This window comes from Sulfitobacter marinus, from assembly GCF_900116285.1.
GTDB classification, from domain to species: Bacteria; Pseudomonadota; Alphaproteobacteria; order Rhodobacterales; family Rhodobacteraceae; genus Sulfitobacter; species Sulfitobacter marinus.
This window is the reverse complement of the sequence record NZ_FPAJ01000001.1, coordinates 1-57,448: the sequence shown is the minus strand read 5'-3', so window position 1 is coordinate 57,448 and position 57,448 is coordinate 1. Positions and strand designations below refer to the sequence as shown.

The following is a 57,448-nucleotide window of genomic DNA, read 5'->3' as shown; positions in this document are numbered from 1 at the left end:
TAAGCAGCAGCGACAGCACCCCTGACGGCAGCCAGACCGCCGCCTGATACGATGCTGAGTTCGGCAGCACGGTACCGATCACCGCGAGGATAAGATACAACCGCAGATAGCACGGACCAAGCGGAAGGCGCTGGCGGCGCAGGGTGCTGATCAACGTCATGAACACCGCGCCGATCACCATCTGCCAGAACACCAGCCCGAAATGCTGATAGCCCGTGCTGACCGAAATCTTGGTCATTGGTTGGGTAAAGCCCCAGCCCGCCCCCAGCACCGCCAAGAACGCCGTGAAAAAGGCGACTTGTGCGCGTGTCACGGGGCGCTTTGTTGCAGTTTGCCGCCTTGGCGCACTGGAACGATGCGGGTTGCCTTGCCGGTGCGATCATCGGTTTCGATGTAGACACCAGACAGGGTTGCCTCGTCATTGGCGGGGGTAAAGCGGTCTTTGGGCATACCGGTGATAAAGCGGCGCAGGGGTTCGGTTTTTTCCATCCCGATGACGGAATGATAATCGCCGCACATCCCCGCATCGGATAAATAGGCCGTCCCGCCCGGCAAGATCATCGCGTCAGATGTGGGCACATGGGTATGGGTGCCAACAACAAGGCTGGCGCGCCCGTCGCACCAATGCCCCATGGCCATTTTCTCGGATGTGGCTTCGCAATGCATATCGACAATCACCGCAGAGGCCAAGCCGCCCAAGGGGTGGGTTTTCAGCACCGGCTCCAACGCTGAAAACGGATCATCGAAGGGGCGTTTCATGAACACCTGACCAAGCGCCTGAACGACCAGTACCTTGCGACCATTCTGCGCGGTGAAAAGGCGCGCACCCTTGCCCGGCGCATTTTTCGAGAAATTCAAAGGCCGGATAATACGCTGTTCCTGCTCGATAAAGCTAAGCATATCTTTTTGGTCGAACGCATGATCGCCAAGGGTCAGACAGTCGGCCCCTGCCTCAAGCAGAGTTTTCGCATGCAACCCAGACAGCCCCATCCCCGAGGTCGCGTTTTCGCCATTCACCACGACGAAATCCAGCTTCCAGTCTTTGCGCAGACGGGGCAGGTTTTCGCTAATTGCACGGCGGCCGGCACGGCCCATGACATCGCCAAGAAAGAGTATTTTCATGTCCCAAGCGTTAGGCCGCGACGCGGACAAGGGCAAGGGGCTGCGCGTCGGAAATTTAGCCGCAGGGCCAAAACGCGGCGTTGCTGTCGCTTAGCCGCATGACGAGACAACGCAATGGGCGCGCCGGACATCCGTCACCGTTTTATGTCAATCACACCCGCTTCGGTCACGATCAGGTCAAGCGGTTCATCCGTGGGCTCTAACGGCAGGTCATCGACCTCTTGCCCGGCGAAGCCAAAACCAATCGCCAGCGTCGCCCGCCGCGCGCGCAGTTGTGCCAAGGTGCGATCATAAAACCCACCGCCATAGCCCAGCCTATCGCCGCCCCGCGTAAAGGCCAGCAAGGGCACGATCAGGATTTCCGGTTCGAAATAGTCCTCGAACACAGGCACCTGCGCACCAAACGGCCCCTTGGTCATCGCTGCCTGGGGCGTCCAGCGGGAAAAGCGCAAAGGTTCGCCCGCAGCGGCAATGACGGGCACACCCACCACCCCATGAGCCGACGCCTCTGCCATGGCGGGTAGCGGGTCAATTTCTGTCCGTATCGGCATGAAGCCAGACAAAGGCACGCCGCGATAGCCCGCTAGAACCTCGCTTAGGTATCCAGCCTGCGCGTCGTTGGCCGCATCAAACAGCGGTTTGCGCCGGGCAAACGCGGCCTTGCGCGCCGCGTCTTTGATGGCGGTCAGATCGGTCACAGCAACACAGCAGCGGCCAGCCCGAGAAAGGCGAAAAAGCCGACCACATCGGTTACAGTGGTCACAAAGGCCCCCGATGCAAGCGCCGGATCGACCCCCACCCTTTCCAGCACAATCGGGATGCCGGTGCCAGCCAACCCGGCCACCACCATATTGATCACCATCGCGACCGCGATCACATAGCCCAGCGCGGGTGATCCGAACCAGATCACCCCCACAATGCCCATGATCACCGCAAAAATCACCCCATTGACCAAACCCACCAGACATTCACGCCGGATCACCCGCCACACGTTCGATCCGGTCAAATCGCGCGTCGCAATGGCGCGCACGGCGACGGTCAGGCTTTGCGTTCCCGCATTTCCGCCCATGGACGCCACGATCGGCATCAACACGGCCAGCGCCACAATCTGCGCAATCGCGACCTCGAACTGGGAAATCACCATGGATGCGGCAATCGCAGTCAGCAGGTTCACAGCCAGCCACGGCAGGCGTTGTTTTGTCGTCTCGATCACACGGTCCGACAACGACCCCTCGCCCACCCCAGCCAGGCGCAAGATGTCTTCCTCGTGTTCCTCATCCAGAACGGTCATGGCGTCATCAATTGTAATCACCCCAATCAGCCGACCCTCGTCGTCGACAACTGGTGCCGAAATCAGGTGGTACTGGTTAAACGCATAGGCCACATCGCCCTCGGGCTGCGTGGCCGGAATGACCTGAAATGTATCTTCCAGAATATCCCTAAGCAGCGTCGCCCGCTTTGAGCGCATGAGCTTGCCCAAAGTCACATTGCCCACCGGGTGCATCCGCGGATCGACCAAGACGATGTGATAAAACTGGTCCGGCAGATCATCCTCGGGGGTTTTGCGCAGGAAATCGATGGCTTGACCCACTGTCCAATGTTCCGGGGCCATCACGACCTCGCGCTGCATCAAGCGTCCGGCGGAATACTCAGGATAGGCCAGCGCCTGTTCGACCGCCGCCCGGTCCACATCCTCCAAGGCGTCCAAAATCGTCTCGGCCTGCGCGTCCTCAAGGTCCTCGACCAGATCAACCACGTCGTCGCTGTCCATGTCGCGCACAGCATCAGACAAAACCTGCGGCGCAAGAACCGCGATCACTTCCTCGCGGATGGACTCGTCCAGCTCCGACAGGATTTCCCCGTCGAACTCTCGGTCATAAAGCCGGATCAGCTTGGTGCGCTCGAAACTGCTGATTTGTTCCAAAAGGTCGGCGATGTCAGCCGCGTGTAACGGTTCCATCAACTCGGTCAGCCGCTCGGCATCATCAATCTCGACCGCATAAAGGATCGAAGCAACGGCCTTTTGGTTCAGTTTATAGGCTTCGTCTTCTGCTTCGGGCGCCAATTCCAGTTCTTGCGTTTGATCAGACATAGCGCGTCCCCATAAAGATTTGCGCTAACAATAAGCGCCGCCAAGCAGGGATACAATGGTGCGAAAAGCCCATCCGACCGATTGTCCCTACCGCCGCGACAGCCTAAGATGGCGCAATGACACAGCACATGCTTCTCCTCGGCCACACCCTGCTATTCTCGGGCAATCCGCTCTCCCAAAACTGGGAAGATACGGTGTCAATCGACAGTACCGGCGGCGTATTGATCAAGGACGGCCATATCGCCGAAGTCGGATCGGCCGACGCCTTGCGCAAAGCCTATCCCACTGCGCAGATCACCGATTATGGCGATGCGCTTATTTGCCCCGGATTTGTCGATGCCCATGCACATTATCCCCAGACCGCCATCATCGCCAGCTGGGGGAAGCGACTGATTGACTGGCTGAACCGCTATACATTCCCCGAGGAAATGCGCCTGTCTGACCCAGATTATGCCCGCGAGATTGCAGGGCGCTATCTGGATCTCACCCTTGCCCACGGCACGACAACGGTTAGCAGCTATACCACAATCGCCCCACACAGCGTCGATGCGATCTTTGACGCGGCCGCCACGCGCGGTCAGCGGATCGTCGCCGGCAAAACCTGTATGGACCGCAATGCGCCAGAGGGCCTGCGCGACACGGCGCAATCGGCCTATGATGATAGCAAGGCCTTGATCGACCGCTGGCATGGCAAAGGCCGCGCCAGCTATGCGATCACCCCGCGTTTCACACCAACCTCAAGCCCCGAACAGCTTGCCGCTCTGGGCACGCTCTGGTCCGAGCGACCCGATTGTCTGATGCAAACCCATCTAAGCGAACAGGTCGATGAAATCGCATGGGTCCGCGACCTCGCCCCCCATGCCCGCGACTATCTGGATACCTACGAAGAACATGGCCTGCTCGGTGACCGCGCCGTTTTCGGTCATGCGATCCACCTTGAACCGCGCGAAATCGACCAAATTGCAGGCAGCGGCGCGTCTATCGTCCATTGCCCCACCTCGAACACCTTTATCGGGTCGGGACTGTTTGACATGGCAGGCCTTGCCGCGCGCTATATCCCTATTGGACTGGCCACCGATACGGGCGGCGGTTCTTCCTTCTCGATGCTGCGCACGATGGCCGCGGCCTATGAGATCGGCCAATTGCGTGGCACCCCCCTGCACGCTGCCCAGTTGATCTGGCTCGCCACCGCCGGTTCCGCCCGCAGCTTGCACCTGCATGACAAAATCGGCAGCCTTGCCCCGGGGTTTGAGGCTGACATCACCGTGCTCGACCTGTCATCCACCCCTGCCATCGCCCAAAGGGCAAACAACGCCGAAACCATCTGGGACCAACTCTTTGCCACCATCATGATGGGCGATGACCGCGCCATCCAAGATGTCTGGGTCGGCGGCAAAAAACGAACCTAATCTGTCGCATTTCAAAGCTATTTCATTTTGCCAAGAAAACTCCTTGCGGAGCATCAGACGTCTGACCACCCACGCCGCTCATTCAGGTGGGCTCACATCTAAACGCGCGCCTAAAATACAATGTGGCGCAGCCACGCCTTTGGATCGATCACCTGTTTTAAAGCTGCGCCTGCAAACCCTGTACCAGGGTCTTTTGCCGCGCGATCTGGGCTTGCAGATCAATGGTTTTCAGCTGTCCGTCCGAAACAACCCGCCGACCTTCAACCAACAAATCCCGCACCGTTTGTGGTCCTGCCATCAACAGGGCTGCCGGATCCCAACTGCCCGCGCTCTCAATCCCACTGACATCCCAAATAGCAATGTCCGCCCGCGCGCCCACGGCGATCCGCCCGCATTCGGGCCGGCCCAGAACATCAGCGCCGCTGCGGGTTGCGATTTCCAGCGCTTCGCGCGCGCTCATCGCGTCAGCGCCCTGCGAGACACGTTGCAACAGCATGGCCTGCCGCGCCTCGGCGACCAGATTGCCGGCATCATTGCTAGCCGATCCGTCGACGCCCAAACCGACCCCCACGCCCGCATCGCGCAGATCGCGCAGTGGGGCGATGCCGGACCCCAAACGACAATTGGAGCAGGGACAATGTGCTACGCCAGTACCAGTTTGCGCGAACAGCTCAATCTCGCTTTGGTCCAGCTTGACGCAATGGGCGTGCCACACGTCAGGCCCGACCCATCCTAGATCTTGGGCATATTGTCCGGGCCGACAGCCGAATGTCTCTAGGGAATAGGCAATGTCTTCTTCGTTTTCGGCCAGATGCGTGTGCAGCATCACGCCCTTGTCCCGCGCCAAGACTGCAGCATCACGCATCAAGTCACGGCTTACAGAAAACGGTGAACAGGGGGCAACGCCCACCCGGCACATGGACGACGGGCTGGCATCGTGAAAGGCGTCAATCACCCGGATGCAATCGTTCAAGATCGCGGCCTCTTCCTCGACCACGGCATCGGGCGGCAGCCCACCATCGCTTTCACCAATGCTCATCGCGCCGCGGGTCGGCTGAAAACGTAGACCAATTTCCTGAGCGGCGTGAATGGTGTCTTCCAGCCGCGATCCGTTGGGATAAAGATACAAATGATCCGCGCTAAGGGTGCAGCCCGACAGCGCCAGTTCTGCCAGCCCTATCTGCGCCGAGGTGAACATATGGTCCGGCGTGAACCGCGCCCAAATCGGATAGAGCGTGCGCAGCCAGCCGAACAGCAGCGCGTTTTGCCCCCCCGGCACAGCACGGGTTAAGTTCTGGTATAAATGATGGTGCGTATTCACCAGGCCCGGTGTTACGACACATCCGGCTGCGTCGATGACCTCTCCCTCGCAAGACAGGCCATACCCGACCTCTGCGATGGCACCATCACGGATCACGATATCAGCCCCCGCCAGCTCGCGGCGTGTGTCGTCCATCGTCAGGATATGATCCGCATTGCGGACAAGAACCCCCGTCACGCGGGACACCCCCGCAGGATATCAAGCGCCTGCGCATGGATATCCGCGTTCGCCGCCGCGACTGCCCGCCCCCCTTGGTGCGCCGGGCCGCCCTGCCAATCAGTAACGATCCCGCCTGCGGCTTGAATGACGGCTATGGGGGCCTGGATGTCATAAGCATTCAAGCAAGATTCAATCACCAGATCGATCTGACCCGCAGCGACCAACGCATAGGCATAGCAATCCATACCATAGCGGGTCAGTTGGGCGCGCTGCGCGACCTGCTGAAATGCCGCGCCCTCGGCGATACTGCCAACTTCTGGGAAGGTGGTGAAAACAGTCGCATCGGACAGATCGCGTGCGGGGCGCGTTTTCAGCGCATGTGTGCCACTTGGCCCCGTAACCGTAGCCAGTCCCGGCCCCCCAATGAAGCGTTCACGAATATAGGGCTGGTCAATGATCCCGAAAAACGGTCCGTCTCTGTCACCCACGGCAATCAACACGCCCCAAGTTGGCGTCCCAGAGACAAACCCCCGGGTGCCGTCAATCGGGTCCAATACCCATGTCAGGCCGGACGTGCCAGCAACAGCGCCATACTCCTCGCCCAGAACGGCATCATCTGGCCGTTCGCGCGCAAGAATACCCACCATGGCGCGTTCCGCTGCGCGGTCCGCGATGGTGACAGGATCATAGCCTTGCGAAAGTTTGTTATCAGCCGACAGATCCGACGCACGAAAATGCGCCAGTGTCTCTACTCGGGCAGCATCGGCCAATAAATGGCCGACGCGCAGGATATCGGGATCAAGATCATTTCGAATAGTCATGACACTGTCAGTGACATCAACTTATTACCGTTGCAATAACCTTGACCTACTTGCCTGTCAGGCTAAGTGATCCGAAATCAGGCCACATCACTTAGGACGCGAGCCAGCTCAAAAAGGCGGCGGCGTTGATGTTCAGGTATAGAATAGTATGAACGCACCAGATCCATCGCTTCCTTGTCGCCGATCAGGTCGGCAGGGATGCTTTGGGATAGACCATCGGATTGGCCTTTTTCGGCTTCGAGCCCCTCAAAGAAATGCGCGACATCCACACCCAATGCATCCGCGATATCCCACAAACGCGACGCGCTAACGCGGTTCGCACCCGTTTCGTATTTTTGGATCTGTTGGAATTTAATTCCCACCAGTTCTGCAAGCTTTTGTTGCGTCATTCCGGCCAACCACCGGCGTTGACGGATACGCTGTCCTACATGAACATCTACTTTATGCGGCATCGCTATACTCTTTCCAGTTGCATGCACAAAAACATGTGCAGTACGTTTTACATCTAGCGGAAACAGGCAAAACTCGCCGTCCCCACAGCCTTAGGGCCTCATTTACTCTTTAAATGCTCACAAATAAAGTCCGAATGCGTATGATCCCTAATAAGTTCGGGGCATAATTCTTTATTCAAACATTTGCAGATGCAAATTCCCCAAAAGGAAAACACACCCTATACGTGCATTTAGGCGCGCCGCGATACCTAAATGTGAAAAAAGGCATTTATGTGTCGTCCCCAAACGTTAGTTGCACGCTATAGGTGTATCGTGATCATATTATTGTCCTTATTGGATAATTCCCTGACATACGTCAGTGCGCGAAGCCTGAAGCAGGTGCAATGCGGCAAATATGCACAGGTGCCTGCGCGTCGTTTTGAAATCACTGCGACCTGCGACAGAGGTGCCATTTACCCTGATCAGCGTTGAAACATGTCACGGATCATGGTTGCCAGCGAATCGTGCACTATATTGCGCTTTTCTGACGCACCATAAAGGTTAATATTCTGTGAAGGCAGGGATGGCAGCGCGCCATGATGCTGTACACGCTCAAGATGCGGGGGCTCTGTGCCGTCAATCATCGTATGCACCGCCAAGTCGGCGCTTACCGTCGCCTCAATGGTGCGGTCGCTTTCTGTCTCAACGATGAGATCCCATTTGATGTTTTGCTGGTCCAGCGCTTCGATCACTTTCGGCCGGAACGTGCAAAAGCGACCAAGAGCCAACTTCAGCGGCCTCTGACGCCATGCCGCACCGCCAGGTGCCCCGATCCAGATCAGCGGTTTTTGACAAAGCGTCTCACCACCGCTGTCCAGACCGCCTTCCGTTGTCACGATCAGATCGCAGGCCCCCTTGGCAAAGCTCTCCTTGAGTGTCCGCGTATAGGAAGATTCCAGCTGCACCCGAACCCGTGGGAACTCCGAATGAAACTGTTTGAGGACTTGGGGGATCGCCGGATAGACAATGTCATGGGGCACCCCCAAGGTAATTACCCCCTCGTGCGATTGATCCGTCAGCCTGCCAATCATTTCATCGTTCAAAGCAATCATGCGGCGCGCATAGGCCAACACCTGTTCACCGCTCTCGGTCAGCGCAATTGTGCGGCCCGATCTGTCCAGCAGCACCAGATCCAACAGCTCTTCCAGACGTTTAAGCTGCATTGACACAGCCGATTGGGTCAGGTGCAGGAAACCTGCGGCTCGGGTGACCCCGCCAGTATCTGCAACAGCAATAAAGGACCGAAGCGTGGTGATATCTAGGTTTCTCATTCATTCGCTTTCGTGATGTTTTCATGGAAAACATCAGATACTGTGATGAAAAGTGCAAGGGGATTTACAAAACCGGCAAATATACTGGGACGTGACCCCGTAAAAGCTGCTGTTTTAACGCCGGCTTGCGGCCCCTGCTCAGCCCAGGATCTCGCCCAACCACCACACACCCGGAAAACAAGCGCCGCACTGCGCGGGTACGACATCGTTAATGCGTTATCTTAATTGAAACCACTTACCGATAATCGGCGGAAAAGCCTTGAAAAACCGCGCCAGTCACCCGATATTCCATGCAATACCGGGGTCGGAAAACCAATCCCGCAACTCTTTTACCAATTGGAGGACTTTCATGGCCGACGTGAATACAATCCGGTCCGCTGCCGGATCCCGCGCCGCCGCTATCGACGAGGGGCTGCGCACCCATATGAACAAGGTGTATGGCACCATGTCGATTGGCATGTTGATCACCTTTGCCGCTGCTTGGGCCATTTCCGGTCTTGCAGTTACAACAGACCCTGCAGCCGCTGTTGCGCAGATTGGGGCTGATAAATATCTGACCTCGTTCGGGTCAGCCTTGTACATGTCGCCGCTTAAGTGGGTTGTGATGTTTGCGCCGCTCGCCTTTGTCTTTGGTCTTGGCGCTGCCATGAACAGAATTTCGGCAGCGACTGCACAGACGCTGTTTTACGCGTTTGCTGCTGTCATGGGTATTTCCATCAGCTCGATCTTCTTGGTCTTCACAGGCTATTCGATCATTCAGATCTTCCTGATCACATCGATCGCCTTCGCGGGTCTGTCGCTGTGGGGTTACACCACCAAGAAGGATATTTCCGGTTGGGGTAGCTTCTTGATCATGGGTGTGATCGGTCTGATCGTTGCATCTGTCGTCAACATCTTCTTGGGCTCGCCTGCCTTGGTGTTTGCGATCTCTGCCATCGGCGTACTGATCTTTGCGGGTCTGACTGCCTATGACACGCAAAACATCAAGAACACTTATCTTGCGCACGCCCAACATGGCGACCAAGAATGGCTGGCAAAGTCTGGTATCATGGGCGCACTGAGCTTGTACCTGAACTTTATCAACATGTTCATGATGTTGCTGCAACTGTTCGGCAACCGCGAATAAACGCGTCTTAGACGCTTAAGACTATAAAGGCCCGTCAGAGAAATCTGGCGGGCCTTTTTCATGCCCTGCCCCCTTGCATACCCTCCTGCCGTCGCGTTTTTTGGGCCCATGCCGATGCTTGAGCTACGCCCCAATTGCAAGATGTGTGACAAAGACCTGCCGCCGGACGCCACAGAGGCGCGGATATGCAGTTACGAGTGCGCCCTTTGCCGCCCCACTAAACTGAATGAAAGGTCCATACCCCATGCCCAGAACTGTCCTTGTCACAGGGGGTGCCATCGGCATCGGGCGCGCCATTGCCGATGATATGGCACAAGATCACAACGTCGCGATTGTTTGGCACACATCCCCGCCAAAGGCGCTGCCGGATGGTATCCTCGCTATCCAAGCAGACCTGACCCAAGACGGGGCCTGCGCCGAGGTGGTGAAACAGACGATCGCGCATTTTGGGCAGTTGGATGTGATTGTTAATAACGCTGGCGCTGTCCGCTCGACCCCGTTGGACAGCTTTGATGCGACAGAGCAGCATGCACTGCTGGCCATAAATGTGCTGGCCCCAGCAGATCTGCTGGCCGCCGCCCTGCCACATCTGCAAAGCGGTGCTGCGATTGTGAATATATCATCGATGAATGCCGTGCTGCCACCCAAGGGGGCCGCACTTTTTGGGGCCAGCAAGGCCGCGTTAAACCTGTGGACGCGGGCCATGGCCAAAGAACTGGGGCCGCAAGGCATCCGCGTTAATGCCGTCGCACCGGGTGCCATCAACATTGCCGAAAACCCGCGCCCTGATACACTGACAGAGCTGTTTGTGAAAGAGACCGCTTTGGGCCGGATCGGAACGCCCCAAGACATTACCCGTGCCGTCCGGTTTCTGGTCAGCGCCGATGCAAGCTTTGTTACGGGCGAAGTTCTGACCGTATCAGGGGGCTACCGTCTGTAAGCGCGCCGCTTACGCGACAGTCGTGTTGAAAAACTGCCCAACGCCGGCGGTGAACAGCATCGCTACGACGCCCCAAATGACGGCACGTGTAATCGCAGGTCGCATCGGCGCACCACCCAGCTTGGCACCGCCACCACCCAGCAAAACCAACGCTAAAGCCGCGGTCGCTGCTATTGCGCTGATATCTGCCGCCTGCGGGGCCATAAGCGCTGCAGCCAAGGGAAATGCGCCCCCGAGACCAAAGGCAACCGCAGAGGCACCAGCGGCCTGCAAGGGGTTTGCCTGACCGGCAAGCCCGAACATGCCCAGCTCTTCGCGGGCGTGGGCACCAAGGGCGTCATGGTCGGTCATCTGCGACGCAACTTTGATGGCCAATGCCGCGTCTACGCCCCGGCTTTCCAAGCCTTCGGCCAATTCTTCAAGTTCGTAATCAGGATCTTCTTCCAATGCGACGCGTTCGCGTTCTAGGTCGGCAGCTTCAACATCGGCCTGAGCGGACACCGAGACATATTCCCCCGCTGCCATCGACAGCGCGCCCGCGGTAAGCCCTGCAAAGCCCGTTAGCATCACATTCCCGGAGGCCATGCCAGCCGACGTTACACCGACCAACAGGCTGGACATCGAAACGATGCCATCATTGGCACCCAGTACAGCCGCACGCAGCCAATTGCTCCGGTTTATAAAGTGGCCTTCTTTGGGCATAGGGTCGCCTTTGGATGCGGGTGCGGCGCGTGCACCTTTAGAAACAGTCGTACAAACGCAAAAGACCGCACACAAGGGTGCGGTCCTGCATTCCGTTCAAAGGGCAGATCTTACTTGATCTTGCCTTCTTTGTATTCGACGTGCTTCCGAATAACGGGGTCATACTTTTTGATGACCATCTTTTCGGTCATGGTACGCGCGTTTTTCTTTGTGACGTAGAAATGGCCTGTGCCCGCGGACGAGTTCAGACGGATCTTGATCGTGGTTGGCTTCGCCATAGTCGTTCTCCTGCAAGTACGAGAAGGCCGCTGTCGGCCAAACCTCGTGAAATCCTGAGATTTGGGTTCTAGTCACGCCAGCCCCCGAGTCAACCGCTATTTCCCCACCAATGCGGAATGGAGCCGGAAAATTCGAATTTTCCGGGCCGGAATTTTTGAAAAATTCCGATACGGGCCTGAAATAATGCGCGGAAGGCCTATAAGCCGGATTTTGTCCCTGTCCGAAGACAGGGGATGACCATTCCTCTGACCCTACAGTTACCTGCAGGGCTATAGCTGCCAACCCGGACCTGCTGGGGCAGAAAAAGCCCCGCTTTGTCTGTTGCCAGACGCAGCACGCGGTCCCTATTTGGCATTGCTCCCGGTGGGGCTTGCCGTGCCGGAGATGTTACCACCCCCGCGGTGCGCTCTTACCGCACCGTTTCACCCTGACCGTCCCGGTGGTATCGGTTGCCCGACCCGCCGGGGTGGCGGTTTGTTTTCTGTGGCGCTGTCCGTCGGGTTACCCCGCCCGGGCGTTACCCGGCACCGTTTTTCCTGGGAGTCCGGACTTTCCTCGACCTTGTTACCAAGACCGCGGCCATCCAGCCTTCCGCGCGCTGCACGCCTAGCGTTTTATTTTGTGCGACGTCAATCTGTTTTGGGGCTGGGATGCCTCCGGCGGGGATTTATTTCCATTTGGAAGCGGGCATGTGGCACAGGTTCATGTCCTCCGCGCAGAGCGGTCCGGTGCGCCACGGGGCAAAGCGCAGGCGTGTGGTGGCCAATAGCGTCTCAAGTGCTGCGTCGGCGGTAAAGCCTGCTTGTTTTGCGTGTGCGGTGAAGGTTTCAGGGGATGGGGCAGCGGCGGGGCGGTTAGGTCTGCCTTGGCCTGCCAGCCCTTGTCGTGCAAGGCGTGCCCAATCGAAATGTGGGCCGGGATCTGACTTGCGGCCCGGTGCCATGTCAGAGTGCCCTATGACCCCATCAGGTTGGATATCCCATCGGCCTAAAATACCCCCCAAAAGGGCTTCAAGCGCGCTCATCTGCGGCTCGGAGAACGGATGATCGCCCGTGTTGTCCAGCTCGATCCCGATGGAGCGGGAATTGATATCGTCTTGGCCTGCCCACTCACCCTGCCCTGCGTGCCAGGCGCGTTGGTCTTCCTCGACCATTTGGATGACATCGCCCGTGGTGCTGATCAGGTAGTGCGCCGACACCTCGACTGCGGGATCACACAGCCGTTCCAGCGCATCCGCTGCGGTTTGCATTGCTGTATAGTGGATCACAACGAGCGAGGGCCGCAGCCCGTTGCGGCGCGGCCCTTGGTTTGGCGAAATATGTTTGATGACGTTGGCCACGCTTGGCCCCTACCCCTCGATTGCCCGACGGTAGGGGGCCGGATCCCAATCGCATGCGTAGCCATCACCATCGGGGTCCATGCCGGCCCGATCGCGTTCGGGCCCGCCTGCGCTGAGAAAGGCAATTTGGGCCTGATCTGGGTGGCTGTATTCGGCACAGGCCCGCACATATTTGCGTTCCTTGTTCAGACCGCGGCGGGTATAGATCGCAGTTCCAATGCTATGTTTGGTTTGCAAAGCATAGGAAACGATATTGGGTCCGGCATCTTTGCGCTCTGGCAGAGCCTCAGGCTCGACCACGCGGTACTGCGCGCGGTTTGCTGCGATACGTGCGGCGTCACCTTCAATGGTTCGTTCACCCGCGACGGCGTCAAAGTTGTTTTCCTGCGATATTCCTTCGGCATTCAGAACCGGCGGTGCCGGGTTTGCGGGACTGGCGTTGATCGGTGCGACACCGGAGTTCGTAGCCGCGTCATTGCCAAGGCCACCGGGGCGCGTTGCATCAAGAACCCGCGCCGTTTCAGCCGCTGTCGCGGCCGCCGATCCGTCCTCGGGGGCAGACAACGCAGTTGCGGTCACAGCAGAAGGTGCCGGAAGTGCCCTCTGCGTGCTTGCCGCGAGGGCCGCGTCACGTTGGGCTTGCTGCGCCTGAAAATCATCAAACCCCGCACCGCGCCCACTGTCGGGGATTGCGGGTTGGCACGCAGATAGGGCCATGCCCAAAACTGCAACGAGCGAGAGTGGTTTAATCATTTTTCCTGCTTTTTCATTTACTGCTTTATTGGCAGTCTTTTACCACCATTTGTCTGGCTTGGCTACAAACCCCGCCGCCTTCTCAAGTGCATAGGCGGTAGACAGCAGATCGGCCTCTTCCCACGGACGTCCGATGAGCTGCAAGCCCAATGGCAGGCCCTTGGAGCTGGTGCCCGTTGGCAGCGCAATCCCGGGCAAACCGGCAAGGTTTACGGTCACGGTAAAGACGTCATTCAGATACATAGCAACGGGATCGGCATCCGTCATCTCGCCCAAGCCAAATGCGGCAGAAGGGGTTGCAGGTGTCAGAATACTGTCAACGCCAGCGGCAAATGCGTCCTCGAAATCCTTCTTGATCAGCGTACGTACCTTGCGGGCGCGGTTGTAATAAGCATCGTAAAAACCGGCGCTTAGCACATATGTCCCAACCATCACGCGGCGCTGAACCTCGGGGCCAAACCCTTGGGCGCGGGTTTTTTCGTACATTTCAGTGATGCCGTCGCCCTGATCCAGCTTGGCACGGTGACCATAGCGCACCCCGTCATAGCGCGCGAGGTTCGATGACGCCTCGGCCGGGGCAATCACGTAATAGGCCGGAAGCGCATATTTCGTGTGTGGCAGCGAGATATCAACGATCTCGGCCCCAGCATCGCGCATCATTGCAATGCCATCCTGCCAGAGTTTCTCAATCTCCTCGGGCATGCCATCCATGTGATATTCGCGCGGGATGCCGATCTTTTTACCACGGATGTCGCCGGTCAGCGCCGCCTCAAAGTCGGGCACCGCCAAGTCTGCCGATGTACTGTCCTTGGCGTCATAACCGGCCATTGCACCCAACATGATCGCTGCATCACGCACGGTTTTGGTCATCGGTCCCGCCTGATCCAGCGAGGACGCAAAGGCCACCACACCCCAACGCGAACAGCGGCCATAGGTGGGCTTGATGCCAACCGTGCCTGTAAACGCCGCAGGCTGACGGATCGACCCGCCAGTATCCGTACCCGTCGCGGCCAAACACAAATCCGCAGCAACCGCCGCCGCAGACCCGCCCGACGATCCCCCCGGTGTCAGCGGTGCGTCATCGCCAGCACGCCGCCAAGGGTTCACAGCATTGCCATAAACAGATGTCTCGTTCGACGATCCCATGGCGAATTCATCCATGTTCAGCTTGCCTAACATCACAGCGCCTGCGTCAAACAGGTTCTGCGACACGGTGCTTTCATACTCGGGTAGGAAGCCTTGCAAAATCCGCGATCCGGCTTGCGATGGCACGCCCTTAGTGCAGAACAGATCTTTGATGCCAATCGGCAATCCGCACATGGCAGGCGCATCGCCCGCCTTGATCCGTGCATCGGCCACTTTGGCTTGATCTGCGGCCAGATCCGCCGTGTGATGGACAAAGGCGTTCAAGGCACCCGCGCCTTCAATCTCGCTCAAACATGCGTTGGTCAGCTCGACCGATGACACATCCCCTTTGCGCAACGCATCGCGTGCATCGGCAAGGCCCAGTTTGTTCAAATCAGTCATTACTCAACCACCTTCGGAACCGCAAAAAATCCTTCGCGCGCGTCTGGCGCATTGGCCAGAACCTTGGCCTGCTGGCCCCCGTCACGCACCACATCATCGCGCCGCTTCAAAACCTGAGGCGTCACTGACGTCATCGGCTCAACCCCATCAACGTCAACCTCATTCAGCTGTTCGATGAAGCCAAGGATCGTATTGAATTCCAGCGCCAGCGCGGGCAACGCGTCTGGTTCAACCTTGATACGGGCCAGCTTGGCCACCCGTGCGGCGGTGGTCTCGTCAATGGACATGGGCGCTCCTTATCTCTTTGTCTGCCGTTTACCGCCCCCCGCAGCCCCCTGCAAGTCTGGGCGGGCGGTGATTGTCCCATTCCCCGCACTTCAGCTTCATTTTGCCAAATAAACTCCCGCCGGAGGCTCCCCAAATCTGCATCACACGCTACAGTCGGGTGAATCAACCAAAGGGAAGACACATGAATATCATCTGGCTCGGCCACGGCAGCTTTCGCATCGAAATCGAAGATCAGGTCCTGCTGATCGATCCTTGGCTGACCGGCAATCCAATGCTTGAGGAAAGCCAACACAGCGCGGCACTGAACGGGGCCACTGAGATTCTTGTGACCCATGCGCATTTCGACCATATCGCCGACGTGCCTCAGATATCCAAGGATCTGAACGTTCCGGTCTCTGGGATGTATGAGCTGGCCCAGTACCTTGGGACCCAAGGTGCCATTGCAGGTGACAGCTTCAACATGGGCGGCACGATCGCGCGCGGCAATGTCAGCGTCTCAATGGTGCCAGCGTCGCATTCCTCAAGCGTGAATGTGGACGGCATGCCGAACTACATGGGCAGCGAAGCCGGACTTGTGATCAAGGGCGAAGGCCATTCAATCTATGTATCGGGCGACACAGGCATCATGGCCGACATGGATTGGATCGGTGATTTTCACAAACCTGACATTGGCATTCTGTCAGCAGGCGGGCATTTCACCATGGGCATGGCCGAAGCCGCCTATGCTGCCAAACGTTACTTCGATTTCAAGACCGTGATCCCTTGCCATTACCGCACCATGCCGCTCTTGGAACAATCCGCGCAGGTATTGGATGACGGCCTGCCGGGCGTCAACGTGATCGAACCGCAAGTGATGCAAGCGATCACGTTTTAGTCGCTTTGGGTGTCATCCTCGTGACGCGCGATGCAGACAATATTACCCCCGCGTAGGATCAGGTCGTTTTTAAACGGCAAGATCCTGCGCGGGGTTTTAGGGTCTAGGGCCAGCTCGGCGCAGACCTCGAAACTGTTTAGGTTCAGTTTGGTATAGCGATAGGGTTCGTTGGTCACCGGATCATGCTGGTTTGAGTCCTGATACCCCGGGCACGGTGCCACATCTTCAAGGCTTTCGGGCAACTTGCGCTCTGACTGGCCCTTACAAGCGATCCGATCCGCTAAAGTTCCAAGATCAGATACCCGTTGGCGGTCCTGCTCGACCATGCGGGCGTAGCCCGGCCCGCCAACCACCCAAAGCCCTGCACCTATTGCCACAGCGACCATCAGACAAAACCCGATAAGCAACACGCGGTTCATTCAGCGTCCTCTTGCCGTATCGCGTTATAATAGAAAAGGAATATCCCCCCAGCGACCAGCCCAACGATGCCCGCCTTTAGCATGAATTGCGCGGTTAGGTCTCCGGTAAGCAGGGCATAGATCGTCGCGACCAGATCACCCAGCAATGTTCCAGCCGCCAGCAAAAGCGCAATATATGTCAGCCATTTTCGGATTGCCGACCGGTGCAGCGCAGGGTCACGGGCCAATCTGCGGCGTTCGCGCAACGTCAGCCACAGGTATAGCGGGGCCGCAACGATCAGAACCGAAACGCCAAAACGAATCCGCCCGAAAACCGCATAGCCATCCTCTTCGAACAGCAGGTCGACCAGCACCTGTAACACAATCACCAGATTGATCGCGCCCACCAACAACACCCCAAAGGTCAACGCATAGATAAAGAAATCCCGCGCAGACACGGTTTGCACGGGGCGCGGCACCGGCGGGGTAAATGCCGTCTCAGCCCATGCGTCCAACGCATCGATGATCTCGGTCTTGCTCCAACCGGCATCGGTTAACGCAGCGGTGATATCTGCGCGGCTGTTGCCCGCGGTCAAGGCATCTCGAATGAAAAGGCTTAACTCGTCTCGGCTTGCCATCGGGTTATCCTTTTCTTTTGCCTGCGAAAAAATCGGTTAGCATGGCTTGGGCTTCCTGCCCTGCGATGTCGTCATAGACTTCGGGCACATGGTGGCATTGCGGATGGCTGAACACCCGCGCCCCTTGGGCCACACCGCCAGATTTGGGATCGCTGGCCCCGTAATACAGCCGCGCTATACGCGCCGCCGCGATCGCACCGGCACACATCGCGCAAGGCTCCAACGTGACATAAAGCGCGTGGCCGCCAAGCCGCTCGGACCCGACAGCATCACAGGCTGCGCGGATGGCAAGCATCTCGGCATGGGCGGTGGGATCGTTCAACTCACGCGTTCTATTGCCCGCCGCCGCCACGATCTGACCTTGCGGCCCGACGATCACGGCACCCACCGGCACCTCGCCGCGCAAGGCGGCGGCGCGGGCTTGTTCCAACGCGGCAGACATATAAGAAGTAAAGGCCATCCCCGCACTTGGCCGTAAATGCAGCCCTTTCGCAAGGGCAGGAAACAAGGTAAGCGCTGAATTATGAGCCAAGATAACCCCACACAGCCTCCGAAATCCGGCACACCTGCGGGCGACCGCATCGCCAAAGTATTGGCCCGCGCGGGTCTTGCCAGCCGCCGGGAAGCCGAGCGTATGATCGAAGCGGGGCGCGTGCGCGTCAACGGCGTGCAAATCGATTCGCCTGCGTTGAACGTGACGGCGGCCGATCAGATCAGCGTTGATGGCAAACCTGTGGGCGATCCCGAACCGCCGCGCATGTGGCTCTATCACAAGCCAACCGGCCTTGTGACCACCAACCGCGATGAAAAAGGCCGCGGTACGATCTTTGATGATCTCCCCGAAGACATGCCCCGCGTGATGAGCGTGGGACGGCTTGATTTGAACTCCGAAGGGTTGCTGCTGCTGACAAATGACGGCGAGGTAAAGCGCAAGCTCGAGCTGCCGTCGAACGGCTGGTTGCGCCGCTACCGCGTCCGCGTCAATGGCCGCCCGTCCGAGGAGGTGCTGGACCCCCTGCGCAAGGGCATCACCGTCGATGGTGAAAAATTCCAGCCCATGACTGTTTCACTGGACCGCCAGCAAGGCGCAAACGCGTGGCTGACGGTGGGTCTGCGTGAAGGCAAGAACCGCGAAATCCGCCGCGCCATGGAAGCGGTGCATTTGTCGGTGAACCGCCTGATCCGCACCAGCTATGGCCCTTTTCAGCTCGGCGAATTGAAACCCGGCGAAGTCGAGGAACTAAAGCGCAAGGTTGTGCGGGATCAATTGGGCATCGAGATCGAAGATAACAGCGGCACCGCCGTTAAGAAAAAGCCCAGTCATATCGTCAAGCGCAAGCCGCGCAAACCCGGCATGCCCGGCCCCGGTCGCCCCGGCCTGCCCAAAGAACCGGGCGAAAAGACCGCGACGGGCAAAACCATCCCCGGCAAGCCCAAGCCTGGTTACGGTAAATCCAAGCCCGCGCGCCCCGCATCTGACGGCCCTGCCCTGCGCAAGTTCGGCACCCGCGTAAAGAGCACGCGCAAACCCTGAATTCTGCTTTGGCGGGCATGTTATACCAAGCATACCTCCAGAATCCCTAGCGGCCCGCCGCCAGAGCCCCTATATATGGGACAGAAGGAAATTTAGATGGGTCGATTGTTTCTGTTTGCGGCACTATTTGCGCTAATCCTTGTGGTTGGCTACCTATTGATAACAATCGTAGCGCGGATTTTGGGTGCAGGACAGAATACGTTGAGACCCCCTAACGGACTAGACAAAGAGGGCCTGATGATACCCACACCGTTCCAAAAGATCACTTATGCTGCGTTGATCGTTCTGTTGTTCGGCGTGGCGACGGGCTGGCTGGGGGGGCTATAATGGCCAAATGGTACGGCGGCAAATATAGTCAGGACGGCGACACATCACAACAAGACGGCCCCCCCACGCCGCACCGATCCGGTGCAAAGCGAGTCGAGGTTGACCCGGTCGGGGGCCGTGCGAATGTTTTGTTTATCCCCGCAATCCCATTGGTTTTCATGTCCTTGAACGATGGCGCGCAAGGGTTGGCCTTGGGCTTGATCGCGGCGGGATCGCTTACCGGGGCAGCGCTTATGCTGCGCGAGGGGCTCAAGGCCGAAGCCGCTTATGTCGCGCGCAAGGTCGCGGAACGCCCTGCCCTGCCTCGCAAAATGATCGCGAGCTTACTGACCGGTTTCGGCGTCGGCTTGGCCGCCTATAAAAACGACCCCGGCGTTGCTGCCGCTGTGATCTATGGGTTGGCCGCGCTTGGGCTGCATGTGTCGGCCTTTGGCATTGATCCGCTTTCGTCCAAAGGAATGGAGGGGATCGACAGCTTTCAAAAGGGCCGCGTCGCCCGTGTGGTCGAAGAGGCCGAGAAACACCTGACCGCCATGAGCACTGCCATCGCACGCGCGGGCGACCGTCAGGCCACGGACCGGCTGGCGGATTTCCAGACAACCGCGCGCACCCTGATCCGCACCGTCGAGGAAGACCCCCGTGATTTGACGGGCGCGCGGAAATACCTGTCGGTCTATCTGCAAGGTGCGCGTGATGCGACGGTCAAGTTTGCTGATATCTATGCCAATACCCGCGATGCGCAGGCGCGCGCCGACTACCTGGCCCTGCTGGATGATCTGGACAAAAACTTTGCCGCGCGCACGCAAAAATCGCTATTGGAAGACAAGTCCGACCTGAACATTGAGATTGACGTGCTGCGCGAGCGGCTTTCCCGAGAAGGCGTGCGCCTGAAGTAACGCGCCTTTCACCACAGCATAGAGAGAGATACCCCACATGTCCGACATAGTCCGCGAAAAAGCCGCCCAAACAGAAGCATTGGTTGATGAGGTCAATGCGCTTGTGCTGGCCCAACCCGCGCCCGCCGACGCCATTGTGCCGCTGGAAAAGGCCAAAGGCAAAATGAGCAAGGAAATCAAAAGCCGCATGGCTGAGATTGACATGACCGAAACCCAGTCGATTATCTCTTTTGGGTCCGCCGCACAGGCCGAACTGCAAGAAATCAGCCAGTCCATGTTGCAAGACGTGCGTAACAAGGATGTCGGCCCCGCCGGTGACAGCCTGCGAAATATCGTCACCACCATCCGTGGTTTCTCCGTCTCTGAACTGGACGTGCGCCGCGACCGCAGCTGGTGGGAACGCCTGCTGGGCCGTGCGGCACCTTTCGCCAAATTCACCGCCCGGTTTGAGCAGGTCCAGGGCCAGATCGACCGCGTCACGGACGAGTTGCTAAGCCACGAGCACACATTGCTGAAAGACATCAAATCCCTTGATCTGCTTTATGAAAAGACGTTGCAGTTCTATGATGAACTGGCGCTTTATATTGCGGCGGGCGAGGCCAAGATGGCCGAACTGGACGCCAAGGATATTCCCGCGATGGAAGCCGCCGTAGAGGCCGCCGATGAAAACGATCAGGTGATCAAGGCCCAAGAACTGCGCGATATGCGCGCCGCCCGTGATGATCTGGAACGCCGCGTGCATGATCTGAAGCTCACCCGTCAGGTGACCATGCAATCGCTCCCCTCGATCCGGCTGGTTCAGGAGAACGACAAATCCCTGGTCACCAAGATCAATTCGACCCTCGTGAACACCGTGCCGCTTTGGGAAACACAATTGGCCCAAGCGGTTACGATCCAGCGGTCGCGCGAGGCGGCTGTGGCCGTGCGCGAAGCCAATGATCTAACCAATGAATTGCTGACCTCGAACGCAAAGAACCTGCGCGAAAGCAACAAGATCATCCGCACCGAGATGGAGCGCGGCGTGTTCGATATCGAAGCGGTCAAACAGGCCAATGCAGACCTGATCGGCACCATCGAGGAATCGCTGCAAATCGCGGATGAAGGCAAAGCCAAACGCGCCGCCGCCGAAAAGGATTTGCAGGAAATGGAAGCAAAACTGCGCGACACTCTCGCGTCGGCAACGGCATCCAAATCAGCCGTATAACAAGGGCGGTCAGATGTCATTGCGGGTCGGTCAGTTCAAACGCTGGATGGGCACAGGGGCAGCAGCTTTGCTGCTCGCTGCTTGCGCCTTTCAGACCGGCGTTGATCCCACCCTCAAGCCTATCGGGCGGCCGGATGAATCTGGCCTGCCTGTTCCCAATGTGGCGCAACCCACGTCCCCAGAAAGCGCGCGGCTGCGCAGCTATTTCAATCAGGTACAGCAGGCACAGCTGAACCAGGGTTTGCTGCGCAGTGACGGTGGCGGCCCCGACACCCCCTACACGGCTGAAATGCTGGCGCGCAACTTTGAACAGATCGCGTTTTACAACGAATATAACGCCAGCTTTTCAGGACGTGGTGAAAAGACATTGATGCGCCGTTGGGACCAACCGGTGCGCATGGCCGTTGTATTTGGCGACAGCGTTCCACCCTCGGCCCGCAAAACCGACAGCGCGGCGGTGCGCGCTTATGCCGGGCGGCTGTCCGGGATCACCGGCCATCCGATCACCCTGCGTGGCAGCCCCAATTTCATGGTGATCATAGCGGGCGAAGATGACCGCGAGGCGGCACTTGTTCAGGCGGCGCAGCGCATTCCGGGCGTCACCCCCGCCAGCCTAAGCGCGTTGCGCAACCTGCGCCGCGACACCTATTGCATCGTTGCGGCCTATGCAGGCGGGGCCGATCCCAGCACCTATACCGCCGCTGTGGCGGTGATCCGTGCTGAAAACCCGTCGCTGATGCGCCTGTCGTGCATTCACGAGGAACTGGCACAAGGCTTGGGCTTGGCCAATGACAGCCCCACGGCGCGCCCGTCAATCTTTAACGATGACGACGAATTCGCCTTGCTGACCCGTCACGACGAAGACCTGCTGAAAATCCTCTACGATCCCCGCCTCAAAGCGGGAATGAGCGCCGAACAAGCCGCGCCAATCGTTCGCACCATCGCCCGTGAATTAACGGGCGGACCTCTTTAGACTGCTGCCACCTTACCGAAAGGACCAACCCTATGGGTATTCTCGATTTCCTATCTGGCCAATTCATCGACGTCATTCACTGGACCGATGACACCCGTGATACCATGGTCTGGCGGTTCGAGCGCGAAGGCCACGAAATCAAATACGGGGCCAAGCTGACCGTGCGCGAAGGCCAGGCGGCCGTGTTTGTCCACGAAGGGCAGATCGCCGATGTCTTCACCCCCGGTCTTTATATGCTTGAGACCAATAACATGCCGATCATGACATCGCTTCAGCATTGGGATCACGGGTTTAAAAGCCCCTTCAAATCCGAAATCTATTTCGTCAACACCACGCGGTTCAATGATCTGAAATGGGGCACCAAAAACCCAATCATCCTGCGCGATCCCGAATTTGGCCCGGTGCGTCTGCGCGCCTTTGGCACCTATGCCGTCAAAGTATCCGATCCCGCGCATTTCCTGACCGAGATCGTTGGCACGGATGGCGAATTCACCATGGACGAGATCAGCTATCAGATCCGCAACATCATCGTGCAGGAATTCTCGCGCAGCATTGCGATGTCGAAAATCCCGATCCTTGATATGGCCGCCAACACCCGCGAGTTGGGCAAGCTGATCAGCGGCGAAATATCCGCCACAATTGGCGAATATGGTCTGTCGATCCCAGAACTATATGTCGAAAACGTATCCCTGCCGCCTGCTGTCGAACAGGTATTGGACAAACGGTCGTCCATGGGCATGATCGGCGATCTGCAACAATACACGCAATTCCAAGCCGCCGAGGCATTGGGCCGTGATGGCGGTGCAGGTGCGGCAATGCAGGCCGGTCTGGGTGCCGGATTAGGCATGCAGATCGGTGCCGCCGCGGCCCAAGCTGGCCCTTGGGGCCCGCGCCCGACCGCCGCGCACACCCCGCCGCCGCCACCGGTCGCCGACAAGGTCTGGCATCTGGCCAAGAATGGCCAAACCAAGGGACCGTTTTCCAAAGCAGCCCTTGGTCGTATGGCAGCAGAGGGCGCAATGACCCGCGAAACATTCGTGTGGACCCCCGGTCAGGATGGCTGGATGAAAGCCGATGATGTGGATGAGCTGGCCCAGCTCTTCACCGTGATGCCGCCCCCACCACCACCCGCCGGATAAGGCGGGGGTTATGGCGCGCGATGTCGTATCTCCCCCCGAACTGGCCCAGCTTATAGAAGCAACTGGGTTCTCTCCCGCCGTGCGCGCGGGGGATTTCCTGTTTCTGACCGGTGCAACAGGCGGTGATTCAGAGGGCGTGATGCCGCCCGACATTACCAGGCAGGTGCAAAATGCCTTGGGCAAGGCCCTGCTTATCATTGACGCTGCAAAGGGTAATGCCGACAGCATCGTCGAGGTCACCAGCTATCACATCGGGCTGAAATATCATTTTGATCAGGTCAATGATGTTATGCGTGACATGCTAGGCGTGCCGCTGCCCGCCTGGACGGCGGTCGAGGTCGCAGACCTGCGCCGTCCCGGTGCCTTGATCGAATTGCGGATCGTGGCCCATTTGCCCACCCCCAAGCCTGCCCGCAAATGACCTGCGTCTGGTCTCACTCGATATCTATCTCCGGCCTCACTGCGCGGTGCCGTGATGCCTGATACCCCGCCCTTCGAAATGCCCCCGGCACCGCCTGCGCCAATCGAAGAACACCGTTTCCCGTGTGACAGATGCGGGTCGGACCTGCGATTTGATCCGGCCGAATATAAGCTGGTGTGTGATCATTGCGGCAACACCGAACGCATATCCGGCAAACGGTCGTATCAAACGATTGAAGAGTTGGATTTTCGCGCGGCCATGGCTCACGCTCTGCCGCCCACCGAAATGGAACAGACCCGGGTTACGACCTGCCCCAATTGCGCGGCACAGGTCGAATTCGACGAAGACAAACACGCAACCGAATGCCCCTTCTGCGCGACCCCCGTGGTGGTCGACACCGGCCTGAACCGTCATATCAAACCGCGCGGCGTCTTGCCCTTTGCGCTGACCGAAAACGTGGCCAAAGACGCCATGACAAACTGGCTTGGCAATCTGTGGTTCGCGCCAAATGGTCTAAAGGAATACGCCCGCAAGGGCCGCCGGATGCAGGGCATCTATGTCCCCTATTGGACCTACGATGCCGATACCAAATCCAGCTACACGGGCGAACGCGGCACGGTATATTACGTGACCGTCACCGTGATGCGTGATGGCAAACGCGAACAACGTCAGGTCCCCAAGGTGCGCTGGCGGTCTGCCTCGGGTCGGGTGGCGCGGTTCTTTGACGACGTTTTGGTGCTTGCCTCAAAATCCCTCCCCAAGAAGTTTACCGATGCTCTGGCACCTTGGGACCTGTCCGCGCTGGAGCCTTACGCCCCCGAATATCTGGCCGGTTTCCGTGCCGAGGCCTATTCGATCACCCTCGAAGACGGCTATGCCGAGGCGCGCCAGTATATGGATGCGATGATCGAACGCGACGTGCGGTTTGACATCGGTGGCGACCGGCAGCGCATCCACAATGTGCAGACACAGGTGAGCGATGTGACGTTCAAACATATCCTGCTGCCGGTCTGGCTGGCGGCCTATAAATACCGCGGCAAGACATACCGTTTCGTGGTTAATGGCCGCACCGGCAATGTCCAAGGTGAACGCCCCTATTCCGCGATCAAGATAACCTTTGCCGTGATCCTTGGCCTGTTGGCCGCCGGGGTGGTCGGCTATTATATGGCGCTGCAACAATGACCCAGATCGACACTCTCACCGACATCTTACAGGCGCGCTATTCGTGTCGCGCATTCCAGCCCGATCCCGTCCCTGATGATGTGATTACCCGGATCATCCAAACGGCCCGCCACGTGCCCAGTTGGTGCAACGCGCAACCGTGGCAGGTCACCATCACCAAAGGCGATGCAACAGACCGGTTTCGCAGCGCCCTGATGGATGCCGCCAGCCAAGGGATACCGCCCGAACCCGATCTGGACTGGCCCAAAGGTTATTCCGGCGTATATGCCGAGCGCCGCCGCACCTGCGGCTTTCAGCTTTATGATGCAGTGGGGATCGACAAATCCGACCGCGAAGGCCGCAGCGCACAAATGCTGCGCAACTACGCTCTGTTCGACGCGCCCCATGTCGCGATTATCACCGCCCCGGCCGAGCTTGGCCCCTACGGCGCAATGGACAGCGGCGGATTTGTAACCGCCTTTACCTTGGCCGCCACCGCCCTTGGCGTGGCCACCATCGCCCAAGCCGCCATTGCCGCCTATGCCCCATTGGTGCGCGATCATCTGGACATCCCCGATGACCGGCTGGTGCTCTGCGCCATTTCCTTTGGCTATGCCGACCAAGACGCCCCGATCAACCAGTTCCGAACTGAACGGGCGGACCCGACTGACATCATCGATTGGAAATCCTGAAATGCGCGCAGTGCTTCAACGGGCCAAAGATGCTTCAGTCACTGTCGACGGGCAGATCATTGGACAGATCGGCGCTGGCCTGCTGGTCTTTGTCTGTGCCATGCCAGATGACACCCCCGCCACCGCCGCTGCACTTGCCGCGAAAATCGCCAAACTGCGCCTGTTCAAAGATGACGCGGGCAAGATGAACCTCAGCCTTACCCAAACCGGCGGCAGCGCGCTGATCGTCAGCCAGTTCACCCTCGCCGCCGACACGTCGCGAGGCACACGCCCTGGATTTTCGCGCGCCGCCAAACCGGAACACGCCAATGCATTATACGAAGGCTTCATCGCCTATATGAAAGCCCTCGATATACCCGTTCAAACCGGAGAGTTCGGCGCGGACATGTCGGTCGCTCTCACCAATGACGGCCCCGTCACACTTTGGATAGACACAGCCCATCCCTAATTTCCAAATGGACCAAAATCCTCGGGGGTCTGGGGGCAGACAGCCCCCATGCGCGACCTCAAGGCTCACGAAACGCCTCTTTGGATTTATAAAGCGGCTTCAACAAATACTGCAGAACCGTCTTTGATCCGGTATGCAGTTCAACACTCGCTTGCATGCCCGGCCGTATCTGCAAAGACGCCTGACGCGGTGTCAGATGGTCGGTATCCACCTGCAAGGTGACCTTGTAATGCGGTCCGCCATCGGGGCTGCGCGACCGGTCATCCTTGAAGGTGTCGGCGGAAATCAATTTGACCGTGCCTTTTAGCGTCCCGTAAATCGTATAATCATAGGCTGACAACTTAACCGTTGCCTCTTGGCCGGGGCGCACACCGGCAATGTTTTCGGGCTTTACCCGTGCCTCAACAAACAGCTCTTCGTCTATTGGGATAATCTGCAAAATCTCTTCGCCGGGGCGTACGACGCCGCCGATGGTTGTCACGGCCAGATTATTCACGATACCGCGAAGCGGGCTGGTCAGGATGGTACGGTTCAACTGGTCCGTGCTGGACTTCAGGTTTTGTTTCAACGTGGCCAGCTCTTTCAGCACGTCCGAATATTCCTGCGCGCGGTCCAGCTCGGTGCCCGTGATGATCTCGTCCAGTCTGATCCGCGCATCTGCATGCACCTTGCGAGCGCGGGTGACTTCGATCAGCGACACGATCTTTTTCTTCAGCATGTTTTCCAGCAGTTCGCGTTCTTTGGCGGCTTCGGTCAACACCCGCCCGGCCCCGTCGGAACGGGACAGAAAATCAACTTGCCGCGCTTTCAGTAATACCCGTTCAGACGCGACAATGTCAGGCGTGCGCTGCACAAAAGCGGCGGGCACGTCGAACTCTGACTGCCCAGCCATTTCGGCCTCAAGGCGCAAGCGACGGATTTCAAACGCGCTGATCTGGTCCTCTAGGTCATCGACCGAGGATTGAAACTGGGTGCCATGCAGCCGCGCCAGAACATCGCCTTTTTCAACAATATCGCCCTCCCCCACGGCAAGCTCGGCCAGAATACCCCCTTCGAGGTTTTGAATGATCTGCGGGCGCGAGCTTGAGATCATCGAGCCTTCGGCGCGCACGATCTCATCTATCCAGGCAAAGGAGGCCCAGACCACAAAGATCAGCACTGTGGCACCGCACAGCCAGACCACAGTGGATGGCCCGCGCAAGGTGCCTTTCATCTGCCCGTCCAAGGTGGGAATGGCGTCTTGAGTGTTCATGCCAGTTGCCCTGATCGGCCAGCCAGATGTGCCAGCACTTTTTCCTGCGGCCCGTCCACCGCCATGCGGCCATCTTGCAAGATCAGAGTGCGGGTCGTCAGCGCCAATATGGGCGCGCGATGCGTGGCAATCACGGCGGTGCGCCCGGCCATCCATGTCTGCAAACGCGACACCAGCGCGGCCTCAAGCTGTTGATCCAGTGCGGCGGTGGGTTCATCCAGCAGGCAGATTGCAGGGTCTTGCAGCCATAACCGCGCCCAGCCGATGGACTGGCGCTGGCCGACCGACAGGCCCACGCCTGCGTCCTTGATCTCAAGATCCAAACCTTTGTGGTGCGTTTTCACGAACGCCCCAAGCCCGGCAAAATCAAGCGCGGCCAGTAACCGATCGTCGTCCCGTTCCAGCAGGTTCATGTTCAGATTGTCCCTTAGACTGCCCGAAAACAAGCGCACATCCTGACCAAGATACCCGATCAACCGACGCAGGTCGCGGGGGTCAATCTGGCCCATCTCGGTGCCGTCAACCAGCACACGCCCGCCCGACGGCGCATATAGCCCGCTGAGTATTTTCAGCAGCGAAGATTTGCCCGACCCGTTCGCCCCCAGCACGGCCACATGTTGGCCCGCAGGTACTCTCAGTCCCTTAATATCAAGCCTCGGCGCGCCGTCGTCGTCATAGCGGAATGTCACATCGCGCAGCTCGAACTGACCACGCAACTTTTCACGGCGCAGGTATGTGCGGCCCTCTGCGGTATCTTGCGGGGCGGTGACGATTGCATCCAGCCCGTCCAACGCGCCTTTGACATTGCCCCAGCGGGCCATCGTCCCCGACAACTGCGTCAGCGGGCCAAGGGTGCGTCCCGTCAAGATGCCGACCGCAATGATCGTCCCCACGGTAAATTGCCCGGCAAACACCAGATAGGTGCCCAGGATCACAGCGCCGACATAGGTCGCTTGCTGGATGCCCTGGCTCCAGAATGTGAGAAACGACGCCAGCTTGCGCTGCTCCGAGGATTTAACCGCCGCCAAGGTGTTCAGCTCGGTCCACAGGCGCAAAATGCGATCTTCGGCGCGTTGGGTTTTAACGGTATCAAGTTCAAAGATCGCCTCGTGCAGCAGCCGCGAGGATTTTGCCGATGCGCCCTGCGTTTCCTGCGTCAGCCGAATCGCTTTCTTTTGCAAAAAGAACCCGGGCACCAGCATCAAGATACCGCCCAGAACCAGCACCCAAACCACGTTCCCCGCAATGCTGGCCACGAGAAACAAAAAAACAAAGATAAACGGGATGTCGGCAATCGTGCCGATGGTCGACACGGTAAAGAATTCACGCACCGACCCGAATTCACGCATTGCCGAAAACAGCTGGTTCGGGGCTTGTCCGCGCGCGTCTGATCGCATGCCCAGCACCCGTTTCATCAAGGTATCCTGAACTGCCAATTCAATCTGACGTCCAGCCCCGTCCATCAACCGCGCCCGCGCCATTTTTAACGAGCTTTCCATCAGCAGCGCCAGACCCGCGCCGATGGCAAGCACCCACAAAGTTGACTGTGATTGATGGGGGATCACACGGTCATAAACCTGCAACGAAAAAAGCGCCACCGCGACGGCCAGCACATTGGCCACAAATGACCCCATCGCGACCTCAATCAGTTGGCGGCGGAAACGGGGGAATTGGCCCCAGAACCAATGCGGGGGACGGCCACCTGTTTCATGGGCTTTCGCCACCGTCTCAAGCGAGGCCTCGGCGCGTACAATTAGCCCCGCAAAGAAGGGTTCAAAGTCGCTGATCGGCACCATGGCGCGGTTGTCGGTGCAGGTGGTGTCAAACACGATCAGATCGCCGCTCGATTGCCCCATCACCAGCAGCAGTTGACCGGATGTCATATAGGCCAGCGCAGGCCACAATGATTTGGACAGTCCTGCAACACGGCTGACTTGGGTCAGTAAACCAACGCTTTGCAAGGCTTTGGCGATGGCATCTGCTTCGCGGCCGGTTGGCGCGCCCGTGGCAGTATTCACGGCGACGGTTTCAAACAGATCACGGGCCGTTGTATCGACCCCCAACACGCCCGCATAGATTGCCGCCAGAGAGGCGCGCGCCATCAAACGGTCGTGAGGCCGGTTGACGTTCTGCGCCTTGGGCTGAGGCCCATTCGCGGCTTTCAAGTGCCCCTGATCGGCGTTGGTGATTGTTAGCGTAAAACGCGGCTTGCTGATCAAATCGCGCTCCCATCTGCCAAAACCCCTTGGATTTGCGCCATTTCAATGCGCAAGCGGATTACATCATATTTCAACGCTACCTGAGATTGCTGTTGGCGCGCATAGGTCTCGTAGACGCCTACGACATCCATAACCTGCCGTTGCCCTGCATCATATTGTTCTTGGAAAACATCGAGGTTTCGCTTAGCTTGCCCGGTCAGGGTCGCGGCCTCGGCGCTTTGGCGTGACTTGGCGCTGATCTGCTTTTCCAAGCGGCGCAGGTCGCGGATTGAATCCTCGCGCGCCTGGCGCAATTTACGGGTCGCGGTTTCATCTGCCAGTGCCGCAGCCTCCAGCGATGCTTTGGTGCCCAACCCCAGTAACTGATCAGACCCGATGTTCAGACCCAAAGAACTGCCTTTGCCGATTGTGCCGCCCGCAGATAACGCCGGCAATATGCTGGCACGCTCGACCGCTGCGGCGGCGATGCTGCGGGTCTTTTCGGCCTTGGCACGCACCACGATCAACGGCTCGCCCGCACCGGCGGTCACGGGAATTTCCGGCATGCCTCGCAGATCGCTTAGCGGTTGGATCGACATGGCGTTTAGCTCTGACAGGGATGTTGCTTCACGCTCAATGGCCGCCGTGTAGCCAGCCCGTATCTCGGACAGTTTCTGGTGCAAAATGGTCAGGTCAGACATGTCGGATACGCCCCCCTTGACCCGTTCGCCCATGACCCATTCGAAGTGCGACATATCCTTAAGCGTCGCCTGACCAAGAGTTGCAGTTTCGCGCGCCTCGGCAGCCGCAGTGTAAAGACGCAGCGCTTCGGCCACGCGCCTGTTGGTGTCTTGCGCCAAGGATACTGCCGCGACATCGACATCGGCGACCGCAAAGGCGCGTTCCCCCTTGCGGCGACCATTGTCGAACAGCACCTGATCCACGACCAGATTGGCGGCGACCGAGCCGAGCGCGCTCAGGCTGATCTGCGGGCCGATCCGGGGCAGCCAGTTTGTGCTGGCGGCCTCGGCGCGCAACGCCGCCGCGCGCAACTCGGCCTCGGCCGTGCGGCTGTTTGCAGCCAGGACAGAGGACGCGATCGCGCCAGAAACACCGTCTTTGGGCAATACCGAAACCCGCCGGGACAGCCCTTGGATGATCTGGCTGTTTGCGGCCAGTTTTTCTGCATATGTCGGTTTGGCGATCTGCACGGCATCAGGCGTCTTAAACCGTGCCACCATGTCAGCTGGCGCACGGTTGCCTGCCATACCGGGCGCGCAGCCAGACAGCGCCAGCGCCAGCGCGCATATGCCACCTGCTCTTATTCGTTTCTGCCCCATGCGTCTGCCCTTAACGTGCCAGTTTATTGCTGTATCAGCGCGGGACAGTTGCCCCTTCCCGCGCCTTTTTTGGCTTAGACGATCACGCTAATATCGTCATCGATCATCAAGGTACCTTCGCTGCCCAGCATATAGATGTCATATGTCTGGCCCTCTTTCACCTCGGTGCCTGTGCGCGTGCCCCCCCTGATTGTGACGGTATCGTCGGCGTGGCCGTTCACAATCAAGGTGTTGGTGTTGCTGGACAGATTGAGCAAGGCCGCTTCCGTTATGGACAGCTGCGCCTCCTCGGCGAATTGAAGATCGATGGTTTCGATATTGTGGCTGGCCAGATTAGGATTGGTCAGCTCAAGCAGGGTGTTTGCGCTTTCATCATCCAGCGCAAGATATGTGCCCGATGAATTACCCGCAGCATCGGTCGCCGTCACGATCAGGTCAGACCCGTCCGGAACGGTCGAGTCAAAGTAGAAATTCGTCTCGTTCCGGGTATCATTTTCCAACGTGCTTGCCGCCACCTCGGTGATGGATTTGTCAGCCTGTATCTGGTGCACGGCCAAGGCGTCATCGCTTTGCTCGACTGAAATGGCGCGGATACCGTCGCCGTCACGGGTATAGGATTCGATCACAGGGCCATCAGGCGCATAGGTGTCGATTGCCACGGTATAGCTGAGGGTATCGACATTGCCCACATGATCAGTCGCCTTGATCGAAATATCTGCCTGATAGGTGCCGCTGCGGATGTTTTCCGGCGGAATTGTCACGTCCCAGTTTCCTGAAGCATCCACCGTGGCGGTGTAATTCGTGCCGTCAAAACGGACGACCACACGCGAACCGGCCTCGACTTGTCCGGCCAGATCAATGCCTGCTGCGGCTTCACGCGCGCTGACAACGGCGTCGGTGCCGCCGGGCGTGTTCAGGTTCAACGTGTCAACAACTGTGTCAATCAATACGGGCCAGCTTGCTGTTGCGGTGTTACCAGCCCCATCCGTAGCCGTGACCACAGCGGTTGTATTATATGTACCCTCTGGCACCTGCCCCGGTGCAAAAGCCACCGACCAATTGCCAACTGCGTCAACCACGCCATTGGCGGATGCATTCCCCAGTTTGACAGCCACCGATGATCCGGTTTCAGAGGTACCAGATACCATCACCCCGCCATCCGCCAAACGTTCGACCCCGTTGACGGTATTGTCGCCTTCGATCTTGTTCAGTGACAGGTTGTCGACACGGGTGTCCACACGCACACTATCAGTTTCAGTGCGGGTATTGCCCGCCCCATCCGTGACACGCGCGGTTATTTCAGCGGTGTAGACCCCTTGCGCGACGTCACCGGCAGTATAATGGGATGTCCATTCACCGTTCTGGTCGGCGCGCGTGGTTGTCACGACACCTGCAAGGGTCACCGTCACAACGGCCCCGGCATCTGCGGTACCCGAGATGGCCACGCCATCGCTGGCTTCGGCCGCGTTGATCACATCGTCGCTTTCCACAGGGGCTGCGCTGATCGTCAAAGCGCCGGCTTCGGTATCGACCCACACAGATTGCGTAATGCTTCGGGTGTTGCCCGCCTTGTCCGTTGCGGTTGCCACAATCGCGCTTGCATAGGTGCCAGCCGGAATGTCGCCTGGCGCAAAGGTTGCCGACCAATTGCCGTCGGGATCAACCGCCGCGTCAAGCGTTACAGCGCCCATTGCAACCGAAACGGTCGAACCCGCCTCTACCGAGCCGGTGAGGGTAACACCTTGGGCTGCCTCGGCGGTATTGATGGTCGCATCCGCCGCCCCCGCCTGATTGGCAAAGGTCAGTTCGTTAACCAAGGTATCGACGGTCAATGTATCCGCGGAAGTCGCTGTATTGCCATTTTGGTCGGTCAACGTGGCGGTGATTTGGGTTTGGTATTCACCATCGCGAAAGCTGCCTGCGTCATAGCTGACCGACCATGTGCCATCTGCGTCAACGGTTGTCGTCTGGGTCGTCCCTTCGACCGTAATGTCGATGGTGGCCCCGGGGGTGCCCATGCCAGTGATCGTGGCCTTCCCATTTCTGCCACCCGTGGCCAAGGATATCGCGATTTCAGGTGTAGGTGCCGGCGTGGGTGCGGATGGGGACGTTGGTGTTGTCGTTGCTGTTGGCACAGCAACCGCGTCGCCCGCGTTTGCGCCACCGCCCAAGATCGCCGCACCGCCCGCGACCGCCGCAGCCGTCACAGCACCACCGCCACCAATCATGCCCGCGCCCAACAGCGGGGCAGCCAGCATCGAAACTTCGTTTTCTTCACCCATCATTGCGCCGGTGATGGTGGCCGTGTCCGTGCGACCAAAGTAGATCAGGTCATCGGACGGGCTCCACTTGCCCCACTGCTCGGTCGGGCCGTATTGCGCGTGCAGGTTATTGCCCTCTACCGCGACAAGGCCCACCTCGTTCAGATATCCATCGGAGGAGATGAACAACCGGTTTGGGCTGCCTGTATCGTTAAAATAGCTGTCGATCGTGATGACCGTTCCATCGACAAGCGTCAAAACCAGATCATTACCATCGCGTTGGTGCGACAGGAAATCAGCCTGACGCAGGTTAAGAGATATCTCTTGACCGACTTGCGCCGGGATTATGTAGGATGTGGCCCCTTCAGCCAGAATACCGCGTTGAACCGCGCCTGCTTGGTCGCGAATGACGAATTCTATCGTCTTCATAATAGTACCGCTCTACCTCGGTGTCCGTTCTATGCGGATCACTTGGTTGTCTTTTTGCCCACCGGATCGTTAAACCATTCCGTGTGCGCTACTTCAAAATTCTCCCTTAGGGTTATCTGAGTGATAGTAGACACGCTATATTTATAGCGAACGTAAATTCAACTGTAATCACCTTCGCCTTATTCTTGCCTTATTTTATTGTGCATCGGCGCCACAGTCCCACCCGCATCGAGGGTAATTTGGCCCGCAATCCGCGCTGTACCCCCGTTTAGAAAAGCCGTTCTATTTACGCGTGTAATAAACAGACTTCCACACGGAAGCATTCAGTTGACAACAAACGCCCCCGCGATGACGCTGCCGCAATGACAGACAGCCCCAACGCCCCGCTGAAGATAATCGAAGACCCTGATCTGGGGATCACACTCTCTGATGGATGCAGGCTTTCTGCGCGGATCTGGCGGCCTGAAAATTCTGACGGTGCGCCCGTGCCGGTGATCTTGGAGTATCTGCCCTACCGCAAACGCGATGGCACCACGGCCCGCGATGCCTTGACCCACCCTTGGTTTGCCGAACGCGGCTATGCCTGCGTGCGGGTCGATATGCGCGGCAATGGCGACAGCCAAGGCGTGATGGAGGACGAATACACCCCGCAAGAGCAGGCCGATTGCATCGAAGTGATCAACTGGCTAGCGGCGCAAGACTGGTGCAATGGCAGCATTGGGATGATGGGGATAAGCTGGGGCGGCTTTAACGGGCTGCAAGTCGCGGCGCATGGGCCAGAGCCGTTGAAGGCCGTGATCACCCTGTGTTCGACGGTGGACCGGTTTGCTGATGACATCCATTATAAAGGTGGCTGCCTGCTGAACGAAAATCTGGGCTGGGGGGCAACGATGTGGTCCTATTCCAGCCGCGCACCCGACCCGGCCTTGCGCCCCGACTGGCGCGAGATGTGGCTGGAACGTCTGGAGGCCGAACCGTTTCTTGCGTCCCTTTGGCTGCGACACCAATCGCGCGATGCCTATTGGAAACAGGGGTCGGTTATCGAAGACTATAGCGCGATCAAGGCCAAGGTTCTGGCCGTGGGCGGTTGGGGCGACGCCTATAAGAACGCGGTTCCCCAATTGGTCGAGGCGCTGCCGGGGGCCAAGGGCATCGTCGGCCCTTGGGTTCATAAATATCCGCATTTCGCCATTCCCGAACCGCGCATTGGTTTCCTGCAAGAGGCGCTGCGCTGGTGGGATCGTTGGCTCAAAGACATTGACACAGGCGTCGAGGATGATCCGGATTATCGCGCCTATCTGATGGACGGCATGCGCCCTGCAACTTGGGTGCTGGAACGCCCCGGCCGCTGGATTGCAGAAGACAGCGGGGCGACATCGCATTTGCCCACCCAATCGATGTATCTAACGGACGCGGGGCTCGCCCCCGAACCGGCCCCCCTGAAGGCCACCGTCGCATCGCCTGCACATTGCGGGGCCAGCGCAGGGGAATACTGCGCCATCTGGCTGGGGCCGGAAATGCCCGGCGACCAACGTCAGGATGACGCCCTTTCCACCGTCTTTGATAGCGGTCCGCTGCACGAAGACATGGATATTGTCGGCGCGCCGCGCATCACGCTGCGGCTGTCCTGCGACAAACCGCAGGGGCAAATCGCCGTGCGGCTTAACCACATCCACCCCGACGGGGCCAGCGCGCGCATTACCTATGGTGTGCTGAACCTCAGCCATCGCAACAGCGCCGAAAACCCCACGTCGATGCACCCCGGCAAGGCCGAAGACATCAGCTTTGATCTGGATCACATCGCCTACCGCGTGCCGGCAGGCCACAGTTTGCGCGTGTCTATTTCAACCGCCTATTGGCCGCTGATCTGGCCCGCGCCTGACGCTGCGACCTTGATCGTGACAGCGGGTGACATCGCCCTGCCCCAACGGCCCACGACGGGCGGTGACGAATATGCATTCCCGCCCCCCACCGCTGCGGCCCCGTGGGAAACAGAAACCCTGCGCGCAGAAAACCACATCCGGCGGCAGGAAACCGATATGGTCACGGGCCATATATCATTGGTCATCGAAGACGACTTTGGCAAAGTACGGGACGCCGATCACGGCTTGATCGCAGGGTCGATCGCACGCGAACGCTGGACGATCAACCCCGCCGATCCGCTAAGCGCCACGGGCATCTGCCACTGGACCCAGGAGCAGGAGCGGGGCGAGATCAAATTGCGCAGCGAAACCCATTCGAAAATGTGGTCCGACGCGACCCATTTCCATCTGACCGGACGGATAGAGGCATACGAAGGCGATACCCTGATCTACGAACGCGACGTCGCGGATAGCATTAAGCGACACTTCATGTAATAAAGACGGCAAGGTCGCCGGGGTATTAACCCTTGCGACATAAAGGAAAATGCGCAAACTTTAATGTGGGAAAAATAAAATGCCGCAAGATCGGCGTATAAATAATATCACCAATAAACGACCAACAGGGAGACATGATCATGAATGATCAACTGGAATATATGACGGGCCAAGTGGCCAAGGGCACAATGACGCGCCGCGAATTCGTAGGCCGCGCTGCTGCTTTGGGTGTGACGGCTGCGGTGGCAAACACCATGCTCGCAAACAACGCCCAAGCGGCATCGCATGGCACCCCGATTCGTGGCGGCTCGATCAAAATCGGTTCCTCGGGCGGTGAATCCACCAACACGCTGGACCCGGCACTGACCGCATCCTCTGTGCCACTCGATAACCTGCGCCACCTGTATGAATCGCTGGTCGAAGTCAGCGCCGAAGGTGACATCATCCCTCGCATGGCCGAAAGCTTTGAGGCCTCAGCCGACGCGAAAACATGGGCGTTCAAAATTCGTAAGGGCATTCAGTTCCACAACGGCAAAGACATGACCCCCGATGACGTGCTGAAAACCATGCAGCGTCACTCGGACGAGAACAGCAAATCGGGTGCTTTGGGCATTATGCGCGGCATCGAGAACATGAAAATCGATGGCGACAATCTGATTGTCGAACTGGGTGTTGGCAACGCTGACCTTCCCTATCTGATGGCCGACTATCACCTGATGATCCAGCCCGGTGGCGGCATGGACAACCCCGGTGCCGGTATCGGTACAGGCCCCTACACGCTTGAAGTTGATGAGCCCGGCGTACGCCACGGCTTTACCCGCAACGAAAACTACTGGGATGCCGACAACCGCGGCTTTACCGACTATAACGAAGTGTTGGTTCTGAACGACGCCACAGCCCGTACAGCGGCCCTGCAATCCGGTCAGGTTCAAATGATCAACCGCGTTGATCCCAAGGTTGCGTCCTTGCTGAACCGTGCGCCTAACCTAAGCGTACAGTCCGTCGCTGGCCGCGGGCACTATGTGTTCATCGCGCATGTGGATACCGCACCATTTGACAACAATGACCTGCGTCTGGCGCTGAAATATGCGATCAACCGCGAAGAAATGGTCGACAAAATCCTGCGCGGCTATGGGTCGGTCGGGAACGATATGCCGATCAACGCGGCCTATCCGTTGTTTGACGAAACCATCGAACAGCGCGAATTCTCGATCGAAAAAGCGCGTGAGCATTACGCAAAATCCGGCCATGATGGCAGCCCCATCGTGCTGCGCGTCGCTGATGGCGCGTTTGCAGGCGCTGTGGATGCAGCATCGCTGTTCCTGGAAACAGCCAAAGCTGCCGGCATCCCACTGGAAATCAAGCGCGAGCCCAACGATGGTTACTGGTCCGAAGTTTGGAACAAGCAACCGTTCTGTGCATCCTACTGGGGTGGCCGTCCGGTACAGGACCAGATGTATTCGACAGCGTATCTGTCGACCGCAGACTGGAACGACACCCGCTGGAAACGTCCGGAATTCGACGCGATGCTGCTTGAGGCACGTGCCGAGCTGGACGACGGCAAGCGCAAGGCCATCTACTCGAAAATGGGTACCATGCTGCGTGACGAAGGCGGCTTGATCCTGCCAATGTTCAACGACTTTGTGGACGGTGTTGCCAACAACGTTGGCGGTTGGTCCGCAGACCCGAACGCCGAGTTGATGAACAACAAAGCGCCGATCAAATGCTGGATCAAAGACGCTTAAGGGTACACGCAGATGCACCCGATATTAAAACTGATCGCCCAACGCTTAGCGTTGGGCCTTCTTCTCCTCCTTGCCGCGTCGGTTTTGATCTTCGCAGGCACTTCGATTTTGCCCGGCGACGTGGCACAATCCATATTAGGCCAATCCGCCACGCCCGAAGCACTGGCAAACTTGCGCCGCGAACTTGGCCTGAATGACCCCGCCGTCACCCGCTATTTCGCATGGCTTGGTGGTGTGTTGCAGGGTGATCTGGGCACTGCCCTGACCAATGGCCGCGACATCGCAGAAAGCCTTGGCGGACGCCTCAAAAACACGCTTTTCCTTGCCTTCTGGGCGGCCGCTATCTCGGTCCCGTTGGCAATCTTCCTTGGCCTGCTGGCCGTACGCTACAAAGACCGCTGGCCGGATAAGCTGATTTCAGCTGTGACGCTTACCACCATTTCGATCCCCGAATTTATGATCGGTTACGTGCTGATCTATTGGGTTGCGATCAAATGGCGTATGTTTCCGTCTGTCTCGATCATCAACGAAAGCATGACCCTTGGGGCCAAGTTGAACGCCATCGCGATCCCTGTGATGGTACTGACGCTGGTGGTGTTGGCGCATATGATGCGCATGACCCGCGCCGCGATCCTGAACGTGATGCAATCGGCCTATATCGAAACGGCCGAGCTGAAAGGTCTGGGCATGCTCAAGATCATTCGCAAGCATGCGTTCCCCAACGCCATCGCGCCCATCGTCAATGTTGTGATGCTGAACCTTGCCTATCTGGTGGTCGGCGTTGTTGTGGTCGAGGTGGTGTTCGCCTATCCCGGCATGGGGCAATATCTGGTGGATCACGTCAGCAAACGCGACGTACCTGTGGTGCAAGCCTGTGGTCTGATCTTTGCGGCGGTCTATATCGGCCTGAACTTGGTCGCAGACATCGTGTCGATCCTGGCCAATCCACGACTAAGGCATCCGAAATGAGTTCAGTGCATTGTTCCCCGAAAGAATACGCTGCGCGCGCCCAAGCGTTTTTGCCAAGCAAAACCGTGGGAAGACCCCCGGTCGCCGCATCGCCACTGCCCTTTAAAGCCCTATCATCGAAAGGGTTTCGCCCATGAGAAACATTCCCCTCTCTGCAATGATCGGTCTTTTCTTTACCGGTATCTATTTCATCATGGCAATCTTTGCCCCCTGGATCGCCCCTTATGGCATGGCCGAGGTCGTTGGCGACGTTTGGGAACCCTCTTCGTCCGAGTTCCTACTGGGGACCGACAGCATTGGCCGCGACCTGCTGAGCCGGATGATATACGGCGGGCAAACCACCATCTTTATCGCAACCGCGGCCACGATCCTCAGCTTTACGCTGGGGTCTGTCATGGGCTTCTTTGCCGCTGTTTCAGGCGGTTGGGTCGATCAGGTGCTGTCGCGCTTTGTTGATCTGATCATGTCGATCCCGTCGCTGATTTTTGCGCTGGTTGTTTTGTCGGTCATGCCGACCACTGTACCGATCCTGATTATCCTGATGGGTTTGCTGGACAGCACCCGCGTTTACCGGCTGGCCCGTGCTGTCGCCGTTGACATCACGGTGATGGATTACGTCGAAGCGGCCCGCCTGCGTGGCGAGAAAATCGGCTGGATTATCTTCCGCGAAACCCTGCCCAACGCCCTGTCACCACTGGTCGCCGAAATGGGCCTGCGCTTTATCTTTGCGGTTCTGTTCGTATCAACCCTGTCGTTCCTTGGCTTGGGGGTACAACCGCCACAAGCTGACTGGGGTGGCATCGTAAAAGAGAACAAAGAAGGCATCAACTACGGCATCCAAGCGGCACTGTACCCGGCCTATGCGATTGCGACGCTCTGCATCTCGATCAACCTTGTTGCGGATTGGATCCTGAACCGCACCACATCGCTGAAAGGGGGCCGGGGATGACCGAACCATTGCTTAAGGTACGCGGGCTGAAAATCGGCGCGACGGCCTACCCCCCCGGCGAGAAACCTGTTGCGATCAAGATCGTGCACGGCGTGGATTTCGATCTTGAGGCCGGCAAAGTGCTGGGCCTGATCGGTGAATCCGGCGCAGGTAAATCCACCATTGGTCTGGCGGCCATGGCCTATGGCCGTGGTGGTGTTGAGATCACCGGCGGCGAAGTCTGGGTAAACGGGCGCGACATTCTCAAGGAAAACCTGCGCAGCCTGCGCCGTTTGCGCGGGGCCGAGGTAACATATGTTTCGCAATCTGCAGCGGCATCCTTCAACCCCGCCAAAAAGATCATGGAGCAGGTGACCGAAGCCGCTATTTTCCAAGGCAAATTCACGAAAGCAGAGGCTGAAGCCCGCGCGGTTGAGCTATTTTCCAAGCTAGGCCTGCCCGACCCCGAAAACATCGGCAACCGCTATCCGCATCAGGTGTCTGGTGGCCAATTGCAACGCTGCATGACGGCGCTGGCGCTGTGCCCGGAACCCGATCTGGTGGTGTTCGACGAACCCACAACGGCGCTGGATGTGACGACGCAAATCGACGTGTTGGCCGCGATCAAGGAAGCGATTGCCGCAACAGGTGTGGCAGCACTCTACATCACCCACGATCTGGCCGTTGTGGCGCAGGTCAGCGACCATATCATGGTGCTGCAACAAGGCGATATGGTCGAATACGGCACCGTCGACCAGATCATCAACGCGCCCAAAGAAGACTACACCAAAGCATTGGTATCGGTGCGGTCGATCAAACACGAAGAAAAGACCCCGACAGATAACCCCGTGCTGCGCGTCGAAAACGTAACCGCGCGCTACAAGGGCACCAACTTTGATGTGTTGAAAAACATCAACGTCGATATCCACCCTGGCCAGACCTTGGCGGTTGTCGGTGAATCCGGGTCCGGCAAATCAACGCTGGCGCGCGTTATCACGGGGCTGCTGCCGCCGAGAGAGGGACAAATTACATTTGACGGGCGCGTACTAAGCCCCGACCTCCCCACACGCCCCATCGAAGATCTGCGCGAAATGCAAATGATCTATCAGATGGCCGACACGGCGATGAACCCGCGCCAGACTGTGGGCACCATTATCGGTCGCCCGCTGGAATTTTATTTCGGTCTGAAAGGTAAAGCCAAGCAAAAGCGCATTCAGGAACTGCTGGACGAGATCGAGCTGGGCGACGGCTTCCAAGACCGCTATCCCGCAGAGCTGTCGGGCGGCCAGAAACAACGTGTCTGCATCGCGCGCGCATTGGCGGCCAAACCCAAGCTGATCATCTGCGACGAGGTGACGTCGGCCCTTGATCCACTGGTCGCCGATGGCATTCTCAAGCTGCTGTTGAACCTGCAAAAGATCGAAGGCGTCGCCTATCTGTTCATCACCCATGATTTGGCGACGGTCCGCGCCATCGCCGATAGCATCGCTGTGATGTACCAAGGCGAGGTCGTGCGGTACGGCCCGAAAAGCCAGGTGCTGTCACCGCCCTTTGATGATTATACCGATCTGCTCCTCAGCTCCGTTCCGGAAATGAAAATCGGCTGGTTGGAAGAAACGATTGAACACCGTCGCATGGAAAGCGCCGGGAATTAGGGGCACCGGTTTTTTTAAAAAATCCGTCCCGGAAAAGACCTATTTTCCGCGCCCGCTGCAACTGTAGGACAAGACCATGAAGAACAAGCTGCTGTTGATCATCCTTGATGGTGTCCCCTACCGCAATTTCCGCCGCTTGTTTGGCAACCTCGAAGGCTGGGTGGACAGTGGTGATGCCCGCGTCTGGACGCAGCGCGCTGCTCTGCCGTCTATCTCGGCCTCGTGTTATGCGTCAATCCACACTGGGGTGGCCCCCGCGCAGCATGGCTGCACCGGCAATGGCAACGTTTTCCGGCTTAAGCACAAGGACGTCTTTTCCCAGACCCGTGCGGCTGGAGGCGTCACAGGTGCTGTCGCACATTCATTTTGGTCCCAGTTCTTTAACCGTCATCCCTTCGACTATGTCCGCGACATCGAATATGATGAACCGGAAAGCGACACCATCAACCACGGGCGGTTTCACACCATGACCGGCTATGGCCAAGCCAACCAGATGACGCCGTCTGATGTTGATCTGTTTGGCACGCTGACCAATCTGGCGGGGCGCTTCGGTCTGGACTACGGTATGCTGCACACCTGTACGCTGGACAGCATGGGCCACCGTTTCTTTCACGACTGTCAGGAAATGGACCATGCCTGCTTTGTGATGGACGAGATGCTGGCCCCGTTTATCCCACAGTGGCGCGCGATGGGTTACGAGGTGATCGTGACCGCAGATCACGGCCAGGACGAGCGCGGCCACCACGGCGGGCGCGGGACGTTGCAGCAAGAGACGGCGCTCTATTACTTTGGCGATGCCCAAGGCCCGTCCGAGGATACAGTGATCGACCAGCTTCAGCTTGCGCCGACGATTTTGGGGCGTCTGGGTGCGCCTGTGGCAGACACGATGTCGGCAAAATCGTTTCTAAGCTAGGACAGATCAGCAGGCCAGTCGCCTGCCCCCAACGCCGAAATCGCGGCCACGATACGATCAAAGCTGGCAGCCGCTTTTTGCGACATCACACGCGCACGCAGATAGCCATGCACCAGCCCCGGTTCTTCGACCCAAATCGCCTTACCGCCTGCGGCCAGAATGGCGTCACGATAGGTTTCGCCGTCACTGGACAAGGGATCGCATTCCGCCGTGATCATGACACTGGGCGGCAAGCAGGAAAAATCCGTATCATGCAGGGGCGCATAGCGTGGATCGCCCTTGGGCGGCTCCCCGCCCGAACGAACCTGCTGATAAAATGCCATATCCGCAACCGTCAGCTGGGGCGCGTTGGCATGGCGGACATAACTGCCTTTCGTTGCGTCTCCGCCGAGGCCCGGATAGATTAGCACCTGCCCTTTGATACGCCCATCAATGCGCCCGCGTGCATGATGCGCCACCGCTGCGGCAAGGTTTCCGCCCGCACTGTCTCCGACCAATACAATGCCACCGGCATATTCGGCTGCGATTGCCTGAAACGCGTCGTAGGCGTCGTTGAAACAACCGGGAAAGGTAACCTCGGGGGCCAAGCGGTAATCGACTGAAATCACCCTGTATCCGCTGCGCGCGCAGATTTCGGCGCAGACGTCATCGTGACTTTCTAGCCCACCGACGACAAAGCCGCCGCCGTGGTAATAGATGACGGTGATATCGGATGCGCCGACCTCGTAAATGCGACATGGGACGCCACCAAAGGTGACGTCCCATGTTTGTACCCCGTCAGGGTGGCTTTGGTGAAAAGCAGCGCACATCTTGTTATAGACCGCGCGCTGGTCTTCGATGCTAAGCCCGACCGCGTCTGGTGGATAAAATTCATCTGATCGCCGCATATAGGCCCAGATTTCATCATCCAGCAGAACGTCATAGTCGGGTGGGTTCATGCAGCTTCCCAGCCAAAGGTGAACACATTCAATGTGCTGCCTACATCAGCCTCTGACGCGCCGTTCATGGTAACTCGCGCCACCAGGCCGCGTTTTTTGTCATCAACAACCGATGCCACACGTGCGGGCGAGCCGACGTTCTCAAGCGATTCATTAAAGATGCGGGTGATCGCCATTTTGCGCAGATCAGGCTTGAAGATCTTACCAACAGCAGTTTTGGGCAGTTCAGGCATGATCATCATATGCTTGGGCTGCGCCGCGCGCTCCTGAACCATTTCCTTGCAGAATTCCATCAGCTCCTGCTCGGTCACCGATGCACCGCCAACCAGCTCGACAAAGGCGCAAGGCACTTCGCCTGCGTGCGCATCAGGCTGGCCGATCGCACCTGCAAAGGCAACGGCCTCGTGACCCAGCAACGCCTCTTCGATCTCGGCGGGGTCGATGTTATGACCACCGCGGATGATCAGGTCTTTGGCGCGGCCCGTGATCCACAGATACTTGTCTTCGTCGATGCGGCCCAAATCGCCTGTACGCAGGTATTTTTCAAAGTAGTACAGGTCTTTGTTCTTATCCGCTTCGGTATAGGTGTTGCCTTCAAAGATGCCTGGGTTCGAGATACAAATCTCGCCGATCTCGTCTGTATTGGCCTCGACAGGTCCACCGGCGGTGCCCTTGATGATCTTCACATCCGTATACGGGAAGGTGATGCCGATGCTGCCAACCTTGCGCAGGCCATCGGGCGGGTTTGCAGAAACAAGGCAGGTCGCCTCGGTCAGGCCATAGCCTTCGATCAGGGTAATGCCCGTGGCCTTTTCAAACCGCTTAAACAGTTCCAGCGGCAAGGGGGCCGAGCCGGAGAATGCCCGTTTCACGGTCGAGATATCAGCATCAATCGGGCGCTGCATCTTGGCCGAAATCGCGGTGGGCACGGTGATGATAAATGTGATTTTCCAGCGCTCGACCAGCTTCCAGAAGTTGTCGAACACGCCATCGCCACGATACCCTTGGGGTGTCGGGAACACGACATGCGCGCCAGATGTCACCGCCGCCATCAAGATGACGTGGCAGGCAAAAACGTGGAACAACGGCAGCGGACACATGATGTTGTCTTCTTCTGTATAAAGCAGCCGGCCACCCAGCCAGCCGTTATACATCATGCCGGAATATTTGTGCTGTGCGACCTTGGGCATGCCCGTGGTCCCGCCTGTGTGGAAATAGAACGCCACCCGGTCCTCTTGCGGATCATCAAAGGTCAGCTCAGCAGGCTGCTTGGCCAGCTCCGCGTTGAAATTATGATAGGTTGCTTGGTTGCTGCCCGTCTGTTTGGGGCGGATCAATGGTACAATCCACGACTTTGGCGCGGTCAGATAACGGCACAGATCGACCTCAAGCACATGTTTCACGTTTGGTGCCAGCGCGACCGCCTCGGCGGTTTTCTGCGCCACGTCGGTTTTCGGGAAGGGCCGCAAAGTCACGACAACCTTGGCATTGGTTTCACGCAGGATGGCACCGATTTGTTCGGCCTCCAGCAGCGGATTGATCGGGTTTGCGATCCCTGCGACCGCACCGCCCAGCAATGTGATAACCGTCTCGTTACAGTTTGGCAGCACATAGGCCACAACGTCCGTAGGTCCGACACCCAAGGACCGGAACAGGTTGGCGGCCCGGCCGACCTGCCCGTGCAGTTCCCCCCAAGTCAGCGTTTCGGCGTAATCTTTCGGGCCGGAAAACAGCTGATAGCTGATTGCGTTATGGTTTGGGAACTTGCCAGCCGTATTGCTCAGCAAGCCCCACATTGTTTTAGCGACGTCCCGGTCTGCCCAAGGCATTTCTGCCTCGATTGCATTACGGTCTTCGATCCCGGCAAATGACATAATAGTCCTCCCTATGGTGCGGTTTGCCCGCATTCATTTATTCCCTGCCGCCAAAGATGATGGCTAAATCCAAAATCCGCAAGCGTCTGTGGGAAGATTGAACGTTGCGTCAGCCTAGTTTCACCATGCAAAATGCAAAAAGAGCGGCAGAAGTGATCTGCCGCTCTTGATAATTTTGTGATTTGGCGTGCCCGTTTAGGGGACGGAACCCGATTATTTCGCCGGAATACGCAGCATTTGACCCGGATAGATTTTGTCCGGATGGGTCAGCATGGGGCGGTTGGCCTCGAAAATCTCTTCGTAGCGCGCACCATTGCCCAAGGTCTTGGTCGAGATCGCCCAGAGCGTGTCGCCTTTTTCAACGGTGTGGAAAGTACCGTCACCATCACCGCCGCTGATGTCCTCTTCGACAGCTGCAACACCTTCAACATTGCCAACGGCCAAGATGACTTTCTCTTTCATCTCTTGGCTGACCGCAGTGCCCGAAACGGTGACTTTGTCGCCATCAACCTGAATATCCAGACCTTCAGCATCAAGGCCAAGCTCTTTAAGCTCATCTTGCAGCGCCGCGCCTGTCACTTCTTCTTCATCGCCGCCGCCGAATACTTTTTTACCGGCGTCCTTAACGAAATTCCATAAACCCATGATCATCTCCCTGTGGTTTTATTTGCGCCTGATAGTTTCCACCTTAGGCAGAGATAGACAAGCGTTTTATTCAGCGGCCATGCCATCAGTGAACTGCAAACGGGCCAAACGCGCATAAAGTCCGCCCTGCCCGACCAATTCGTCATGGGTGCCGGTATCAACAATCCGCCCGGCTTCCAGAACCACGATGCGGTCCGCCTTTTTGACGGTTGCCAAGCGGTGCGCGACGATCAAAGTCGTCCGATCCGCGCTAAGCTTGTCCACCGCATGCTGCACCGCGCGTTCGCTTTCGGCATCCAGTGCACTGGTCGCTTCGTCCAGCAACAGCACCGGCGCATCGCGCAAGATCGCGCGCGCAATGGCGATGCGCTGTTTCTGTCCACCCGACAACATCACACCGCGTTCGCCCAGATAGCTGTCATAGCCATCGGGCAACGCGCTGATGAACTGATGTGCAGCCGCCGCTTCGGCCGCTGCGATAATTTCGGCATCCGTCGCATCCGGTCGGCCAAAGCGGATGTTCTCGCGCGCTGAGGTGGCAAAAATCACCGGGTCTTGGGGCACCAACGCGACCGACCGCCGGAACGCGTCGCGAGAGACGTCGCGCAGATCAATCCCATCCAAGGTGATCCGTCCCGATTGCGGATCATAGAACCGCAAGATCATCTGGATAATCGTCGTCTTACCTGCTCCTGACGGGCCAACAAAGGCAACGGTTTCGCCCGGATTGATTGTCAGGTTAACACCGTCCAGCGCCTGGACTGCGGGCCGTGCGGGATAGGAAAAATGCACATCTTCAAACACGATGCGACCGGCCACAGGGCTGGGCAATTTCGTGGATACGGCGGGGTCATGAACGTCGTCGTCGGTTTGCAGCAGTTCCACCAGACGTTCCGTGGCCCCGGCTGCACGCTGCAATTCGCCCCAGATTTCCGACAATGCGGCCACACCGCCCGCCACCATCACCGCGTAGATCACGAATTGAACCAATGCGCCGGGGGTCATATCGCCCGCCCGGACATCACGCGCGCCCATCCACAAAACGCCAACCACACCGGCAAAGACCAAAAAGATCACGATGACCGTCATCAACGCCCGTGTCTTGATCCGGCGGCGCGCTGCGTCATAAGACGCTTCGGTCATCTGCGCGAATTGGGCGCGGCTTGCCGCCTCATGGGTAAAGGCCTGCACGGTCTGAACCGCGCCAAGGCTTTCGGAGGCATTGCCCGAACTGGCCGCAATCCAATCCTGATTTTCGCGGCTGATCACGCGCAGCTTACGCCCCAACACAAGGATCGGCACGATCACGGCAGGCACCAGCAACAACACCATCGCCGTCAACTTGGCCGAGGTGAACAGCATCAAGATCAACCCGCCCGTGAAAATCAACATATTGCGCAGCGCGATCGAAACGGACGACCCGATCACCGACAGAACCAGCGTGGTATCCGTGGTGATCCGGCTTAAGACCTCTCCAGTCATGACACGCTCGTAAAATGACGGGCTCATACCGATGACGCGATCAAAAACAGCTTTGCGAATATCTGCGACCACCCGTTCGCCAAACCGCGTCACCAGTGCATAGCGCAGCCCCGTCCCGATGGCCAACAACCCGGCGATTGCCAAAGCGGCAATAAAATACTGATCCAGCAGCTCTTCGCCGCTGCCAAAGTTATCAATGACCCGGCGCACGGCCAATGGCAGCATCAACGAAATCGCTGCCGTCATGATCAGCGCCAGAATTGCGGCAATCATCAGACCGCGGTACGGCCGCACAAAGGGAATAAGCGCACGCAACGCGCCCAACTTCTTGGACCTTTCGCGTTCTTCATGTGCGGGTGCGGGCGTGGGCGTACGGGCCATCAGAATTCCTTTTCAAACACCAGTGTCATCGCCTGCACCGCGCATGGGGTCAAGCCCGACAAATGACCGCTGCTTGCGGCAAATCATAGCAGTCTGAATTAAGGGTATAATATGTTGGAGCGGGCGGAGGGAATCGAACCCTCATCTTCAGTTTGGAAAACTGAGGTCTTAACCATTACACAACGCCCGCTCAACGAAGGCGTTAGTATTTCATACCTGTAGGGGCGTCAAGTAAGCCCAGAAGGATAAGCGTAAAGATCTGAGGGGGCGGTGGGTTTTTCGGGCCGATGCGGACCTTGGTGGCTTTGATGTCTAATGGCAGCTCCCAGCTCAAAGCAGACGGGACTGTTCTACATGTCGGGCGGGAACCGGACTTTCGCTGCGGCCTGCGGATCTTGTTTCTTGAGACGGTGAAGCAGACAAAGGCTGTGTTAGTTCGGCCAACCGCAGTGAGCGGCAGCAAAGAGGTCTCATCAGCGATAGCCGCTGGGTGCATCCAAAGACTGCCATCGTTATGTTTCGGGTAACTCTTCTTTCGCAAAAAGTTACGATACAATGTGTCTCTTGCGGTCGACCACGCTGGCGGCACATATATTCACAGTTCAGGCATCACCACACCGCCGCAAATCGGCGCGAGGTATCAAAGTTGCGAGATATAAACTGACGTCAGACCCCATGGTGCTTTCAATTTAGTCCACCTGCCGCGACGATTGAAACCAGCGCATTGATGTGGATTTCGATCACGTCAATAAATCTGAATCCCGGCGCTTGATTGTCGAATGCCAATCCCAGGTCCGTTCCTGCAAGCAACACAGCGTCCGCCTGTTGGTCGTCGATCATTGTCTGCCCCGCCTCAAAGAACAACGCACGCTGTTTCTCACTGCATACCCCGGTCTCTGCCATCTCCATATAGGCGGCCCAAACACTCTCAAACCGATCTTGAGGCACGACTACCTCAACGGTTTTCAATAAGCCAAAGAGATTGGTTTCGAGGGTGGCTCTGCTCCCCAGTATGCCGAGTTTTTTGATCCCGTTGTCGTGGCAATATGTCTCGATGATTCCCGTGCCATCCATCAGCGCCACGGGTGATATGGCCTGCGTTTCTGCAAAGCAAAAATGTCCGGTAATTGCGGTGATCAAAGCAATATCGCTGCCTGCGCCAGCGAGGCGGTCGAGGTGCGTCGCGAAGACCTCTGCCTGCAATGCCCGCTGGTCTTCGGCTGCCCGCTGCAGCAAGGCATTCATATCAGCATGTTCAATCGTCAGTGACAGTGGCAAATCGGCCTTTTTGAACGCGTCAATCAACCGCGTGTAGTAGGATATCGTAGCCGCCGGTCCGAGGCCGCCTATGAGGCCGATATGCATGTTTCAATCTCCAAGTCTAAAGACATTTTTGGCGCGCCCTGGTCCGGTCCACGTCCGCTAAGATTTTGACGCACAGGGCTTTTGGCAAGCCGTCAGGATTTCGTGTTGCAGGTCCGCGTCTTCGACCGCGCGGGCCAAAATCAAGGCACCGATCATTTGAGACATTGCCTGAATGGCCTCCGTCCGGCTATCGGGTTGGTCACCAAGGGCTTCGGCAAGGTGGTCCACTTGCCGGGTGACGGCGCGATTGAACGTGGTTTGCAAGGCCGGGCGTTGACGGTTTGCCTCAGCGGCCAGCGTGGCATAAGCGCATCCATGCCCGACAGTCGACACGTGTTGCGGTGACAAATACCACGCCTTGAGGGCGGCCACGGGATCGCTTTTTCCCTTTATAGTCTTGGCCCAAAGCTCGAAGTTGTCGTTAAGCGCCAATTCGGTTGCCTCGCATTCAAGCGCTTCTTTGTTTTCGAACTGTTTGTAAAAACCGCCTTGGGTCATCCCCGCCGCCTTCATCAGGCTTGCGATCCCGATGCCGTCATAGCCGTACATGCGAAACTGCTCACTGGCTGTTTTCACGACTTTTTGGCGGTTCTTTTGTGCTGTCTCTCGGCTCACTCTCATTTGGTTTGATCCCTTTTCATTCTTCGCTGCTGATCGGCCTGCGGAGGGCGAGCAGGTTTCGCAATCTTAGATACCGATCACCATCTAACGCAACGTCATTTGGATTACCATCAAACTCTATCATTGACTAATTAGGATTACGATCACAATCTAAATGAAGCCTCTCCCCGAGGTTTTTGTCAGCGTCAGCAAGGACCACAACATGCAAGATTTGAATACCACTGATCCCAAATTCACGCCCAGCCTCATGCCCGATGTCCCCTTTGGCATCGCCCGCCCCGAACAGGGTATCGGGCTTTCCGGGCTTGAGGCTATTCGTGCGATCCCGACAGGTGCTTTGCCAGCGCCACCCATGGCGCGCACCTTGCAGCAGTGGATCGAAGCGGCTGAAAAGGGCCGTGCAGAATTTCGCGGAAACCCGTCAAAAGAGTATCTCAACCCCATGGGCCTTGTGCACGGGGGCTGGACGATGGCGCTGTTGGACAGCGCGATGGGCTGTGCGGTTCAGACCATTCTGGACGCAGGCGAGCTCTATGTATCGCTCGGGACCGAGGTCAAATTCATGCGCCCTATCACAGCGAAAATGGGTCAGGTGCGCGCCATTGGGACTGTGATTGACCGTACACGCCAGACAGCATCTGCCGAAGCCCGCGTGGAGGACAGTGCTGGTCGAATTCTGGCAACCGGCACGACCACCTGCTTCCTAAGCACTGTGAACAAGGGGTGATGTGATGCCGATCCTCACGCTTATGACGGTTCCGTTTGTCTTTACCTTGGGCGGCTTCGTCTTTGTCGGTTTGCTCGACCCGATGGCCGCATCGCTGGACGTCACGATTGCAACGGCGGCCACGCTTCAGGCGGGCTATGCATTTGCCTGCGCAATCTGCGGGCCGCTGCTTGCTCATGTAACGCGCAACTGGCGCAAGAAACCGCTGCTGCTGGCAACCTTGGCCTTTTTGGCGGCTGTGAACGGATGGTCCGCCATTGCGCCGGACTATGCTATGCTAATGGGGACGCGTATATTGGTGGGCGGTCTGGGCGCGCTTGCGCTGCCGCTTGCTGTTGCAATCGGTGTCTCTATGGCACCGGCAGAGAAACGCGCAAAAACCATCGCCGCGATCTATGCGGGTGTTGTGCTGGCGTTGATGATCGGGATCCCTGCGGGATCTGTGATTGGCGGGCTATTGGACTGGCGTGCCAGTTTTTGGATGACCTCCGCATTGTGTGTTGTCTCGTTGGCACTCGTGGCCCGCAATGTCCCGAATTTGGCTGCTCCTGTGATCGAAAAGGGCTCCCGCTCTTTGCCCGCACAGTCGTTCGGATATCTTCTGGTTACTCTGCTGGCCTTTACGGCGATGTTTTCAATGGTTGGTTTTATCGGACCGGTCATTTCCGCGCTGACAGGCTTTGGCCCCTTTGGGATCGCCGGTTTGCAAATGCTGATTGGTCTGGCGGGGGTTGTCGGGCTGCGCGTTGGAGCGGGTTTCGCAGAGCGTCCCGCGCAGAACGGTTTACCGCTGCTCTTTGGCGGGATCGCTTTGGGTCTGATCGTTCTGATTTATCCGCTCTCAACAGGCACGGCCTCCATTTATGGGCTCATAACGATGGTTGTCAGCATTCTGATCGCGCCCACTGCGCAGTTCGGGACCGCTCCGATTGTGCAAGCCCGCCTCGCCCAAGCGGCGGGGCCCGCTGCCACTTTCGCGCTCGCGATGAACGGGTCCATGGTCTACCTCGGCCAAGGGCTTGGTGTCACTATTGGCGCATTTTCTATCGCGCAATGGGGGCTTGTTGCGGCCCCTGCCACTGGCGCCTGTATCGCACTGTTCGGCCTTGGACTGTCGATCGCATTGCACCGCGCCACGCTTGCCCCCTCCACCTGAATTTTCAAACCAACCGAAAGGAAACCCTATGTCTTTGGACATCAACGTCCCGATTGAAACACATTTTGCCGACGTCGAGGGAATGCAGATTGCATGGCGCAGTCAGGGCCAAGGACGTCCCTTGCTGATGCTCAACCGCTTTCGCGCCAGTATGGCGGATTGGGACCCCGAATTGATCACGGCTCTGGCGCGTACACATCGGGTCATCACCTTTGATAACGCTGGTGTCGCCGCAAGCGGCGGCACAGTTCCCGATACGCTGGAAGGCGCGGCCGACATCGCAATGAAATTCGCAAATGTCATTGGTCAGGACAGGCCGCATGTGCTGGGCTGGTCTATGGGGGGCATGATCGCCCAGATCATCGCCGCCAAATATGGCGATGCGATTGGCGGTGTTGTTCTTGCGGGGACCACGCCCAGCTTTGCGCTGGAAGGGACAGTCCCAACACCACAGGAATGGCTGGCGACGGCAACAAAAGAAGAGAACACCACAGAAGACATGCAGTTTTTATTTTATGCTGACACTGAAGTCAGCAGTAGCGCTGGCCTGTCCTCTCTTGCACGCATTGGCCAAGGCAATGCGACTGCAGGAGCAGCGTCCAAAACGACGATGCAAACTGTTGGTGCTCAGGGTGCTGCAACGCGCAAATTCTTCTTCGGAGAAGACGGTGCATTTAAGGGATTAGACAACATTCGCGTCCCTGTGTTCGTGGCAAACGGCGACAAAGACAGGGCCTTCGCAGTTGAAAACGCGCTTGCCTTGGTGCGTGCAATACCCGACGCGCAGTTGGCCATCTATCCTGATGCGGGGCACGCGTTTCTCTTTCAGCACGCTGAGCAGTTTAGCGAAGATGTGACGCGGTTTCTGTCTGGGCTTTAGGTTCTGGTACAAGCCACATTTCCCTTCGATTGGTGCATTCGTCGATTGCAGTGAATGCCCCATTCGATCGCGTTGATTGGCGTAGTGAGCACAACAACATTAGAAAAAATTCCGCCTATAATACTCAGTACTTTTTGAGATTATAAAAGCCCAACTCAGCTCGCGAATCTTGCCTTGCTTGAAGGGTGACGTTTCTTTTATCGGCAATGCTGTACAATGCACGAATGTCCGCACTGAAATGCTGCGCCACAGCACAACCCAGGCAGCACAAACGGCCGCTCTGGGCCGTTCGCGTGACTTTGCAAAGCACACTATCTGCGCAAAGCTGCCCTCGATACAGCCTGCAGAGAATGACCGCCCACCATCCACCCAACATCCTAAACGCGAGCTGCTCAACAATCACCCGCCTATAGCCTTTCGCACCTCAGGGGTCGTTTGCACAGGGGGTGCCTGCTGAGGCCCATAGGTTTAGCGCCGCGATCATCTTGTCCAAGCCAATCGGCGGCGTGCTGCGCCCCGCTCCGGGGGCAAAACCCCAAGCCACAAAAGCCGAGGCTTCCAGATGTGTGGCCAGTTCTTCCATGTCAAAGCCATCGTTGGTTTCAGGGTCGCGTAGCTGCACGCAAATGTCTTGGCTGGATTCGCCCAGCCACGCCAGTTCAGCCGGGGGCAGTCGCCACGCGTCGTCGATCATTGGCGGCGCATGGGGTGTCGCATTGGCCGATGCCACGCCGATATGACAGGTGCGGCACGGCATCGTTTCGGCCCCCACGCGGCTGTCGCCTGCTTGCACATGCATGCCATGAACCGCGTCCGCGCCATATGTCAGGCCGTTCCACATCGGGATGCCGCCCTTGCCCACGTGACAATTGGTACAGCGCGGATGCGAGGTAACGGAATACATGTCATCCCAAGCCGCCAGCCCCTGTGCCTTGGTTGGCGTATCTTGGGCGGTCACCGGTCCCGCGATCAGCACTGCAAGAACGATGCCCCTCATATGAAATCAATCGATTTGGACAGGGGTAATTCGCGGATGCGCTGGCCCGTAGCGGCAAATATGGCATTCGCCAATGCGGGTGCGGCGGGCGGTACGGCTGGCTCTCCGATCCCCCTGATCTTGTTGCCATTCTCAAGCCCGCGCACCGTGATTTGCGGTGTTTGATACAGGCGCATCCCCTCGTAGGCGTGGAAATTGTCCTGCTCGGGCACACCATCGCGATAGGTCAGCTCGCAATTCATCGCGTGACCAAGGCCAAAGATCACCCCGCCTTGCACCTGTGCCTCAAAGTTCACCGGATCCAGCACGCGGCCCACATCGGCGGCGACAAAGACCTTGTCGATCCGGATGCCGTCGTCTGTGCTCAACACCTCGACCACCTCGGCGACGGGCACGCCAAAGGCAAGGGTAAAGGCCAGCCCGCACCCCCGGTTCGGGCCAAGGTCACTGCCCCAATCAGACATCTCGCCAACGGCCTCCAGCACCTTGCGCGACGGATCGTGCCAGCACAGGCGCAACCGTTCTGCCAGCGGATCGACACCAGCGGCATGGCATAGTTCGTCCATAAAGCTTTCGTGCAGGAACCCGTTGCCCGACGCGCCCACGGACCGCCATGAACTGATCGGCACCATCGCGGGCGTGCGGTATCCGGTCACGCGATAATTGGGGATCGCAAACGGCTGGTCCCACGCGCCCGCCACAATCGCCACATCAGGGCCAATCGCTGGCTGGCCCAACCGCGCAAGCGAGGATTCAGCCACGGAGGGCGCCGCAATCGACAGATCAAACGCGTCCAGCGCACCGGATTTCACCGCGCCCTTTGCATGGGCCATGGCCAGTGGGCGGGGGAAATCATGACTAAAGTCTTCTTCACGCTGCCAGATCATCTTGATCGGGGTGTCGGGCAATTGCATGGCGATTTCGACCGCTTGGGCGATATAATCATCCTCAAGCCTGCGGCCAAAACTGCCGCCCGACATCAAAACATGCACATGGATGTTACCCGCGTCCATCCCCGTCAGCTTGGCCATATTGGCCTGCACGAAGCGCGGGATTTGCGTACCCGTCCAGATGTCCAATCGGCTCTGCGACATCTTCACGACGACGCTCATGGGTTCCAGCGGGGCGTGGGCCAGATAGGGGATGCGGTATTCCACCTCGATCACATCGGCACCGTCCAGGGCGGCAACAACGTCGCCTTCATCCTTGAAACGGCTGTCTTGGTGATCGTCGGTCATGGAATTGGCAACCGCGTCAAACTGTTCGTCCGTGTTGCCGATATAGGGGGATGGGCCCCAGTCGCATTCAACAGCTTGCGCCGCCTGAAAGGCCCGCCATGTGTTATCGGCCACGACGGCAACACCGCCCGTAATCGGCAAAACGCTGCGAACACCGCGCATGCCTTGCGCCGCTTCGGCGTCAAAACCGATAAGACCACCGCCAAGCGCAGGATTGGTACGGGTCGTCGCATAGACCATCCCGTCCATCATCATGTCGATGCCATAGGTCAGCGTACCGGTAGATTTGGCCACCATATCAGTGCGCTTTTGCGGCTTGGTCAGATAGCGCCACTGCGACGGATCACGCAGGGTGACATCCTGAACGGGTTCGATGTCTGCCGCAGCCACCGCCATATCAAGGTATTCGATCCTCAGCCCGTCCGGCAGCACAACGCAGCCGTTTTCCGTGCGCAACTGATCACGCGGCAGGCCGGTTTGCTTCATCGCGGCGCGGATCAGGGTTTCGCGCGCAACAGCCCCTGCCATGCGCAGACGGTCATACATATCCGGCACAGTCGATGACCCGCCGGTAATGTGCAGCCCCATCAACTTGCCCGCCACATCCACCGCATCGCGTCCGGTGCGGGCCAGCAAAGTGTCAGAGGTCGCGGCAATCGGCAGCCCTTCGGCACCAACAACACCATTGTAGTAGATCGCACTGGCAGGCCCCGGTGACAGGGTCGCAGTCGCGGGATCAATATCCAGTTCTTCAGCGATCATATGCGCCTGCATGGACCATGCCCCCTGCCCCACATCGGCACGCGGAGTGATCAGGGTGATCCCTTGGGCGTCAATCTTGACGTAAGGGTTCAGGGCGGTTTCGCCGGGTTTGAGGTCTGCCAGCAGCGGGTTTTCACCCTCGCGTTTATAAAGGTAGGTGCCAAAGGCAACGCCGCCTGCGATGGCCGCCGATCCAATCAAAAAGCTGCGGCGGGCAATGGTTTTTACGCGCCCCATTTCAAACCGCCCGCAGCTTGGTCGCAGCCGTTTTCACAGCCTCGCGAATGCGTAGATAGCTGCCACAGCGGCATAAATTCCCGCTCATCGCGGCGTCAATCTGATCGTCTGTGGGTTCTGAGTTCAAATCCAGAAAGGATGCGGCCTGCATAATCTGACCGGCCTGACAGTACCCGCATTGCGCCACCTGTAGGTCGATCCACGCCTCTTGCACCGCGTGCAGGGCGTTCGGCGTACCCAGCCCTTCGATGGTGGTAATCTCGCCCACGACATCGCTTGCGGCCAGCTGGCATGACCGCACGGCGACCCCGTCTTCGTGAACCGTACAGGCCCCGCATTGCGCAATGCCGCAGCCGTATTTGGGGCCGGTTATGCCCAACTCGTCTCGGAGAACCCAAAGCAGCGGCATGTCGTCTTCGACATCAACATCATATGTTTTGCCGTTTACGGTGAGTTTCATGAACGGCCTCCCGGGCGTGCAGAGCGATTGTGCATCACTCGGGCATTATAGGTAGTGCCGAAGTCAGCAGAAGCAAAAGGTATCCTTGCGTCAACGTGGCCCGAAAATGGTTAACCAAACCCAAAGAAAAACACCGCCCCCATCGGAAGCGGTGCCTTGGTGCGCATAATGTCGTTTAGATCAAAACTCCACGACGGCGCGGATTGATTTGCCTTGGTGCATCAGGTCGAAGCCGTGGTTGATGTCGTCCAGCGTCAGTTTGTGGGTGATCATCGGGTCGATCTCGATCTTGCCGTTCATGTACCAGTCCACGATTTTGGGAACATCGGTGCGGCCCTTGGCCCCGCCAAATGCGGTCCCGCGCCAGACACGACCTGTGACCAGTTGAAACGGCCGGGTCGAGATTTCGGCACCTGCGGGGGCGACCCCGATGATGATGCTTTCACCCCAGCCCTTATGCGCCGCCTCAAGCGCCTGGCGCATGACTTTGGTGTTGCCGGTGGCGTCGAAGGTGTAATCGGCACCGCCCTTGGTCAGCTCAACCAGATGGGCCACCATGTCGCCGTCAACCTTGGTCGGGTTCACGAAATCGGTCATGCCGAAATAGCGGCCGGTTTCTTCCTTGTCGTCGTTCAGATCGACGCCCACGATTTGATCCGCGCCGGCCAGACGCAGCCCTTGGATTACGTTCAGGCCAATGCCGCCCAACCCGAAGACAACGCAGCGCGCGCCGATCTCGACTTTGGCGGTGTTGATAACCGCGCCAATGCCCGTGGTAACGCCGCAGCCGATATAGCAGATTTTATCGAACGGCGCGTCCTTGCGGACTTTAGCCAGCGCGATTTCGGGGACAACCGTGTGATTGGCAAAGGTCGAGCACCCCATGTAGTGGTGGATCGGCGTGCCATCGAGCATCGAAAATCGCGTGGTGCCGTCGGGCAGCAGGCCCTGGCCTTGGGTGACGCGAATGGCCTGGCACAGGTTGGTTTTGCCTGACAGGCAATATTCGCATTCGCGGCATTCAGGGGTGTAGAGCGGGATCACGTGATCGCCGACCTCAAGCGTGGTCACACCCTCGCCGACCTCCATCACGATGCCTGCGCCCTCGTGGCCCAGAATGGCGGGAAAAATCCCTTCGGGATCATCGCCCGAACGGGTGAATTCATCGGTGTGACACAGGCCCGTGGCCTTCATCTCAACCAAAACCTCGCCCCGCTTGGGACCCTCAAGGTTCACCTCCATGACCTCAAGCGGTTTACCCGCCTCAACAGCTACTGCCGCCCGTGTTCTCAT

54 protein-coding genes, 1 tRNA gene and 1 other RNA gene (1 of these 56 cut by a window edge) are annotated in these 57,448 nt (G+C 58.1%); 23 read left to right on the top strand and 33 right to left on the bottom strand.

The features are described from left to right. From BM347_RS00285 to mgtE, 4 genes are all read right to left on the bottom strand, one after another. Positions 1-313: the start of a DMT family transporter gene (locus BM347_RS00285; RefSeq protein WP_093914445.1), read on the bottom strand. The gene continues 617 nt to the left of window position 1, outside the view; the window shows 313 of its 930 coding nt (coding positions 1-313); it begins with the start codon at positions 311-313; its stop codon lies off the left edge, out of view. Continuing rightward, on the bottom strand, positions 310-1,122 hold the full coding sequence (locus BM347_RS00280) for a TIGR00282 family metallophosphoesterase (protein WP_093914444.1): 813 nt from the start codon (positions 1,120-1,122) through the stop codon (positions 310-312). Before BM347_RS00280 ends, BM347_RS00285 begins: the two co-directional genes overlap by 4 nt. A 134-nt stretch (positions 1,123-1,256) precedes the next feature. Then, entirely contained in the window at positions 1,257-1,820 is a 564-nt protein-coding gene (locus tag BM347_RS00275) for a 5-formyltetrahydrofolate cyclo-ligase (RefSeq protein ID WP_093914443.1), read from the bottom strand. Then, on the bottom strand, positions 1,817-3,214 hold the full coding sequence (mgtE, locus tag BM347_RS00270) for a magnesium transporter (RefSeq protein ID WP_093914442.1): 1,398 nt from the start codon (positions 3,212-3,214) through the stop codon (positions 1,817-1,819). Before mgtE ends, BM347_RS00275 begins: the two co-directional genes overlap by 4 nt. A gap of 116 nt (positions 3,215-3,330) precedes the next feature. Between mgtE and guaD the strand changes: the two genes are divergently transcribed. Continuing rightward, the gene (gene guaD, locus BM347_RS00265; protein ID WP_093914441.1) at positions 3,331-4,623 is read left to right on the top strand and encodes a guanine deaminase; all 1,293 of its coding nucleotides are present in this window, start codon (positions 3,331-3,333) and stop codon (positions 4,621-4,623) included. Between the two features lie 157 nt (positions 4,624-4,780). Here guaD and BM347_RS00260 read toward each other — a convergent pair whose 3' ends face one another. The 4 genes from BM347_RS00260 to BM347_RS00245 form a co-directional block, all read right to left on the bottom strand. Beyond that, a complete protein-coding gene (locus BM347_RS00260; protein ID WP_093915333.1) occupies positions 4,781-6,121 on the bottom strand; it encodes an 8-oxoguanine deaminase in 1,341 nt (446 codons plus the stop codon). Further along, the gene (locus BM347_RS00255) at positions 6,118-6,924 is read right to left on the bottom strand and encodes an inositol monophosphatase family protein (protein ID WP_093914440.1); all 807 of its coding nucleotides are present in this window, start codon (positions 6,922-6,924) and stop codon (positions 6,118-6,120) included. The genes BM347_RS00260 and BM347_RS00255 overlap by 4 nt, the downstream gene beginning before the upstream one ends. Before the next feature lie 77 nt (positions 6,925-7,001). Then, positions 7,002-7,376 carry a helix-turn-helix domain-containing protein gene (locus tag BM347_RS00250; RefSeq protein WP_093914439.1) on the bottom strand — a complete coding sequence of 125 codons (375 nt, stop codon included), beginning with the start codon at positions 7,374-7,376 and terminating at the stop codon, positions 7,002-7,004. Between the two features lie 461 nt (positions 7,377-7,837). After that, positions 7,838-8,686, bottom strand: a complete 849-nt coding sequence (locus BM347_RS00245) for a LysR family transcriptional regulator (RefSeq protein WP_093914438.1) — start codon at positions 8,684-8,686, stop codon at positions 7,838-7,840. 349 nt (positions 8,687-9,035) lie between these two features. Here BM347_RS00245 and BM347_RS00240 point away from each other — a divergent pair, with 349 nt between their 5' ends. The 3 genes from BM347_RS00240 to BM347_RS00230 are packed head-to-tail and all read left to right on the top strand — an operon-like array spanning position 9,036 to position 10,752. Further along, the gene (locus BM347_RS00240) at positions 9,036-9,812 is read left to right on the top strand and encodes a Bax inhibitor-1/YccA family protein (protein ID WP_093914437.1); all 777 of its coding nucleotides are present in this window, start codon (positions 9,036-9,038) and stop codon (positions 9,810-9,812) included. 60 nt (positions 9,813-9,872) lie between these two features. Beyond that, entirely contained in the window at positions 9,873-10,118 is a 246-nt protein-coding gene (locus BM347_RS17740; RefSeq protein WP_342742162.1) for a DUF1272 domain-containing protein, read from the top strand. Further along, a complete protein-coding gene (locus BM347_RS00230) occupies positions 10,057-10,752 on the top strand; it encodes an SDR family NAD(P)-dependent oxidoreductase (RefSeq protein ID WP_093914436.1) in 696 nt (231 codons plus the stop codon). The genes BM347_RS17740 and BM347_RS00230 overlap by 62 nt, the downstream gene beginning before the upstream one ends. A 9-nt stretch (positions 10,753-10,761) precedes the next feature. Here BM347_RS00230 and BM347_RS00225 read toward each other — a convergent pair whose 3' ends face one another. The 7 genes from BM347_RS00225 to gatC all read right to left on the bottom strand — a co-directional run bounded on the left by BM347_RS00225 (position 10,762) and on the right by gatC (position 15,639). Beyond that, complete coding sequence (locus BM347_RS00225; protein WP_093914435.1) at positions 10,762-11,454, bottom strand: VIT1/CCC1 transporter family protein; 693 nt, start codon at positions 11,452-11,454, stop codon at positions 10,762-10,764. Positions 11,455-11,564: 110 nt separating this feature from the next. Beyond that, positions 11,565-11,732, bottom strand: a complete 168-nt coding sequence (gene rpmG, locus BM347_RS00220; protein ID WP_005852281.1) for a 50S ribosomal protein L33 — start codon at positions 11,730-11,732, stop codon at positions 11,565-11,567. A 184-nt stretch (positions 11,733-11,916) separates the two neighbouring features. Further along, an RNA gene (gene rnpB, locus BM347_RS00215) (RNase P RNA component class A) lies at positions 11,917-12,328 on the bottom strand. A 72-nt stretch (positions 12,329-12,400) separates the two neighbouring features. Then, positions 12,401-13,072 carry an N-acetylmuramoyl-L-alanine amidase gene (locus tag BM347_RS00210; protein ID WP_093914434.1) on the bottom strand — a complete coding sequence of 224 codons (672 nt, stop codon included), beginning with the start codon at positions 13,070-13,072 and terminating at the stop codon, positions 12,401-12,403. Positions 13,073-13,081: 9 nt separating this feature from the next. Next, positions 13,082-13,825, bottom strand: coding sequence for a hypothetical protein (locus tag BM347_RS00205; protein WP_093914433.1), 744 nt, complete (start codon positions 13,823-13,825; stop codon positions 13,082-13,084). Between the two features lie 39 nt (positions 13,826-13,864). Beyond that, positions 13,865-15,352, bottom strand: coding sequence for an Asp-tRNA(Asn)/Glu-tRNA(Gln) amidotransferase subunit GatA (gene gatA / locus BM347_RS00200; RefSeq protein WP_093914432.1), 1,488 nt, complete (start codon positions 15,350-15,352; stop codon positions 13,865-13,867). Continuing rightward, the gene (gatC, locus tag BM347_RS00195) at positions 15,352-15,639 is read right to left on the bottom strand and encodes an Asp-tRNA(Asn)/Glu-tRNA(Gln) amidotransferase subunit GatC (RefSeq protein ID WP_093914431.1); all 288 of its coding nucleotides are present in this window, start codon (positions 15,637-15,639) and stop codon (positions 15,352-15,354) included. The genes gatA and gatC overlap by 1 nt, the downstream gene beginning before the upstream one ends. 182 nt (positions 15,640-15,821) lie before the next feature. On the opposite strand from gatC, the gene BM347_RS00190 reads away from it, so the two are divergent. After that, positions 15,822-16,514, top strand: coding sequence for a metal-dependent hydrolase (locus tag BM347_RS00190; RefSeq protein ID WP_093914430.1), 693 nt, complete (start codon positions 15,822-15,824; stop codon positions 16,512-16,514). Here the strand turns inward: BM347_RS00190 and BM347_RS00185 are convergent. Genes BM347_RS00185 through BM347_RS00175 form a run of 3 tightly spaced genes read right to left on the bottom strand, consistent with a single transcriptional unit; the run spans position 16,511 to position 18,010 of the window. After that, positions 16,511-16,933, bottom strand: a complete 423-nt coding sequence (locus BM347_RS00185) for a hypothetical protein (protein ID WP_093914429.1) — start codon at positions 16,931-16,933, stop codon at positions 16,511-16,513. The two genes, BM347_RS00190 and BM347_RS00185, sit on opposite strands and share 4 nt — an antisense overlap. Then, positions 16,930-17,550 (bottom strand): DUF5671 domain-containing protein, encoded by a 621-nt coding sequence (locus BM347_RS00180; RefSeq protein WP_093914428.1) that lies wholly within the window; start codon positions 17,548-17,550, stop codon positions 16,930-16,932. The genes BM347_RS00185 and BM347_RS00180 overlap by 4 nt, the downstream gene beginning before the upstream one ends. Positions 17,551-17,554: 4 nt before the next feature. After that, positions 17,555-18,010: a nucleoside deaminase gene (locus tag BM347_RS00175; protein WP_093914427.1), complete on the bottom strand. Its 456-nt coding sequence runs from the start codon at positions 18,008-18,010 to the stop codon at positions 17,555-17,557. 63 nt (positions 18,011-18,073) lie between these two features. On the opposite strand from BM347_RS00175, the gene BM347_RS00170 reads away from it, so the two are divergent. From BM347_RS00170 to dtd, 9 genes are all read left to right on the top strand, one after another. Next, on the top strand, positions 18,074-19,084 hold the full coding sequence (locus tag BM347_RS00170; protein WP_093914426.1) for a pseudouridine synthase: 1,011 nt from the start codon (positions 18,074-18,076) through the stop codon (positions 19,082-19,084). A 326-nt stretch (positions 19,085-19,410) separates the two neighbouring features. Then, the gene (locus tag BM347_RS00160) at positions 19,411-20,307 is read left to right on the top strand and encodes a 5-bromo-4-chloroindolyl phosphate hydrolysis family protein (RefSeq protein ID WP_093914424.1); all 897 of its coding nucleotides are present in this window, start codon (positions 19,411-19,413) and stop codon (positions 20,305-20,307) included. 37 nt (positions 20,308-20,344) lie between these two features. Next, positions 20,345-21,511, top strand: coding sequence for a toxic anion resistance protein (locus BM347_RS00155; protein ID WP_093914423.1), 1,167 nt, complete (start codon positions 20,345-20,347; stop codon positions 21,509-21,511). Between the two features lie 13 nt (positions 21,512-21,524). Next, a complete protein-coding gene (locus tag BM347_RS00150) occupies positions 21,525-22,484 on the top strand; it encodes a DUF2927 domain-containing protein (protein WP_245764142.1) in 960 nt (319 codons plus the stop codon). Between the two features lie 32 nt (positions 22,485-22,516). Then, positions 22,517-23,623 carry an SPFH domain-containing protein gene (locus BM347_RS00145; protein ID WP_093914422.1) on the top strand — a complete coding sequence of 369 codons (1,107 nt, stop codon included), beginning with the start codon at positions 22,517-22,519 and terminating at the stop codon, positions 23,621-23,623. 10 nt (positions 23,624-23,633) lie between these two features. Beyond that, positions 23,634-24,044 (top strand): Rid family hydrolase, encoded by a 411-nt coding sequence (locus tag BM347_RS00140; protein WP_093914421.1) that lies wholly within the window; start codon positions 23,634-23,636, stop codon positions 24,042-24,044. Positions 24,045-24,098: 54 nt separating this feature from the next. Next, the gene (locus tag BM347_RS00135; RefSeq protein ID WP_093914420.1) at positions 24,099-25,226 is read left to right on the top strand and encodes a primosomal protein N' (replication factor Y) - superfamily II helicase; all 1,128 of its coding nucleotides are present in this window, start codon (positions 24,099-24,101) and stop codon (positions 25,224-25,226) included. Then, positions 25,223-25,897, top strand: a complete 675-nt coding sequence (locus tag BM347_RS00130; protein ID WP_093914419.1) for a nitroreductase — start codon at positions 25,223-25,225, stop codon at positions 25,895-25,897. Before BM347_RS00135 ends, BM347_RS00130 begins: the two co-directional genes overlap by 4 nt. A 1-nt stretch (position 25,898) precedes the next feature. Then, entirely contained in the window at positions 25,899-26,345 is a 447-nt protein-coding gene (gene dtd, locus BM347_RS00125; RefSeq protein ID WP_093914418.1) for a D-aminoacyl-tRNA deacylase, read from the top strand. A gap of 58 nt (positions 26,346-26,403) precedes the next feature. Here the strand turns inward: dtd and BM347_RS00120 are convergent, their stop codons facing one another. The 4 genes from BM347_RS00120 to BM347_RS00105 all read right to left on the bottom strand — a co-directional run bounded on the left by BM347_RS00120 (position 26,404) and on the right by BM347_RS00105 (position 33,825). Next, on the bottom strand, positions 26,404-27,597 hold the full coding sequence (locus BM347_RS00120; RefSeq protein WP_093914417.1) for a beta-barrel domain-containing protein: 1,194 nt from the start codon (positions 27,595-27,597) through the stop codon (positions 26,404-26,406). Further along, a complete protein-coding gene (locus BM347_RS00115) occupies positions 27,594-29,816 on the bottom strand; it encodes an ATP-binding cassette domain-containing protein (RefSeq protein ID WP_093914416.1) in 2,223 nt (740 codons plus the stop codon). Before BM347_RS00115 ends, BM347_RS00120 begins: the two co-directional genes overlap by 4 nt. After that, complete coding sequence (locus tag BM347_RS00110; protein WP_245764141.1) at positions 29,813-31,135, bottom strand: TolC family protein; 1,323 nt, start codon at positions 31,133-31,135, stop codon at positions 29,813-29,815. The genes BM347_RS00115 and BM347_RS00110 overlap by 4 nt, the downstream gene beginning before the upstream one ends. 74 nt (positions 31,136-31,209) lie before the next feature. Next, positions 31,210-33,825: an Ig-like domain-containing protein gene (locus tag BM347_RS00105; protein ID WP_093914415.1), complete on the bottom strand. Its 2,616-nt coding sequence runs from the start codon at positions 33,823-33,825 to the stop codon at positions 31,210-31,212. Positions 33,826-34,187: 362 nt separating this feature from the next. Between BM347_RS00105 and BM347_RS00100 the strand changes: the two genes are divergently transcribed. The 6 genes from BM347_RS00100 (at position 34,188) to BM347_RS00075 (ending at position 42,392) form a co-directional block, all read left to right on the top strand. Then, positions 34,188-36,182 (top strand): CocE/NonD family hydrolase, encoded by a 1,995-nt coding sequence (locus BM347_RS00100; protein WP_093914414.1) that lies wholly within the window; start codon positions 34,188-34,190, stop codon positions 36,180-36,182. Between the two features lie 140 nt (positions 36,183-36,322). After that, positions 36,323-37,927 (top strand): ABC transporter substrate-binding protein, encoded by a 1,605-nt coding sequence (locus tag BM347_RS00095; protein WP_093915329.1) that lies wholly within the window; start codon positions 36,323-36,325, stop codon positions 37,925-37,927. Between the two features lie 12 nt (positions 37,928-37,939). Further along, positions 37,940-38,896, top strand: a complete 957-nt coding sequence (locus BM347_RS00090) for an ABC transporter permease (protein WP_093914413.1) — start codon at positions 37,940-37,942, stop codon at positions 38,894-38,896. A gap of 133 nt (positions 38,897-39,029) precedes the next feature. Beyond that, the gene (locus tag BM347_RS00085) at positions 39,030-39,845 is read left to right on the top strand and encodes an ABC transporter permease (RefSeq protein WP_093914412.1); all 816 of its coding nucleotides are present in this window, start codon (positions 39,030-39,032) and stop codon (positions 39,843-39,845) included. Next, positions 39,842-41,479 carry an ABC transporter ATP-binding protein gene (locus BM347_RS00080; RefSeq protein WP_093914411.1) on the top strand — a complete coding sequence of 546 codons (1,638 nt, stop codon included), beginning with the start codon at positions 39,842-39,844 and terminating at the stop codon, positions 41,477-41,479. The genes BM347_RS00085 and BM347_RS00080 overlap by 4 nt, the downstream gene beginning before the upstream one ends. 76 nt (positions 41,480-41,555) lie before the next feature. After that, positions 41,556-42,392, top strand: a complete 837-nt coding sequence (locus tag BM347_RS00075) for an alkaline phosphatase family protein (protein ID WP_093914410.1) — start codon at positions 41,556-41,558, stop codon at positions 42,390-42,392. Here BM347_RS00075 and BM347_RS00070 read toward each other — a convergent pair. The 7 genes from BM347_RS00070 to BM347_RS00040 form a co-directional block, all read right to left on the bottom strand. Further along, on the bottom strand, positions 42,389-43,330 hold the full coding sequence (locus BM347_RS00070; protein WP_093914409.1) for an alpha/beta hydrolase: 942 nt from the start codon (positions 43,328-43,330) through the stop codon (positions 42,389-42,391). The genes BM347_RS00075 and BM347_RS00070 overlap by 4 nt on opposite strands. Next, a complete protein-coding gene (locus BM347_RS00065; RefSeq protein WP_093914408.1) occupies positions 43,327-45,204 on the bottom strand; it encodes an acyl-CoA synthetase in 1,878 nt (625 codons plus the stop codon). The genes BM347_RS00070 and BM347_RS00065 overlap by 4 nt, the downstream gene beginning before the upstream one ends. Before the next feature lie 213 nt (positions 45,205-45,417). Further along, entirely contained in the window at positions 45,418-45,849 is a 432-nt protein-coding gene (gene lysM / locus BM347_RS00060) for a peptidoglycan-binding protein LysM (RefSeq protein ID WP_093915328.1), read from the bottom strand. Positions 45,850-45,915: 66 nt separating this feature from the next. Then, a complete protein-coding gene (locus BM347_RS00055) occupies positions 45,916-47,712 on the bottom strand; it encodes an ABC transporter transmembrane domain-containing protein (RefSeq protein WP_093914407.1) in 1,797 nt (598 codons plus the stop codon). Between the two features lie 115 nt (positions 47,713-47,827). After that, a tRNA-Gly gene (locus BM347_RS00050) sits at positions 47,828-47,902 on the bottom strand. 494 nt (positions 47,903-48,396) lie between these two features. After that, positions 48,397-49,077: an aspartate/glutamate racemase family protein gene (locus tag BM347_RS00045; protein WP_093914406.1), complete on the bottom strand. Its 681-nt coding sequence runs from the start codon at positions 49,075-49,077 to the stop codon at positions 48,397-48,399. Between the two features lie 57 nt (positions 49,078-49,134). Continuing rightward, entirely contained in the window at positions 49,135-49,653 is a 519-nt protein-coding gene (locus BM347_RS00040; protein ID WP_175498450.1) for a TetR/AcrR family transcriptional regulator, read from the bottom strand. A gap of 247 nt (positions 49,654-49,900) precedes the next feature. Between BM347_RS00040 and BM347_RS00035 the strand changes: the two genes are divergently transcribed. From BM347_RS00035 to BM347_RS00025, 3 genes are read left to right on the top strand one after another with little or no spacing between them, the layout of a single operon-like run. After that, the gene (locus BM347_RS00035; RefSeq protein ID WP_245764140.1) at positions 49,901-50,425 is read left to right on the top strand and encodes a PaaI family thioesterase; all 525 of its coding nucleotides are present in this window, start codon (positions 49,901-49,903) and stop codon (positions 50,423-50,425) included. Between the two features lie 4 nt (positions 50,426-50,429). Then, a complete protein-coding gene (locus tag BM347_RS00030) occupies positions 50,430-51,581 on the top strand; it encodes an MFS transporter (protein WP_093914404.1) in 1,152 nt (383 codons plus the stop codon). Between the two features lie 28 nt (positions 51,582-51,609). Further along, entirely contained in the window at positions 51,610-52,461 is an 852-nt protein-coding gene (locus BM347_RS00025; protein WP_093914403.1) for an alpha/beta fold hydrolase, read from the top strand. A gap of 424 nt (positions 52,462-52,885) precedes the next feature. Here BM347_RS00025 and BM347_RS00020 read toward each other — a convergent pair whose 3' ends face one another. The 4 genes from BM347_RS00020 to BM347_RS00005 form a co-directional block, all read right to left on the bottom strand. Further along, positions 52,886-53,458: a hypothetical protein gene (locus BM347_RS00020; protein WP_093914402.1), complete on the bottom strand. Its 573-nt coding sequence runs from the start codon at positions 53,456-53,458 to the stop codon at positions 52,886-52,888. Continuing rightward, entirely contained in the window at positions 53,455-55,695 is a 2,241-nt protein-coding gene (locus tag BM347_RS00015; protein ID WP_093914401.1) for a xanthine dehydrogenase family protein molybdopterin-binding subunit, read from the bottom strand. Before BM347_RS00015 ends, BM347_RS00020 begins: the two co-directional genes overlap by 4 nt. A gap of 1 nt (position 55,696) precedes the next feature. Then, a complete protein-coding gene (locus tag BM347_RS00010; RefSeq protein ID WP_093914400.1) occupies positions 55,697-56,155 on the bottom strand; it encodes a (2Fe-2S)-binding protein in 459 nt (152 codons plus the stop codon). A 180-nt stretch (positions 56,156-56,335) separates the two neighbouring features. Continuing rightward, a partial coding sequence (locus BM347_RS00005; protein ID WP_093914399.1) for an S-(hydroxymethyl)glutathione dehydrogenase/class III alcohol dehydrogenase occupies positions 56,336-57,448 on the bottom strand: 1,113 nt, incomplete at its 5' end.

Excerpts from the sequence above, each read along its gene's own strand:
- rpmG (WP_005852281.1), bottom strand. The coding sequence starts at position 11,732 with ATGGCGAAGCCAACCACGATCAAGATCCGTCTGAACTCGTCCGCGGGC.
- BM347_RS00070 (WP_093914409.1), bottom strand. The coding sequence starts at position 43,330 with ATGAACCCACCCGACTATGACGTTCTGCTGGATGATGAAATCTGGGCC.
- BM347_RS00015 (WP_093914401.1), bottom strand. The coding sequence starts at position 55,695 with ATGGGGCGCGTAAAAACCATTGCCCGCCGCAGCTTTTTGATTGGATCG.
- BM347_RS00030 (WP_093914404.1), top strand. The coding sequence starts at position 50,430 with ATGCCGATCCTCACGCTTATGACGGTTCCGTTTGTCTTTACCTTGGGC.
- gatC (WP_093914431.1), bottom strand. The coding sequence starts at position 15,639 with ATGTCCATTGACGAGACCACCGCCGCACGGGTGGCCAAGCTGGCCCGT.
- BM347_RS00055 (WP_093914407.1), bottom strand. The coding sequence starts at position 47,712 with ATGGCCCGTACGCCCACGCCCGCACCCGCACATGAAGAACGCGAAAGG.
- BM347_RS00230 (WP_093914436.1), top strand. The coding sequence starts at position 10,057 with ATGCCCAGAACTGTCCTTGTCACAGGGGGTGCCATCGGCATCGGGCGC.
- BM347_RS00255 (WP_093914440.1), bottom strand. The coding sequence starts at position 6,924 with ATGACTATTCGAAATGATCTTGATCCCGATATCCTGCGCGTCGGCCAT.
- BM347_RS00035 (WP_245764140.1), top strand. The coding sequence starts at position 49,901 with ATGCAAGATTTGAATACCACTGATCCCAAATTCACGCCCAGCCTCATG.
- BM347_RS00280 (WP_093914444.1), bottom strand. The coding sequence starts at position 1,122 with ATGAAAATACTCTTTCTTGGCGATGTCATGGGCCGTGCCGGCCGCCGT.
- BM347_RS00240 (WP_093914437.1), top strand. The coding sequence starts at position 9,036 with ATGGCCGACGTGAATACAATCCGGTCCGCTGCCGGATCCCGCGCCGCC.
- BM347_RS00180 (WP_093914428.1), bottom strand. The coding sequence starts at position 17,550 with ATGGCAAGCCGAGACGAGTTAAGCCTTTTCATTCGAGATGCCTTGACC.
- BM347_RS00110 (WP_245764141.1), bottom strand. The coding sequence starts at position 31,135 with ATGGGGCAGAAACGAATAAGAGCAGGTGGCATATGCGCGCTGGCGCTG.
- BM347_RS00045 (WP_093914406.1), bottom strand. The coding sequence starts at position 49,077 with ATGCATATCGGCCTCATAGGCGGCCTCGGACCGGCGGCTACGATATCC.
- BM347_RS00185 (WP_093914429.1), bottom strand. The coding sequence starts at position 16,933 with ATGAACCGCGTGTTGCTTATCGGGTTTTGTCTGATGGTCGCTGTGGCA.
- BM347_RS00175 (WP_093914427.1), bottom strand. The coding sequence starts at position 18,010 with ATGGCCTTTACTTCTTATATGTCTGCCGCGTTGGAACAAGCCCGCGCC.
- BM347_RS00170 (WP_093914426.1), top strand. The coding sequence starts at position 18,074 with ATGAGCCAAGATAACCCCACACAGCCTCCGAAATCCGGCACACCTGCG.
- BM347_RS00120 (WP_093914417.1), bottom strand. The coding sequence starts at position 27,597 with ATGAACACTCAAGACGCCATTCCCACCTTGGACGGGCAGATGAAAGGC.
- mgtE (WP_093914442.1), bottom strand. The coding sequence starts at position 3,214 with ATGTCTGATCAAACGCAAGAACTGGAATTGGCGCCCGAAGCAGAAGAC.
- BM347_RS00155 (WP_093914423.1), top strand. The coding sequence starts at position 20,345 with ATGTCCGACATAGTCCGCGAAAAAGCCGCCCAAACAGAAGCATTGGTT.
- dtd (WP_093914418.1), top strand. The coding sequence starts at position 25,899 with ATGCGCGCAGTGCTTCAACGGGCCAAAGATGCTTCAGTCACTGTCGAC.
- lysM (WP_093915328.1), bottom strand. The coding sequence starts at position 45,849 with ATGGGTTTATGGAATTTCGTTAAGGACGCCGGTAAAAAAGTATTCGGC.
- BM347_RS00025 (WP_093914403.1), top strand. The coding sequence starts at position 51,610 with ATGTCTTTGGACATCAACGTCCCGATTGAAACACATTTTGCCGACGTC.
- BM347_RS00130 (WP_093914419.1), top strand. The coding sequence starts at position 25,223 with ATGACCCAGATCGACACTCTCACCGACATCTTACAGGCGCGCTATTCG.
- BM347_RS00205 (WP_093914433.1), bottom strand. The coding sequence starts at position 13,825 with ATGATTAAACCACTCTCGCTCGTTGCAGTTTTGGGCATGGCCCTATCT.
- BM347_RS00245 (WP_093914438.1), bottom strand. The coding sequence starts at position 8,686 with ATGAGAAACCTAGATATCACCACGCTTCGGTCCTTTATTGCTGTTGCA.
- BM347_RS00150 (WP_245764142.1), top strand. The coding sequence starts at position 21,525 with ATGTCATTGCGGGTCGGTCAGTTCAAACGCTGGATGGGCACAGGGGCA.
- BM347_RS00090 (WP_093914413.1), top strand. The coding sequence starts at position 37,940 with ATGCACCCGATATTAAAACTGATCGCCCAACGCTTAGCGTTGGGCCTT.
- BM347_RS00105 (WP_093914415.1), bottom strand. The coding sequence starts at position 33,825 with ATGAAGACGATAGAATTCGTCATTCGCGACCAAGCAGGCGCGGTTCAA.
- BM347_RS00010 (WP_093914400.1), bottom strand. The coding sequence starts at position 56,155 with ATGAAACTCACCGTAAACGGCAAAACATATGATGTTGATGTCGAAGAC.
- BM347_RS00160 (WP_093914424.1), top strand. The coding sequence starts at position 19,411 with ATGGCCAAATGGTACGGCGGCAAATATAGTCAGGACGGCGACACATCA.
- BM347_RS00250 (WP_093914439.1), bottom strand. The coding sequence starts at position 7,376 with ATGCCGCATAAAGTAGATGTTCATGTAGGACAGCGTATCCGTCAACGC.
- BM347_RS00095 (WP_093915329.1), top strand. The coding sequence starts at position 36,323 with ATGAATGATCAACTGGAATATATGACGGGCCAAGTGGCCAAGGGCACA.
- gatA (WP_093914432.1), bottom strand. The coding sequence starts at position 15,352 with ATGACTGATTTGAACAAACTGGGCCTTGCCGATGCACGCGATGCGTTG.
- BM347_RS00075 (WP_093914410.1), top strand. The coding sequence starts at position 41,556 with ATGAAGAACAAGCTGCTGTTGATCATCCTTGATGGTGTCCCCTACCGC.
- BM347_RS00020 (WP_093914402.1), bottom strand. The coding sequence starts at position 53,458 with ATGAGGGGCATCGTTCTTGCAGTGCTGATCGCGGGACCGGTGACCGCC.
- BM347_RS00225 (WP_093914435.1), bottom strand. The coding sequence starts at position 11,454 with ATGCCCAAAGAAGGCCACTTTATAAACCGGAGCAATTGGCTGCGTGCG.
- BM347_RS00140 (WP_093914421.1), top strand. The coding sequence starts at position 23,634 with ATGGCGCGCGATGTCGTATCTCCCCCCGAACTGGCCCAGCTTATAGAA.
- BM347_RS00065 (WP_093914408.1), bottom strand. The coding sequence starts at position 45,204 with ATGTCATTTGCCGGGATCGAAGACCGTAATGCAATCGAGGCAGAAATG.
- BM347_RS00080 (WP_093914411.1), top strand. The coding sequence starts at position 39,842 with ATGACCGAACCATTGCTTAAGGTACGCGGGCTGAAAATCGGCGCGACG.
- BM347_RS00190 (WP_093914430.1), top strand. The coding sequence starts at position 15,822 with ATGAATATCATCTGGCTCGGCCACGGCAGCTTTCGCATCGAAATCGAA.
- guaD (WP_093914441.1), top strand. The coding sequence starts at position 3,331 with ATGACACAGCACATGCTTCTCCTCGGCCACACCCTGCTATTCTCGGGC.
- BM347_RS00085 (WP_093914412.1), top strand. The coding sequence starts at position 39,030 with ATGAGAAACATTCCCCTCTCTGCAATGATCGGTCTTTTCTTTACCGGT.
- BM347_RS00135 (WP_093914420.1), top strand. The coding sequence starts at position 24,099 with ATGCCTGATACCCCGCCCTTCGAAATGCCCCCGGCACCGCCTGCGCCA.
- BM347_RS00100 (WP_093914414.1), top strand. The coding sequence starts at position 34,188 with ATGACAGACAGCCCCAACGCCCCGCTGAAGATAATCGAAGACCCTGAT.
- BM347_RS17740 (WP_342742162.1), top strand. The coding sequence starts at position 9,873 with ATGCCCTGCCCCCTTGCATACCCTCCTGCCGTCGCGTTTTTTGGGCCC.
- BM347_RS00145 (WP_093914422.1), top strand. The coding sequence starts at position 22,517 with ATGGGTATTCTCGATTTCCTATCTGGCCAATTCATCGACGTCATTCAC.